Here is a 57671-nt window from a genome sequence, read left to right as displayed (position 1 = left end):
GCGATCTCAAGCGCCTGGTCCACGACCAGCGCTTTCGCGAAGACCTGTACTACCGGGTCAATGGCGTGTCGCTGCGCCTGCCGGCCCTGCGCGAACGCGAAGACCTTACCGCGATCATCCAGCAGGTGCTGGACAAGTGCGCGGCTGCGGCCGTCACCCTCGACCCCGCGCTCGACGCAGTGCTGCATGGCTACGACTGGCCGGGCAACATTCGCCAGCTGGAGATGGTGTTGCGCACGGCGCTGGCCATGCGCGAACCGGGTGAACAGGTGTTGACCCTCGACCACCTGACCGATTGCCTGCTGGAAGAACTGGCCAGTGCCAACCCGCCGTCAGGCAGCCTGAAAGACAACGAGCTGGAGCTGATGCGCAGCGCACTGGCCCGCCACCAGGGCAACGTTTCGGCCGCTGCCGAGGCACTGGGCATCAGCCGGGCGACCTTGTACCGCAAGCTCAAAGCCCTGCGTTGCTGAGCCGTGGGCAACCTGTTCGCAAGGCTGGTGGAGTCCAGCGACCCCGTACTGATGCGCCAGGCCCTGGCTTGGCTGTACAGTTTCGTGCGGCCACATGGCCGCGCCATCGGCGTGCTGCTGGGCCTCTCGCTGAGCGCCTCGCTGCTGGCCCTGATGCAACCCTGGCTGGTCAAGACGCTGATCGACGAGGGCCTGCTGGCGCGGGATTACCAGACGCTTTGGCACATTGCCGCCATCATGATCGTTACGGGCCTCTTGGGTACGGTGCTGGCCGGGGTCAACCGCTACCTGCACACGCGGTTGTCTGGGCGCATTCTGTTCGCGCTGCGTGACGACCTTTACCGCCATTTGCAGCAGTTGTCGCCCTCCTTCTACGGGCGCCGGCGCATGGGCGATATCCTGTCACGCCTGGACGGCGATGTGGCGGAGATCCAGCGTTTTGCCGTGGACTCTTTGTTCTCGGCGGTGTCGGCTGTGATCGGCCTGGTAGGTGCGGTGGCCCTGATGCTGATGCTGTCATGGCAGCTGTCACTGCTGCTGGCACTGCTGGTGCCGGTAGAAGTGCTGTGGCTGCGCTGGATGCGACGTAAGGTTGAGCGTGAAGTACGCAACCTGCGTGAACGCTCTGCCGATGTGTCATCGTTCCTGGTCGAAACCCTGCCGGCGATGAAGTTCATCCAGGCGGCCGGCCAGCAACGCCGTGAGGCTGGGCGGCTCGACCAGTTGGGCAAAGGGTACATGAGCCAGTTGCTGAAGGTGCAGGTCACCGAATTCTTCACCCAGGCGATCCCCGGCACGCTGACGTCGTGGTGCCGCGCCTGCGCGTTTCTGGTGGGGGGCTGGTGGGTGATTCAGGGCACGTGGCAGCTGGGAGCGTTGATCGCCTTTTCCACCTACATGGGCATGGCGGTGGGCCCCGTGCAGAGCCTGCTGGGGTTGTACGTGGCGGTGCAGCGCATGGCTGTGAGCCTGGGCCGGGTGATGGAGCTGAAGCAGGAGACGGTGGCTGTGCTTCCGGCGCGCCACCCCCGGCCCATGCCTGATGGCCCTGGCGAGCTGCGGCTTGAGGGTGTGAGCTTTGCCCACCAAGGGCGTCACGGCGCCGTGCTGGACGGTGCGCACGTGTGCATACCGGCCGGTATGAAAGTGGCCATCAGTGGCCCATCGGGGGTGGGCAAATCGACCCTGATCGACCTGCTGCAGCGTTTCTACGACCCGGACGCGGGCCGTATTCTGCTGGATGGCGCGGACCTGCGCGATCTGGACCTTGCTGCCCTGCGCAGGCGGGTGGCCGTGGTCAGCCAGGACATCGTGCTGTTTCGCGGAACCCTGGCACAGAACCTGGCCTATGGCGTGCCTGAGGCGTCCCGCGCCGAACTGGAGCGGGTGGTACACCTGGCACGCCTGGGTAGCCTGGTTGACAGCCTGCCGCAGGGCCTGGACAGCCTGCTGGGCGAGCGTGGCCAGCAGTTGTCTGGCGGCCAGAAGCAACGCATTGCCATCGCCCGCGCAGTGTTGCAGGCGCCGGCTATTCTGGTGCTGGACGAAGCCACCTCGGCGGTGGACGAAGCCACCGAGCGCGAAGTGATCACCGCGATCGACCAGCTGTTTGCGGGCCGCACGCGCATCCTGATCAGCCATCGGGCATCGACACTGGCCGATGCCGACTTGCACGTGCAATTGCGTGATGGCCAATTGGAGGTTCTTTTGCAGGAGGCAGCAAAGCATGACAACTGAGGTACGTATGGGTGTGATCGACAGCGGCTGCTCGCCCGCTCAGGCACAGGGCCTGCTGGCCACACGCTGTTTCTGGCTGGAGCGGGCCGACTTGCGTGACGCTGAAATGGCCGTTGACCAACTGGGGCACGGCACGGCTGTGCTCGCGGCCGTACAGCGCGAGGCCCCGGGGGTGTCGCTGCTGATGGCCCAGGTGTTCGACACCCAGCCCAGCACCAGCGCCCTGCAGGTGGCAGCTGCGTTGTTGTGGCTGGTAGAGCAGGGCGCAACGGTGGTCAACCTGAGCCTTGGCCTGCAGCAGGACCGGCCCGTGCTGCGCGAGGCCTGCGCCGAGGCCCAGGCGGCAGGCGTGTTGTTGTGTGCATCGAGCCCCGCCCGCGGGGCGCCGGTATACCCGGCCAGTTACCCCGGGGTGATCCGCGTGACCGGGGATGCCCGCTGCGCCCCTGGCCAGTGGTCATGGCTGGGTAGCCGTCAGGCGGATTTTGGCGGCCATGTGGGCAGTGGTTCTGCCGCGGGTGCCAGCCTGGGGTGCGCTGCATTGAGCGGCAGGGTTGCGGCGCTGCTGCGTGATGAGCCTGGCATGCACCCTCAGCAGGTGCGGGACTGGTTGCGCAGCCTGGCGGCCTTCAAGGGGCCGGAGCGGCGAGGCGCCAGGCATGCATGAGCCCCGCATCCTCGTGCTGGGTGCAGGCCCTGCGGGGGCTGCCACCGCCATTGGCCTTGGTCGCCTGGGGTACCCGGTAACGGTCGTGTCCGAGTGGCGCCGCTTCTCGGCAGTGGAGGGTGTGTCGCAGCGGGTGCTGGAAGGTTTGCGCCATGCTGGTTTGGGCGGTGCGTTGAACCAGGCTGCCACGTCGGCTACCCGACAGGTGCACTGGAACGGCCAGCACTTGCAGATGAACCAGGAGTACCTGCTGGACCGGCAACGTTTCGACCATGCCCTGCGCGATGACCTTCTGCAGGCCGGCATCACGGTTATCGAAGGGCGGGCGCGGCAGATCGAGCACGACGTCAGCTACCAGGTTCACCTGGATGACGGCCAGGTGCTGGAGGCCGATTTCCTGGTAGAAGCCCGTGGCCGACAAGCCCCCCTGGCGGCGGACCGCCTGCGTGGCCCTGAAACGGTCAGCCTGCTGGCGAGCTGGCAGGGTGCCCCTGGCGAGCCTGCTTCGGCGATCGAAAGCCTGGACGGCGGCTGGGCATGGATGGCGCGGCTGGCGGATGGGCGCGGTTACTGGCAGATCACCCAGGACGCCGAAAACCTGCCAGCCAAGGCAGCCCTGGCCGGCTACTGCGCGGTGTTGCGTGAGCGCAGCGCGCTGGCGGCGGAGCTGTTTGGTAACCAGGCATCGCTGGCGGCGCCCGTCCATGCTCGCAGCAGCACGCCTATCCTGGCAGGGGATTGCGTAGGCATGGACTGGATCCGGGTGGGGGATGCCGCAATGGCCGTGGACCCGCTGTCTGGCAATGGGATCTTCCAGTCCTTGTCTTCGGCATTGCAGGCGCCGATGGTGATCAACACCCTCTTGCGCAGGCCAGGGCGGGCAGGGCTGGCCCGCCAGTTTCACCAACAGCGGGTGGCAGAGTTGTTCATGCGTTTCGCGCGTACCGGCCGTGACTTCTACGCGCAGGAACAGGCCCGCAGCGGGCAGCCATTCTGGGGCCGGCGCCAGGGCTGGCCCGACACCCAGCCACTGCACCTGGCAGCGGACAACCAGGCGGTGCAGGTGGTGCGCCGGCCAGTGCTGTGTGACGGGCTGGTGGAGGAGGCAGAGGTGGTGGTAACAGCGGACCAACCACTGGGCGTCTGGCAATTGCAGGGGGTGCCCTTGGCGCCGATCGTGCGGGCGGCGCAGGCGGGTGAAGGGCTGGATGCCGTTCTGGCGGGGCTGGAGCACCACCAGCGGCTGCAGGTGATGCGATGGCTGCGCGAACAGCGCATCACCTGAGCTGCCTTGGCCTGCTTTGCCGAGCCCAGACCACGCCGGGTCGGCTTAGAAGAAGGTTCCGACGATCAATTGCAGATAGGTGCCCGTATCCCGCCCGCCCAATTGCGTGCCGCCGTTGGCAGCGCTCCGCTCGGGTTTGTAGAAGCCTACTACCGGGCTGATGAGCAGATGGTCGTTGACCATCCATTCTGCGTACAGGTCCAGTTCACGCCCGCCCAGGTTGCCCCGGGCGGTATCGAGCGTATCAAAGTCGAAGTACAGCGCACCCACGGTCAGGTTGTCATGCGGCTTGCCTTTGACCGCTACATGATGCACCTGGCTGTTCTTGTTGAACGGCCCTGCATAGTTGGCTGCCACCTCCCCCTGGAACCAAGTGCCGTAGCCCCGGCTCAGGCCGTAGAACAACGGGTCGAAGCCCTCGGAGAACCGGCTGTAGCGGTAGGTGGCAGTGGGTGACCAGGGCAAGGCAGTAAACGTCCAGTTGCCCTCCAGGTACCACGCATTCTCGTGCCCGCCAGTCTGGTCCTGTGTGACGTACTCGGCGGCGACCTCAAGGCCTTCAACGCCCAGGTTACCTCGCCCGCGCAGGCTTGCAGTATCCATGCCGTCGCGGTGTTGCAGGCCCATCAGTTGTGCGTATCGGTCGTCCACATCCAGGCCGCGGATCCAGCTGATGCCCACGGTACCTGTGTCAGCGACATGCTCCAGGTTGGCCACTGCCAGCGAGGTGTCGGCCTGGTAATGGTTATCGGACTTTAGCCACATCAGGTCGCCACGCCAGCCTTGCTTCCCGCCCAGGCGCAACACGGCCGTGCGGTCGAAGGCTTTGCGCGCTGCCAGGTAGTAGGCGCCGCCACGGTTGAAGTTCGCGCCCAGGTCCGCTTTGCCCAGGTTTACCGGGTCGCCTTGAATCAGGAAACCGTCGCCTAGCGTCACCACCTGCCGCCCGCCGGAGAGGTCGATGCCATCCTCGCCCAGGGCCGGAAACAGGTTCCCCGACCGCCAGCCCAGGTTCATGTCCTCGATGGCGGTGCGGCGTTCGTCGCCCAGGGTCAGCCCGGCAGCATCGCCATCGCCCCAGGTTGCGGAACTGACCAGGCTGAGCGCGCCGTAGAGGGTGCCGCTTGCGGCCAATGCCTGGGTGCCGGCGAGGCCGTACTTCGCATAACCTTCCTGCCACGCGCTGCTGCCAGCTTGGCGGTTGCCGGCCTGGTTGAAGCTTTCGTCGCTGTGGAAGGCGCCGAACAGTGCCTCGAGGTTGGCGTTCACCGTAGTGCCGTTCTGGTTGTACAGCTCATAGGCGTGGGTGAGCGGGGCAGTGAACAGCAGGGCCAATGTGCAGGCGAGTTTGTGCGTCATGGTGTACTCCATGGTCATTGTTGTTTTGAGAAGTGCTGCAGCGGCCCTGCCGCGATGGGGCAGGGCCAGGGGTGAAACGCTCAGAGCTTGATCAGTACTGACTTGAGCTCTGTGTAGTGGTCAATGGCAGCCGCGCCCATTTCACGGCCCACCCCCGACATCTTGTAGCCCCCGAACGGCAATGCCGGGTCCAGGGCGCTGTGGCAGTTGACCCACACCGAGCCTGACTTGATACGCGGGATCATGCGGTGTACCGCAGCCAGGTCGTTGGACCAGATGCTCGCGCCCAGACCGTACGGGTTGTCGTTGGCCATGGCGATTACGTCATCAACGTCGTCGAAGGGCATCGCCACCAGCACCGGGCCGAATATTTCTTCCTGCACCAGGCGATGGCGCTGGTCCACATCGACGATGACGGTGGGCTTGACGAAGTACCCTGGGCCGAAGCTTTCACCCCCACAAGCAATGCTTGCCCCGAGTTCGCGGCCCAGTTCGATGTAGCCGGTGACGCGGTCCTGCTGTTTGGCGGAAATCAGCGGGCCCATTTGCACCGCTGGGTCCAGGCCGCTGCCAAGTTTCATGCCGTTGGCAATGCTGGCGATATCACCCACCACATTGTCGAAATGCTTGCGGTGGACGTACAGGCGTGAGCCGGCGCAGCATACTTGGCCCTGGTTGAAGAAGATGGCGCTGGCGGCCCCGGCTGCGGCCTCCTGCAAGTTGGCATCGGGCATGACGATGGTAGGCGATTTACCACCCAGCTCTAGGGTGACCCGGGTCATGTTGTCCATGGCCGCCTTGCCGATCAACTTGCCCACCTCGGTGGAGCCGGTGAACGTCAGTTTGTCGACGCCGGGGTGTCGGCTGAGGGCGCCGCCGGCATTCAGGCCGGTGCCGGTGACCACGTTGAACACGCCCGGCGGGTAGCCGGCTTCGTCCACCAGTTCTGCCAGCTTGAGCACGCTCAGCGGTGTTTCGTCCGCCGGTTTGAGCACTACCGTGCAGCCGGTGGCCAATGCAGGGCCGAGCTTCCAGCACGCCAGCAGCAATGGGAAGTTCCAGGCAACGATGGCACCGACCACGCCCACCGCCTCCCGACGCACGAACCCATGAAACTGGTCGTTTGGCATCAGCGGCAGGGATGCATCCACGGTGCTGCCTTCGATCTTGGTCGCCCAGCCGGCCATGTAACGCAGAAAATCGATGGCCAGTTGCACGTCCATCACCTGCGCCGCCGCAGCGCTCTTGCCGTTGTTCAGGCACTCCAGCTCTGCCAGCAGGCGGGCGTCACGCTCCATCAGGTCGGCCAGGCGCCACAGCAGGTTCTGACGTTCGCGCGGGCGCAGGCGGCTCCAGGGCGAATCATCGAACGCCTGGCGCGCAGCGCGTACTGCCCGGTCTACGTCCTCGGCATCCGCGGCGGGCACTTCGCCCAGTATCTCGCCCGTAGCCGGGTTGCGAAAGGACAGGGTGCGGCCACTGGCGGCGTCCTGCCATTCGGCACCGATGCGCATCTTCAGTTTGCGTTCGATGAAGGCCTGGGTGGCAGGCAGGGTAGAGTGTTCGCTGGGCATGGGGCTTAGCCTCTTGTCATTGGATGTGACAGGCTTTGGGCAATGGCCGTGCCAAGGTTACACCGCGGCTGTAGGGCCTTGAATCGTGGGGCTTTGCGCGGCGGTATAGCCCTGAACAACGGTGCTGCGCTGTAGCACATTGAGACAGTGTGAGACGGGGATGCAACAGGGGTCAGCTGACCGCTGCCTCCCACGCGGGGCAGTGTCTCAGCTTGAAACACCCTGTCGCGAAATGGCACGCCGCTCGCGCTGGCACACACTGGGAAGGCACACCCAAAAACCTGTCAAGTCACTGAAAAGTAAAGAAGTTGGTGGAGGTGGCACGGTTTCTGTATCTCAGCCAGTCATTGCACCCGTGCTTCACCTGAGCGTGCGACACCATAAGAACAACAACCGTGGAGGTCTGACCTTGAAGACGACTCGACTCCGGCGACATGCTGGCAAGCTGGCGTTACTCGCCGCCGCGCTGCTGGGCACCCAGGCCATGGCGGCCGAACAGGGCCCTAACCTGTTGCAGAACAAGTGCATGGGGTGTCATATCCCCGAAGGTACCGACAGTTACAGCCGCATCAGCCACCAGCGTAAAACCCCCGAGGGTTGGTTGATGAGCATCGCCCGCATGCAGGTGATGCACGGCTTGCAGATCAGCGACGACGACCGCCGTACCTTGGTCAAATACCTGGCCGACAAACAAGGCCTGGCGCCCAGTGAAACAGACGGCGTGCGCTACGCGATGGAACGCCGTCTCAACACGGTGGAGCATTTCGATACTCAGCTGGCCGAAACCTGCGGCCGCTGCCACTCCGGCGCGCGGGTGGCGCTGCAACGGCGCCCGGCGAAGGAATGGGAATACCTGGTCAACTTCCACCTCGGCCAATGGCCGTCCCTTGAGTATCAGGCCCAGGCGCGTGACCGGGACTGGTTGCCGATCGCCCTGCAGCAAGTGGTGCCTGAACTTGCCAAGCGCTACCCGCTGGAGAGCCCGGCCTGGGCCGACTGGCAGAAGGCCAAGCCTGATGCCAGCACACTGACGGGGCAGTGGGCCTTCAGTGGGCACATGCTGGCCAAAGGCGATGTGCGTGGGGTGATGAGTATCACTGCCGAGCCGGGCGACACCTTCAAGGTCGAGGTCAAGGGCGCTTATGCGGACGGCACTCCATTCAACGGCAACGGCACGGCGATTCTGTACAACGGCTATGAGTGGCGCGCCAATGTGAAAGTGGGCGATACCTACCTCCGCCAGGTATTCGCAGCACTGGATGGCGAAATGAAAGGCCGCATGTTCGAAGCCGAACACGATGAGCGTGGCCTGGACTTCACTGCTGTGAAGGAAGGCAAGGCCCGCCTGCTGGCGGTACAGCCAGGCTTCATCAAGGCCGGTGAAGAGGCCGAGATCAGCTTGGTGGGCAGTGGCCTGGACGGCAAGCCCGACCTGGGCGCCGGCGTCGAGGTGACCCAAGTGCTGGAGCAGACGCCAACCTTGCTGCGGGTCCAAGCGCGCGCGGCCCGCGACGCCCAGCCCGGCCAGCGCGACGTTGCCGTGGGTGCGCTGAAGGGGGCAACCCTGGCCGTTTACGACAAGGTCGAGGAGGTGAAGGTGGTCCCCGCGTTCTCCATCGCCCGCATTGGTGAAAACGGTGCATCGGTGCCCAAGGTGCAGGGGCGCTTCGAGGCTGAAGCCTGGGGCAAGGACGCCAGCGGCCAGCCGCTGCGCATTGGTTACCTCCCGGCCACATGGAAGGTCGAACCGTTCAACGAGCGTGCCGTTGAGGACGAAGACGTGAAATTTGCCGGGCAGATGCAGCCCGACGGCGTGTTCGTGCCCGGCGGCGCAGGCCCCAACCCTGAGCGCAAGATGATGACCAACAACGCCGGCAACCTCAAGGTCATCGCCACACTGGCCGACGGCGGCCAGACCGGGGAGGGGCACATGATCGTGACCGTACAGCGCTGGAACAACCCGCCATTGCCGTAACGGCGGGCTGCAACGGTTTTCCAACGGATCGATTATCGGGAGGTCGCCATGGGCGCACTACTGAACCTGGTCGAGCGTAACCTGCATGAAGTGCAGGTAGATGCCGACCGCATGCTGTTCCACATACCCAGCAGCTCGCTGTTCGCCACCGACGCCGTGACCGGCGGGATCATCGACAGCCTGCGCCAGCAGGGATGTTCGGCAGAAGAGTTGATACAACGGCTTGGCCAGCAATTTGCCGGGCAGGACATCCAGGACACCCTGTGCGAGCTGATCGCGCTGGAACTGGTCAGCGACGGCTCGCCGCTGACCCCGGAGATCGCCCTCAAGCAGGTCGAACGCACCGCCCTGAACACGGTGGTGCTCAACGTCAACACCGGCTGCAACCTCAGTTGTACCTACTGCTACAAGGAAGATCTGGACAAGCCGTCTGCCGGCAAGAAAATGAACACGGCCACCGCCGAAGCCTCGGTGGAGATGCTGCTCAAGGAGTCCCCCGACGAGCAGCGTTACAGCGTGGTGTTCTTTGGCGGCGAACCGCTTTCCAACCGGCCGCTGATCGAGCACATGGTGGGCTATTGCGAACGCCGCTTCGCCGAGGCCGGCAAGCAGGTGGAATTCATCATGACCACCAACGCCACCTTGCTGACCGAAGAGGTAGTCGACTGGCTTGATGCCCACCGCTTCGGGCTGTCGATCAGCATTGACGGCCCCAAGACCGTGCATGACCGCAACCGCATCACCGTGGGCGGCCAGGGCACCTATGATGTGGTACGGCGCAAGGCAGACATGCTGCTGTCGCGTTACCGCAGCCGGCCTGTGGGTGCGCGCGTGACCCTCACCCGCGGCATCACCGACGTCGAAACCATCTGGAACCACCTGTTCAATGAGCTGGGTTTCGCCGAAGTAGGCTTTGCCCCCGTCACCTCCGGTGACCTGGCCGCCTTCAACCTCACCGGCGAAGAGCTGGTGCAGGTGTTCGCCAACATGAAGGCCCTGGGGCGGCGCTACCTGGACGCTGCGCTGGAGCACCGCAACATCGGCTTCTCCAACCTGCACCAGCTGATTACCGACATCCACGAAGGCCACAAGAAGGCACTGCCGTGTGGTGCAGGGCTGAAGATGCTGGCAGTGGACCATGAGGGCGAGCTCAACCTGTGCCATCGCTTCACAGGTTCCAGCCTGCCGACGTTCGGTAACGTACACCAGGGCGTCAAGCAGGTGCAGCTGAATGACTTTCTGTCACAACGCCTTGACCGCAGCAACACCGGCTGCGAGAGCTGCCGCATCCGCAACCTGTGTTCGGGCGGGTGCTACCACGAGAGCTACGCACGTTACGGCGACCCGCAGCACCCGACCTACCACTATTGCGAGCTGATGCGCGACTGGGTGGACTTCGGGATCGAGGTCTACAGCCGCATCATGGCCACCAACCCGGCCTTCATCGACCGCTACATCACCCCGCGGAAGGCGCACTGACATGAAGCATTTGAAACCTCTCAACAACAAGGCACGCATCCTGGAGCAGGCCGCCGCCGAGGACCGCGTCGAGGAAGTCATGGCCATGAGCGCGGTGGCCGGGTGCACCGCCACCACAGACCCTGGCTGGGAAGTTGACGCGTTTGGCGGTGTGAGCTCGCTGTGCCAGCCCATGGAGGCTGACCTGTACGGCTGCTCCGACCCCTGCTGGTGGCCGGCTCAGGTGCCGGACATGATGAGCACCTACCAGGACTGGAACGCTCAGGCGACCAACTCCGCTGAAGACTGGCGCAACCTGGGCACTGTGTTCCCTAAAGACAAGTGACCGGCCCAACAAGAACGACAAGGGGAAACCGCATGAATGCTGGACGCTGCGCACGCGTTGCGCTCACCATCGCCGCCATGGCCTGTACTGGCCTGGCGCAGGCAGACGACACCGGGCCGGCCCTGAAGGCCGGGCATGAATACATGATCGTCACCAACTACCCAAACAACCTGCACGTGGTGGATGTGGCCACCGATACTGTGTTCAAAAGCTGCGCCATGCCCGACAAGTTTGGCCCCGGCACCGCCATGATGGCGCCGGACAAACGCACCGCCTACGTATTGAACAATCACTTTGGCGACATCTATGGGTTTGACCTGGACACCTGCAAGAACACCTTCCACGCAAACCTGTCCAGTGTGGCAGGCGAGATGGGGCGCTCGATGTATTCGTTCGCGATCAGCCCGGATGGCGAAGAAGTCTACGCGACGGTCAACCCCACCCAGCGCCTGAACGATCACTACGTGGTCAAGCCGCCCAGGCTGGAGGTGTTCCGTACCCGTGACGGCCTGCAGGCCAAGCCGGTACGCACCTTCCCGATGCCGCGGCAGGTGTACCTGATGCGTACTGCCGATGATGGCAGCCTGTACGTGGCCGGGCCGGACCTGTACAAGATGGATGTGCAGACCGGCAAATACACGGTGGCCCTGCCGCTGCGCAACTGGAACCGCAAAGGCTACAGCGCCCCGGACGTGCTGTACTTCTGGCCGCACCAGAGCCCGCGTCACGAATTTTCCATGCTGTACACCATTGCCAAGTTCAAGGGCAGCAAGCAGGACCCGGCCACCGACCAGTACTTGTATGGCTACCTGAGCGTCGACCTCAAGACCGGCAAGCCCCACACCCAGGAGTTCGCCGACCTGACGGAGCTGTACTTCACCGGCCTGCGCTCACCCAAGAACCCCAACCAGATGTATGGCGTGCTCAATCGCCTGGCCAAGTACGATATCAAGCAGCGCAAGCTGATCAAGGCTGCGAACCTGGAGCACACCTACTATTGCGTCACCTTCGACAGCAAGGGCGACAAGCTGTACCTGGGTGGCACGTTCAATGACCTGGCGGTATTCAACCCGGACACACTGGAAAAGGTCGGCAACATCAAGTTGCCGGGTGGGGACATGTCCACCTCGACGCCGCAGGTGTTTGTTCGGTAGAAGCAATGGCCTTGCACAACCCTCAAGGCTGGCGGAACACTTGGGCTCCCCAAGCAAAGGTGCAGGCCATTTTATGTGAGCCACTCCGGGCTGTTGAAGTTGCTCAGCCTGGGGTCATCATCTTCACATTCCAGCGCCTCAACCTGCGCGCGCAACAGCGCCTTTTGCAAACTGCGCTCGCCCTCGGCCCAGGCATGTTCCAGCGCCGGCAGTAGCCGGCGTGGGAGCACGCTGAACATGGGCTGCCAGTAACCACCCTGGCGCACCATGGCCGCAGCATCACGGGCATGCGCCAACCTGCGCAGGTCGTGGATCAAGGCCGGGTCTACCAGGGGCGCGTCGCAGGCCAGTACCACCACCCACGCATGCCTGGCCACCTTCAACCCGGCAATGACCCCGGCCAACGGCCCCGGGAAATCCGCTTCGGCATCGCTCACTAACTGGTCCGCGTAAGCCCGGTAGCGCAGCTGATTGCGGTTGCACGAGATTACCAGGTCATCGCTGAGGGGGCGCAGGGTGCGGTACAGGTGTGCCACCAGTGGTTCGCCGCGCCATTCCAGCAGCCCTTTGTCCCGCCCACCCATGCGCTGGCCGCGGCCGCCGGCAAGGATCAGGACGGAACAGGGGGGCAGGGTATCAGGCATGAAAAAGGGCTCCAGGCAGTCGATGCCAGGAACCCTCCCATTTAAGGCCGTTGTTGTCCAGTCAGCTGTCGTGGGCAACCTCGTTGGCGGGTTGCTTGCCGCGCCCGGCCAGGCGCATCACCACCACGAAGAATACCGGTACGAACACCACGGCAAGGGTGGCACTGAGCATGCCACCGATCACACCGGTGCCGATCGCCTGCTGGCTGGCCGAGCTGGCGCCGCTGGCGATGGCCAGCGGGACCACACCGAGGATGAACGCCAGCGAGGTCATGACGATGGGGCGCAACCGCAAGCGCGCGGCCTGTATCGCCGCCTCGGTGGCATCCAGGCCCTGGTCGACCAGGCTCTTGGCGAACTCGATGATCAGGATGGCGTTTTTCGCCGACAGGCCGATCAGGGTAATCAGGCCCACCTTGAAGAACACGTCGTTGGGCATGCCACGCAGGGAAACGGCCAGCACTGCGCCCAGTATGCCCAGCGGTACTACCAGCAACACCGCAGTGGGGATCGACCAGCTTTCATACAATGCCGCCAGGCACAGGAACACCACCAACAGCGACAGCGCCATCAATACCGGGGCCTGGCTGCCCGACAGGCGCTCCTGCAGTGACAGGCCGGTCCATTCCAGGCCCACCCCGGTGGGCAGTTGCGCCACCAGCCGCTCCACTTCGGCCATGGCCTCACCCGAGCTGTAGCCGGCGGCCGGTTCGCCCGAAATCGACACCGCCGGGTAGCCGTTGTAACGGGTGAGCTGTACGGGGCCGCTGACCCACTTGGCTTGCACGAATGCCGCCAGCGGTACCATCTTGCCGCTGCTGTTGCGCACATGGATCTTCAGCAGGTCCTCGACCTGGCTGCGCTGGTCGCCCTCAGCCTGGACCACCACACGCTGCATGCGGCCCTGGTTGGGGAAATCGTTGACGTAGCTGGAGCCCACCGCCACATCCAGCACCGAGCCGATGTCAGCGAACGATACGCCAAGCGCGTTGGCCTGCCGGCGGTCGATCTCAAGCTGCACCTGCGGGCTTTCGGCCAGGGAGGCCTCGCGCACGTTGGTCAGCACTTTGCTCTTGCCGGCGTTGGCCAGCAGCTCGTCGCGGGCCGCCATCAGTTCTGCATGGCCCATGCCGCCACGGTCCTGTAGGCGGAACTGGAAACCGGTGGACTCGCCAAGGCCATCGATCGGCGGCGGCAGCACGGCAAACGCCACGGCATCCTTGAGCTGAGAGAGGGCCATGTTGGCGCGGTCGGCAATCGACTGGGCGCTGTCATCCGCGCCGCGCTCCGACCAGTCCTTGAGCGTGGTGAACGCCAAGGCCGCATTCTGCCCGCTGCCCGAGAAGCTGAAGCCAAGAATGACCGTGGTATTGCCCACGCCCGGCTCCGAGCCGTTGTGCGCCTCTATCTGTGCGGCCACCTGCTCGGTACGCATGCGCGTGGCACCGGGTGGCAGCTGGATGTCTGTGATGGTGTAGCCCTGGTCTTCGGTTGGCAGAAACGCCGTGGGCAGTTGGCTGAACCCGTAGCCCAGCACGCCCAGCAGCAAGGCGTACACCAAAAAATACCGGCCACTGCGGCGCAAAGCGCCGGAAACCCAGCCCTGATAGCCGTTGCTCATGCCTTCGAAGCGGCGGTTGAACCAGCCAAAGAAGCCCTTGCGCTGGTGATGCTCGCCCTTGGCAACGGGTTTGAGCAGTGTCGCGCACAGCGCTGGGGTGAGGCTCAGGGCCAGGAAGGCCGAGAACAGGATCGACACCGCCATTGATACCGAGAACTGCTGGTAGATGACCCCGACCGAGCCTTGCATGAACGCCATGGGCAGGAACACCGCCACCAGTACTAGCGTGATGCCGATAATGGCACCGCTGATCTGCCCCATGGCCTTGCGGGTGGCCTCCTTGGGCGGCAAGCCTTCCTCGGCCATGATGCGCTCGACGTTTTCCACCACCACGATGGCGTCGTCCACCAGGATGCCGATGGCCAGGACCATGCCGAACAACGTCAGAACGTTGACCGAAAAGCCCAGGGCCAACATCACCGCGAACGTGCCCATCAACGCCACCGGCACTACCAGCGTAGGGATCAGCGTGTAACGCAGGTTCTGCAAGAACAGGAACATCACTGCGAACACCAGCAGCATGGCTTCGAACAGGGTGGTGATCACCTGCTGGATGGACACCTTGACGAACGGCGAGGTGTCGTACGGGATGTCGTATTTGACGCCCTCCGGGAAGTAGCGCGCCAGGTCCTGCATCTTCGCCCGCACCAGCGTGGCGGTTTCCATGGCGTTGGCGCCAGGCGACAGCTGCACACTGAAGGCGGTGGCTGGCTTGCCATTGAGGCGGGTGCCGAACTGGTATTCCTGGGCACCCACTTCGACCCGTGCCACATCGCCAATGGTCACGGTGGAGCCGTCTGGGTTGGCGCGCAGAACGATGGCGGCAAACTCCTCGGGGGAGGACAACTGGCCCTTCACCACGACGTTGGCGGTGATCTCCTGCGTGTCGCGGCCAGGCAGGTCACCGATGCTGCCAGGCGCCACCTGGGCGTTCTGCCCGGCAATCGCGTTGGCCACATCGTTGGGGGTGAGGTTCAGGCCGACCAGTTTCGCAGGGTCGATCCAGATCCGCATGGCCCGCTCCGAACCATACAGCTGTGCCTTGCCCACCCCTTTGATGCGGCGGATTTCGTTCATCACGTTGCGAGCGAGGATGTCCGACAGGGCGGTTTCGTCGAGCTTGCCATCCTCGGAGGTAAGGGTACCCAGCAGCAGAAAACCAGTGGACAGCTTCTGCACTTGCAAACCCTGCTGGGTGACCGGCCGTGGCAGGCGCGATTCGACCACTTTCAACCGGTTCTGCACGTCAACCTGAGCCAGGTCCGGGTGGGTGCCGGGCTGGAAGGTCGCGGTAATGGTAGCGCTGCCCAGGCTGCTCTGGGATTCGAAATACAGCAGGTTGTCGGCGCCGTTGAGTTCCTGCTCGATCAGGCTGACCACGCTTTCGTCCATGGTCGCCGCCGAAGCGCCAGGGTAAACGGCATAGATTTCGATCTGTGGCGGCGCCACATTCGGGTACTGCGCCACTGGCAGTTGCGGAATGGCGAGGGCGCCTGCCAGCAGGATGAACAGTGCGACCACCCAGGCGAAAATCGGGCGGTCAATGAAGAATTGCGGCATGGGTCAGGCCCTCACTGGCCGGGGTGCTGTGCGACGGGCTTGGCCTGGGTGGCAGTATCAACCTGCACCTGGTCCCCGGCCTTGATGTGCTGCAGGCCTTCAACCACTACCTGCTCACCGGCAGCCAGGCCCTCGGTGACCACCCAACGGTCGCCCTGGGCGCTGCCCAGCACTACCTGGCGGTCGCTGACGCGAGACTGCGGGTCCACCACCATGACCTTCGGCACGCCGGCGCTGTCGCGTTGGATGGCGCGTTGGGGCACGCTGATGCCCTGGGGTTGCACCGCCTGCGCCAGGCGCACGCGCACATAGCTGCCAGGCAACAGGTCCAGGTTGGGGTTGGGGAATTCGCTGCGCAGGGTGATCTGGTTGGTACTCGGATCGACGCTGATGTCGGAGAACAGCAGCTTGCCGGGTAGTGGATAGGCACTGCCGTCGTCCTGGATCAGGGTAACGCTGGCCTGGCCATCGCCGACCTGCTGCACCTGGCCAGCGCGCAGGGCCTTGCGCAGTGCGCTGATTTCACGGGTCGACTGGGTAACATCGGCGTGGATGGGGTCCAGTTGCTGAATGGTCGCCAGCGGCGTGGCTTCGTTCTGCCCAACCAGCGCGCCTTCGGTTACCTGAGCCCGGCCAATACGGCCGGCGATTGGCGCCGTGACCGTGGCGTAGCCGAGGTTCAGGCGTGCCCGTTGCAGGGCGGCCTTGGCTTCGGCCACAGCGCCGTCGGCCTGCAGGAAGCTGGCTTTGGCATTGTCGTATTCCTGGCGGCTGACCGCTTTGTCGCTGACCAGTTCGCGGTAGCGCTGCTCCTGCAGCCTGGCTTGGTATAGCGTGGCCTCGGCCTTGGCCAGGGCCGCCTTTGCGCTGTCGAAGTCTGCCTTGAACGGGGCCGGATCGATCAGAAACAGCACATCCCCCTGCTTCACATCGCTGCCTTCACGGTACACGCGCTTGAGCACCACGCCAGCCACCCGGGCGCGAACCTCCGCTGTGCGCGGTGCCAGAATGCGGCCGCTGAGCTCAGTGGTGACGGCCAGTGGCTGCAGTTGCAGGGTTTCTACCCGCACTTGGGGGGCAGGGGGCTGTTGGTCCTGGTTGTCACCTTCGCTACAGCCGCTCAGGCCAAGGCCCAGTAACGCCAGAAGCGCCAGGCGGCGCAGGCAGGGGGATGATGTGTTGGGCATACGGGTCTTCCGCTGATGATCCACACTATGCTACGGCAGTCGCTCAACGAATTGCTGTGAACAGCTGTAGGGCAGGTGTGAAAAAGTGTGAAGAATGATCCTGTAGGCGGGGTGGGTTCTATATTCTGCGCAGGCTTGTGCCGGTTTGGTCGCGGGTAGACCCGGCCTCACAGTCACCCATTGCCTGCGGCCTCTGTGTGAGCGGGTTTACCCGCGAAGAGGCCGGCACAGTTCCACTCCAACCCAGAACCCAAGCGCCTATGCCGAATATTTTCCTGGTCGAAGACGACAGTGCCCTGTCCGAGCTGATCGCCAGCTACCTGCAACGCAATGAATTCCAGGTACAGGTGATTGCCCGCGGCGACCATGTGCTCGACGAGTACCGTCGGCACAAACCTGACCTGGTCATCCTCGACCTGATGCTGCCGGGTATCGACGGGCTGCAGGTTTGCCGCCTGTTGCGTCAGCAGTCCCGTAACCTGCCGATCCTGATGCTTACCGCCCGTGACGACAGCCATGACCAGGTGCTGGGGTTGGAGATGGGCGCCGACGACTATGTCAACAAACCGTGCGAGCCGCGCGTGCTGCTGGCGCGGGTGCGCACCCTGCTGCGCCGCAGCAGCATCAACGAACCCCGCCTGGACCAGGATCTGATCGTTATCGGCGGCCTGCGCATCGACCTGGCCGAGCGTACGGTGACGTGGCGCGGTGAGGCGGTGGAGCTGTCCAGCGGGGAATACAACTTGCTGGTGGTGCTGGCGCGCAATGCGGGAGTGGTGCTGAACCGCGACCGCATTCTGCAGCAGTTGCGTGGCATCGAGTTCAACGGCACCGACCGCTCGGTCGACGTGGCCATCTCCAAGTTGCGGCGCAAGTTCGATGACAATGCCGGGGAAGCCCGCAAGATCAAGACCGTGTGGGGCAAAGGCTACCTGTTCAGCCGCGTCGAGTGGGAGTGCTGACCGCCCATGCTGAAAATTCTGGTGCGCCTGTACCTGGTCATCATCGTGGCGTATGCCGGCGCCTTGCTGTTCATACCCGACACCATCGTCGGGCTGTTCCAGGATCGCTTCATGGCCTACAACCTGGGGCAGACCAAGGGCGTGCAGTCGCTGATCGTGCGCCAGTTCCACCAGGTGCCCAAGGCGCAGTGGCCGGCGGTCGAGCAGGCACTGGCCGAGGATTTCGCGCCGTTGCAGGTGCAACTGCTGCGCATGAGCGATGCCGGGTTGCGGCCGGCAGAGCGTTCGCGCCTGGAGCAGGGGCTGTACGCCGTGCGGTTGGCAGACTGGGGTTATTACCAAACGGTACTGGCGCCTCTGGACAAGGACTGGCTGGTGCGTTTGCATTCGCCGCCAGACCCCTTGGACATCAACGTGCTGTCCTGGGGTGTCACGGTACTGATCGGCGCTGCCATGCTGGGTTGCCTGCTGCTGTGGGTGTGGCCGCACTGGCGCGACCTTGAGCGCCTCAAGGAAACCGCCCGGCGCCTGGGGCAGGGCAAGATGTCGGAGCGTACGCATATTTCTGCACATTCCAACATCGGTGAGCTGGCCGGGGTGTTCGACACCATGGCCGGTGACCTGGAACGCCACGTGAATCAGCAACGTGAACTGCTCAACGCCGTTTCACACGAACTGCGCACGCCCTTGACGCGCCTGGACTTCGGCCTTGTGCTGTTGTTCGATGAAGTGCCGGCGGCCAGCCGCAAGCGTCTGCTCGAACTGGTGGGCCATGTGCGGGAACTGGACGAACTGGTACTCGAGTTGCTGTCCTACAGCCGTCTGTACAATACCGACCAAGCGCGCGAGCGGGTGGAGGTGTCGCTGCTGGAACTGGTGGACAGCGTGCTTGGCAGTTTTGCCGAAGAGCTCGATGGCCGGGGCATCCAGTGGGAAGTGCGCGCCGGCAATGACATGCCGCGTTTCGTGCTCGACCCGCGGCTTACTGCGCGTGCGGTGCAAAACCTGGTGCGCAATGCCATGCGCTACTGCGACAAGCGCCTGCTGCTGCGCTTGAGCTTGGAAGAGGGGGCGTGCCTGTTGACCGTGGAGGACGACGGCATCGGTATTCCGGTGGAGGAACGCGAGCGGATCTTCCAGCCGTTCTACCGCCTGGACCGCAGCCGTGACCGCAGCACTGGCGGGTTTGGCCTGGGGTTGGCGATCAGCCGCCGGGCCATCGAGGGGCAAGGGGGAACGCTGACGGTTGCGCAATCTGCCCTGGGTGGGGCCCGGTTTACCATACGGCTGCCCGCGAGTTGAAAAAACCTGCTGCACCGCTTCTTCTAACCTTGCACTTCTTGTAGCGTTACAGGCTGTCCATCCGGGAGCTGAACATGCAAGGCAAGGCACGCAAGATCGTCCAGGTCGTGCTCTACGAGGCCATCGCCGTGGTGTGTGTAGCGCCCGCGCTGGAACTGGCGTTCGGTGCAGGCATGGCACAATCGGCCGTGCTGTCGGTGTTGATGTCTGGCATCGCCATGAGCTGGAACATGGCCTACAACTGGGCATTCGAACATTGGGAGGCGCGTCAGCCAGCGCGCGAGCGCACCTTGCTGCGTCGGCTGTTGCATGCGTTAGGCTTCGAAGGCGGGCTGGTCGTCCTTCTGCTGCCGGTGGTGGCTTACTGGCTGCAGGTAAGCCTCTGGGCGGCGCTGCTGACCAACCTGGCGTTGTTCGTGTTCTTCTTCCTATACGCGTTCTTCTTCCAGTGGGGGTTCGACAAGGTATTCGACGTGCCGCTGTCGGCCCAGCAGGCCAAGTGTTGACGTACGACCGTGGCGCGGGATAACGTCGTGCCTATGCACACCCTCCCGCACGCCTTCGCCAGCATTATTACCGCCATTATCAGCTTGGCGGGCTAGCGCGAACGTGCACGAAACCCGCCCTGGAGGCGGGTTTTTCCATCTGACTCCTGGGCACCCTGAACAACCGCCAAGGAGTTACCGATGACCAGCCTCTGCGACAGCCCTCGTCTTACCCCCACCCCCCAGCAATTGCTGTCGGAGCAGGTCAGGCGCATTCTCGCCGCGCCGGTGTATGACCTGGCCATCGAAACACCGTTGCAGGCCGCGCCGGCCTTGTCTGCCAGGCTCGGTAACCCGGTGCTGCTCAAGCGCGAAGACCTGCAACCGACCTTCTCATTCAAGATCCGCGGCGCCTACACGCGCCTGGCGCGGCTAAGTGCAGCGCAGCGCGCGCGCGGTGTGATCACGGCCTCGGCCGGCAACCATGCCCAAGGTGTGGCACTGGCCGCCTCACACCTTGGCATGACGGCGACCATCGTCATGCCGACCACCACGCCGTCGCTGAAGGTGGAGGGGGTACGCTCACGGGGTGGGCACGTGGTGTTGCACGGTGAGAGTTTCCCCCACGCACTGGCCCATGCGCTGACCCTGGCGGACCGCGGCGGCGCCACCTTCGTGCCGCCGTTCGACGACCCCGATGTGATCGCAGGGCAGGGCACCGTGGGCATGGAGATACTGCGCCAGTGCCAAGGCCCGTTGCACGCCATTTTCGTGCCGGTGGGCGGCGGTGGCCTTATCGCTGGCATCGCAGCCTATGTGAAATACCTGCGGCCGGATGTGAAGGTGATTGGTGTAGAACCGCAGGACTCGAACTGCCTGCAGGCGGCGCTGCAAGCCGGGGAGCGGGTGGTACTGCCACAGGTGGGGGCGTTTGCCGATGGCGTTGCCGTTGCCCAGGTCGGCGCCCACTGCTTCGAGCTGTGCCGGCATTTTGTCGATGAAGTACTGACGGTCGGCAACGATGCGCTGTGCGCTGCCATCAAGGATATCTACGACGATACCCGCTCCATCACAGAACCCTCCGGGGCACTGGCCGTGGCAGGTATCAAGCAGTATGTGGCCCGTGAAGGTATCCAGGGGCAGACGTTGGTGGCCGTTGACTCCGGGGCCAACGTCAATTTCGACCGCTTGCGCCACGTGGCCGAGCGTGCCGAGCTGGGTGAGCAGCGTGAAGCGATCATCGCCGTCACCATACCGGAGCAACCTGGCAGTTTCCGTAGCTTCTGCCAGGCACTGGGCAAGCGCCAGATCACCGAGTTCAACTACCGCTGCAACCCGGGCAAACCGGCGCGGTTGTTCGTGGGGGTGCAGACCCACCCGCAGCACGACCCCCGCGAGCAGCTGCTAGGCGGCCTGCGCGGGCAGGGTTATGACGTGCTTGACCTGACTGACAACGAACTGGCCAAGCTGCATGTTCGCCACACCGTGGGCGGCCATGCCGCGCCAGGCGCCCAAGAGCGTGTGCTGCGCTTCGAGTTCCCGGAGCGCCCCGGGGCGCTGCTGGCGTTTCTGGAACGGTTGGGCAAGCGTTGGAACATCAGCCTGTTCCATTACCGTAACCACGGTGCCGCCCACGCTCGTGTGTTTGCGGCACTTGAAATCCCGGAAGAGGAGCGCGGTGGCTGGCGTTCGGCGCTGGCGGAAATGGGCTACCAGTACTGGGACGAAACCGACAACCCGGCCTACAGGCTGTTTCTAGGCTGATGTAAGGGCGAAGCCAGCGCCGGGGTGGCGGCCTCAGCGCTCGCGCATGAAAAAACCGGCGACAAACTTGCGGAAGGTTTCGGGGCTCTTGAAGTCGGCATAGCGCTTGAAGTTGTCGGCGTCCGGCTCGGGGCCCATGGGCTTCTCCAGCAATGAAACCGAGAGCACACGGTCCTGGTCCGAGGTCATCACTAGTTCATCCATGACCTGGCCGCCGATAACCGGCCGGCGCATCTGCACCTTCACGCCCTTGCCGGCCATCCAGTCCACCAATGCCACCAAGGCCTTGAGCGGTTCACGCTCCTCGTCGCGGTATACGGGGAACAGATGCCTGCGTGACAGCACAGGCACGCTTGCCACGTGGATCAGCTCGTAGAACTGGCTGCCGGGCGTGGCTGGCGAATACAGCACCAGGGCCAACAGTGGGCCGCTGGTGCGTTGCCCGCCCCAGTACAGGTGGTGACCTTGGAAATCGACGCCTTCGACGCTGCGGTTGCTGAACAGCTTGCGGCCCTTGATCTGATCGATGCAGTCGAGCAGCAGGCCGTGCCGCCGGTGGTTGCCGAACACCGTGGCCTCTCGCAGCCGCGCCTTGAGCATCATCATGTGCTTCATGTCCAGGCGGGTTTCCAGGTAGTTGCTGGCCGGTACCCGTTCAAGCAAGGGATAGCGGCTTGCCACATTGCGCAACTGGGCGAATTGCCCAGTGAGGTCCTGTTTGAGGTGGGTGGCATACAGGTTCAGGCCGCTGGTTTCGATCCAGGTCAGCAACAGGGACAGCAGCCGCTGTTGCTCACGGCGGTCCGCGCTCTCGCCGCCGCTGCCTGAGGATGCTGGGCGAAAGTCGCCGATCAGGCGCAGTGGGGTATCCGGTGCCAGCCAGGCCGCCGGCTGCACAGGGGCGCTATCGCGCTCGGCCGCCTCTTGTTCGTTCTTGGTGAACGGGCACCCCGGGGCGTGCTCGGCAGTGCCGGGGTTGTTCTTGAGAAACAGCGTGCCGGTGTGGCCGTTGAGTGTGACGTTAAGCACCGGCAGCGCATCGCTGCGGCAGTCGCACGCCAGCCAGTGGTTGGCGTTACGCACGTGCATCAACAACTGGTTAGCTTGCAGCAGCCGAGGCCCGGTAAGGCTGCCGCTGGCAAACCCCTCCAGCAGCGCTTCTTCAGCAGGCGTCAGGCTACGCACCTGGGTGGCGGTCTTGTCGATGATGCGCATGCAGCAGCTCCTTGCTCAGAACCTCAAGCTTCAAGCAAAGCGCTGCTGCTTTCAACCGTCAGAAGATGTAATCGGTGGTCAGGAAGCTGGACTGCCGGTTGCGGATGATTTCGCTGATCAGCGCCTTGTTCGCGTCCTGGAAACGGGTGGCGACCAGGGTTCGAATCGAGAACACACGCAGTGCGTCGTGTACCGAAAGCGTACCTTCGGCGCTGTTCTTGCGCCCGTTGAACGGGTAGGTATCCGGGCCGCGCTGGCACTGTGCGTTGATATTGATACGCCCCACCTGGTTGGCGAAGGTATCGACCAGGCTGCCGATGGTGGCCGGGTCATTGCCAAACAGGCTCAGTTGCTGGCCGTAGTCGGAGTCCAGTACATAGTCGATGACGGTTTGCAGGTCCCGGTAGGGCACCACCGGCACCACAGGGCCGAACTGCTCCTCGTGGTACACCCGCATGCCCGCGCTTACCGGGTACAGCAGGGCCGGGTAGAAGAACGACCCACGGCTGCGCCCGCCGTGCTCGTTCAGCACCTGGGCGCCGTGCGCAGTTGCGTCGGCTACCAGCTCGTTGAGATACGCCACCTTGCCCGGCTCAGGCAACGGCGTCAGCGCCACGCCCGGTTCCCACGGCATGCCGGCCTTGAGGTCGGCCAGCTTGCGCTTGAATTTATCCAGAAAGGCCTCGGCCACGTCCTCATGCACGAACAGTATTTTCAGCGCGGTGCAGCGCTGACCATTGAATGACAGGGCACCGGTAACGGCTTCTTCCACCGCATTGTCGAGGTCGACCTGAGGCAGCACGATGCCGGGGTTCTTGGCGTCCAGCCCCAATGCCGCGCGCAGGCGATGGGGCCGTGGGTGCAGCTTCTTCAGGTCGCTGGCCGCCTTGTGGGTGCCGATGAACGCGAACACGTCGATCTTGCCGCTGGCCATCAGCGCACTCACCGTTTCCCGGCCACGGCCGTAGATCACGTTGATCACCCCTGGCGGGAAGCTGTCGCGGAACGCCTCCAGGAGCGGGCGGATCAGCAGCACACCAAACTTGGCTGGCTTGAACACTACCGTGTTGCCCATGATCAGCGCCGGGATGAGCGTTGTGAAAGTTTCGTTCAAGGGGTAGTTGTAAGGCCCCATGCACAACGCTACGCCCAGCGGCGCCCGGCGAATCTGGCCCAGCGTGCCCTGTTCCAGTTCGAAGCGGCTGGAGCGGCGGTCGAGGTCCTTGAGGGCATTGATGGTGTCGACGATGTAGTCGCAGGTGCGGTCGAACTCCTTCTCGGAGTCCTTGAGGTTCTTGCCGATTTCCCACATCAGCAACTTGACCACGGCCTGGCGCTGTTCGCGCATGCGCGCAAGGAACGCTTCGACATGCTGGATACGCTCGGCCACGCGCATGTTCGGCCACTTGCCGCGACCCTTGTCGTAGGCATGGACGGCGGCGTCCAGGGCGGTAAGTGCGGTATCGGCATCCAGCAGGGGGGCGCTGCCCAGCATCACCTGGCGCTCTTGGCTGCCTTCCTTGAGCCACACCGGGCTGTAGACGGTGTTCAAGGGGCCGTCCCAGCGCCTCAGCTCACCGCCGACCAGGTAGTCCCGTTGTTCCAGTGGGGCACCCAGCCGCCAAGCGTCCGGTATGTCCTCCAGGCGGGGGAAGAGTGAATCGAGCAGACGTTCCATGGTTGCTGCACCTCATGTTTGTGACGGCGTTGCGTACGCCAGGTGAAACGATTCACTTCGAGCATGCGCTGGCTGGCGAAAAAAAACCAGTGTGGCCCAACTTGGAGCATTGTGCCTGCGGGGCGAGCGCCCCGCAGCGCCGGGGTGTTACAGCGGCAAGTTGAACAGATCGATTGCGGGGCGGCCCAGCCACTGCTCGCGCAGCGCAGGGTGGGTGTCGATCAGGGTAAGTCTGCGCCAGAATTCGGCGTGCGATTGCTGCGGGTGTGAAAGAAACGGCTCGGTGTCGAGCAATGCCCGCAGGTCGCGGCGGTATTGCAGCGGCAGACGTTGCCACACCGCCGACTCGGCGGGGCCGGTGCCGTCGAAGAAGTCCAGATAATCGCTTTCGCAGACCATCAGGTCGACATGGTGAGACGCATTGTAAGCCTCGATCTGCGCCACCACGGGCGCGCTCAACCACTCGCTTTCCAGGCGCAGGGTATCGGCAATATGAGTCGGCAGTTCGAAGCCTTCAGGTAATTGCGCCAACTGGTTGTCCGACAGGTCCAGTACGAAGGGTTCGATCATCTGTTCCAGGCCGCGAGGCAGGTCAGTCAGCGCACACCCTGAAAGGAACAGTGTCTTGAGCTCCGGGTGCAGGCGCAGGTCGGGTGCGCGCAGCAGTGGGTTGTCGGTGAGGTCGAGCACGGTCAAGCCGGTGTAGCGCTGGAAGGTCTGCTGGCATAGGTCGTCCCAGGTTACCCGATTGCTGTCCAGGTCCAGCCAGCGCAACGCTTCAGGGTGCGTTACCAGGGGGAGATGGTCGAACCGGCAGTCTGTGAGCAGCAGCCGCGTGAGGTTGGGGAAGTGCTGGCAGAACACAGTGGGCAGGTGCTTGAGGGAGCGGTTGCCGCTTAACGACAGGTGCTCGATATGCGTGAAGCCTTCGCCCAGCGGCATGCTTGCCAGGTCATCGTGCTGGAGGTCCAGCTTTGACAGATCGAGGCTGAAGAGCCTGCCTCCGCCTTCGAGCGGCAGGCGTGTCATGCGTCGCCAGGCGTTGATGAGCGGCTGGACCGCCAAGTGCCGTTGATGGGGGCGGAGGGGGTTGGGGCGTGCCCATTCGGCCAGCTCGGCACGCAGGGCCACCAGCCGCGCTTGCAGCGCGCGCAAGCGTTCACTGGTAGAGCGCATATCGTCGAGGTCGTCATCTTCCTGGTCTTCGCTCAACCAATCGGCGATCTCGGCATCGGTGGCCTCGGGGTAGATTCGCCGGAAGGCCGCCGCCAGTGAGTGGGTTTGGCGGGGGGCCGGCGGCAGCGGGTCGAGGGGGCGCCCACCGCGCAACCACCCCTGAGGCACGGCGGGTTGCCGGGGCACCCTGCCCAGCCGTCGCAGCAGGTCTGCGCGGTGCTCGCTGGCCCAGGCCAGTACCGTCTGGCGCAATGCATGGGGGTTGCCTTGCTTGATGCCCAAGCGGGCGTGCAGCGAGCGCGGCAGGGCCTGTTCGATCGCTTGGCAGAGGTCACGGCCCTGCGGCATGGGGGCCGGGCGCTCGCCCAGGTAGGCCTCATAGCCCTCGGTGGATTTGATTACTCGAGCCAGAGTGGTGGCGTTGCCGCTGCCGACGGCGTCCAGCACAGGGCCCTGCGGCCCCCCCGCGCGCAGCTCCAGGCGCAGGTCAGCCGGCCACGCGGGCAGGGCATCCAGTGCGCTGAACAACAGCCGTTCGCTGTCCGCGCTGGCCCGCGCGGGCAGCAGCACGCCCTCGAGGCCACGCACCAGCGGGAGCTCACTGTGCACGTCTGCGACCTGCTGCCGGATAGCCGCCGGGAGCGTCTGAGCCTGCTCCCAGGCCGCCCGCTCAGCCGGCTCCAAGGGTTTCAGCAGACGCCTGGCCAGGGCCGGAGAAAGCCTGGGGTAAGCTGCCAGCAACGGTTCGCAGGCTAGGTCATTTGCCGACAAGCCGTTGTAGCGTTGGTCAAACAGCCCAGGTTGGGCATCGGCGCCCAAGGCCTTTACCTCGCCTTCGATCTGCATGCGCTGCAGCACATCCAGCAGTAGCGCGGGCGCCGGCTGGCCCAGAAGGTGTACCCGGCGCAGGTGCTCAGCATCGACACCGCACAGGTTGCAGGCTTGTTCAACCTGTTCGGCAGTCAACCCTGTGAGCGGCTCACCCAGCCTGTGCACCAGCGTGGTCAACGACCAGTCGCCAGGTTGTTCGTGCTGACCGCGCCAGGCGCCTTGACGGTTATGTTCAAGCGGCGGCTGCCAGGCCTCAGGCGTTTCGGGGTGGATGATGCGCCACTGCTGGGTCTGCGGGTCCAGCTGCTGTTCGTAAAGGTGCCCGTCCATACGGAAGAAGTAGCGCCCCTCATGCAGGTACTGGCCCTGGGGGTTGGCCTGCAACCCAGCGGGCAGCTCGACAGCGCTGCGATAGGGTGCCAGGTCCTGGTTCCACAGTTTGTAAGTGCCGTCGGCAGTGCGTATTTCCTGGAGGTTGGCCATCAGTGGCCCGTTGAACAGCTTTGGCAAGGCGTGAACTGCCGCCCCCAACCCACCCAGCAATGCCAGGTTCACGCCCAGGTTCTCCAGGTGCTGGAGCGCCTGGTGACGGTCCCCAGCTTCCCAGGCTTCATACCCCTCGAACGCCTCGCCCAGCAGTTGGCAAGCCGTTACGGCCATCATGGCGGTGCCCACCACCGGTATGAAAAAGCCAGCAACGTTGAGCAGGTCCAGGCCAATGGCTTCCCACTCCTGCAAGCGCCGCGCCCGAGCGCTGGCATCGGCATCTGCGGTGGGCACGGCCAGCAGCCTGGCTTCATGCTTCATACGCGCCAGCTGTTGGTCACAGCCGAAGCCGAATGGATCCGTTTCGATGCGCTGACGAGTCGGCCGCAGGTCGGCATCGGCAGCACGCTGCCACGTCGCGTTCTGGGTGCTTACGCCAGTGGCGTCGAGGTTCTGTTGCAGCACGTCAAGAAAGTGCCCGCGGGCATCGCGCACTACATAAGCGATGAAAGCGCTGCGCGCATCCGGCTCCAGTAGCAGCGTTGCCAGTGCTTCGTGCACGGCCTGCAGGTCATTGCACTGGCGTAGGGCAGGGGTGTGGTTGGGCAGGAACAGGCCCAACCCGTCGCGCCCCAAGTCGATCAACATCACCTCGTGCAGCGTGACCCCGAACAGCGCCAGCTGCCAGCATTGTACCGGCCCACCCGCCAGCAGCCGGGTCACGGTGTCGACGCTGTCGCCGCTCAGCAGATGTCGCATATGGGCCAGGCCGGCCGCCAGGCGCAGGCGTGCTCTGAACACTTCGGCCATCAATGCCCTGACCTGGGGCTGGCCGAAGGAGTGCTGCAGGTGCGCCTGATAGGCGCCGCCCAGGTCCTGTTCACGGCAATGGGCGGCGAAGGTTTCCGGTGCAAGGGGCAGGGGCTGTACCTGGTAGCGCTCGGAGTCCAGCATGAAGTGGGCGGCAGGCGTCTGCATACCGATGATCGCCGACCCCCGCACGCGAATGGGTGTGACCTGGATGTCCGTGCTCAAGGCCAGGGCGCTTGGCGGTGTGAAGGTTTCGTCATCGGCAAAATTCTGCAGTGCTGCCTGCAGCAGGCTGTCGCGCCGGTGGCTGAACAGGTAACGCAGGCCCACCCAGTGCCAGCGGCGTTCCACCCGTAGCAGCTCACAGTGCTCGAGCGGTGCTTGCAGCCCTTGGCGGGCAAGGTAGGTCTGCAGGGCAGGCTGTGCGAATTCCACCACCTGCTTGACGCCCCGAAGTGACCGGGCCAATGCTGCCTGGGCCATCAGCAACCGCCGATGGCTGGCGTTCACCACCTCCCGCAGGTCCGGGCTGGCATTGTTGAACCAGTCGCTGTGTTGCCAGGGGGCCAGTTGGCTTTTGTGCAAGGCAGCCCACTGGTCGGGGGTAGTGTGCTGGGCCCAGGCCGGTAACTGCCGTTCGCCTTGCAGGTGAGATAAAGACATGGGTTAGCTCCTTCATGAGAAGGAGGCATCAAACGGTATTTATCGGCCACCAAGTGGTAATCGGGTATTGCCGGGCCTATAGCCAATAGCCGATATAACACGGTCGTTGGGCAGGAAATTTGGCGCCATTAAACTTCTTGGGCTGCGGCAACAACTTTGCTTGCCAAAGTGTTTATCCGCATCTTAAATTGTTTCTACAGGTGATGATAAATAGCCATTACCGCTTTATTAATCAATGGTTTAGATGCTTAAAGCGGATTGTTCTCTTTTTCCGATAGGCCGCAGGGCACCCCACAGGACCTCGAAGAAGAAATGAAAAAGACGTTGACGGCTGTAGCGCGTCGCCATTTATCACCCTCCCTGCGCTACGACTTGCGGCTGTGGGCCAGTAAAGCTGGCGAGGTAGTGGCGCGCGCCTGTTTCTGGCGCTGGGAGATGAGCCGGTTCCGCCTGCAGCCTACCAGCCCGTACGAAATTCTCTACATTGGGCGCAAGCAGCAACGTGAGATGGCCAAATTGTTGATAGGCGGCAAAGGCCACGTGGCGCGAGCCGTGGATGGCACCCCCCAGCGCGATGCCGGGCAGGTGGTAGTGGTCAGCGAAATGCCGACAGCGGGTGCCTTGTCAGTGCCGCATTACCTCAGCGCAGTGGTGCCACTCGGGCGGGCGCTGGAAGATATTACTGCGCGCTACGACAGCGAGCTGCGGCGCAGCATTCGCAAACATCGCCCGTTGTATGCAATGCGCCAGGCTGCAACGGATGAGGAAATCTCCATGGCGGACCGCGAACTGTTGCGGCCGTACGCCACGGCGCGGCAGGGCATTCATGCGGCGCAGTTTCCCACCGAAGAGGTGTTTCGGATCGCCAAGACGGTCGGCAGGCTCGACCTGATCACCTTGGGTGACGAGGTAATTGGCTGCCACCTGGGGTGCGAAGTGGTGCGCGACGGCAAACGGTATTGGAGTACGCTGCGGTTCGGCTATTGCGAAGCGGTTTTCTCCGACGCCAAGCGGTTGCGCGAAGTGAACTCGATCACTACCTTCATGGCCCTTGAATGGGCGTTGGCCCAGGGCTTTGATTATTACGACATCGGCCTTTGCCTGGCGCGACCAGACGATGGGTTGTTGAAGTGGAAGCGCCGTCGTGGCGGTGATGTCGATTCATTGGGCAACCACGCCTACCTGTTTGTACGCCTGCCCAAAAAAGGTACCGCAGACTTCCTGTGGGAAACGCCCCTGTTCGCGGTGGAGGGGAACAAGTTGACCCTGCATCTGGGCCTGCCCACTGGCGCCAGCGCCGAGCAGGTTGCCAGCCGCTACCACGAGATGGTGTTCGGCGGCCTGCACAAGATTTACCTGTACGGCCGCGAAGAAGCCGTACAGGGCCTGGAGCAGGCCCTGCAGAACCGTTATGCCAATCTGCAAAGCAGCCCTGTGATGCAAAGGGTGCTGTGTAATTGAACTCACGCCACCAGGCAGCACAATGAATCTGGGTGCTGCGGCGGTTCCTGAACTGTTCCGCTTCGGAGATGCTTCATGGCAGGCGACCTATCGCAGCACGATGCAGTGCCGGTAACCCGGCATGCTGGTTGGACTCTTGCTGCCTACCGGTACATGGCGCGCAAACGGTTGAGCCAAGCCCAGCCCCTGGATATCAAGGCGGTTGCCGCGAAACACTGGGACATCGCACCGGCTGAAACAACAGTGTCGCCACCGGCGCTGTTTTTGCCCGGCCAGCTTGAACGGGTGACCGGCTGGGAAGGCAAGCGTTTCTATCCCTATGTGCACCCGGCCAGGACCATGCAGGGCGGCATCGAAACAGAGCAGGGGCCAACCCGTGGCTATTTGTTGAAAGATGTCTGGCTGGTGGACGGGGCGTTATATAAAGGCCGGGCCAGCCACTGGCTGTCACTCAAGCCCTCGACGTTTCCCACTATCAGGGTAGAGCATGAACTGGACCGGGCAGCCATCTACTGCACGCAAAATGGCAACACCTGGTTCGGCACCTGGTTGATGGAGGATTGCCCCACCTATGCCCTGGCCTGCGATGAAGGCGTACCGGTCACCACCGCGCCGTCCACCCGTTACCCCTTGTTCACCCAGACGTTGGCGTACGAACACTGGCTGGGCATGCAACCTGCCCGCTTGCGCAGCGCGTTTTTCCGCGAACTGGTTCTTTTCGACGACCAGAGCAACAACCACAACCGCCACGCCCGGTACCGCGCCATGGGCGACAAACTGCTCGCCCACGTGCCGCACACGCCACACCCTGGGGTTTTTCTGCTCAGGGGTGGTGATGGCGAACGGCGGATGTTGCGCAACGAACTGGAAATCGCCGAGCACCTGCGCGCCACTCGCGGTTTCCGTATCGTCAACCCGCTGCAATGCGACGTGCCAGGTATCGTCGCCGCGTGCGCAGGTGCGCAAGTTGTCATCGGCGTTGAAGGCAGCCAGTTGGTTCACGGCGTGAATGTATTGCAGGCCGGCGGTTGCGTGCTGGCCTTGCAGCCGCCGAACCGTTTTGTCAGCTACTACAAGTACCTGACCGACCGTGATCATCAGTATTTCAGTTTTGTAGTGGGTACACCTGATGGAGACGGGTTCACCATTGACATCGATGAAGTCGAGCGCACGCTCGACCTGTATCAGGCGCGCAGGGTGTAGTATCGCGGCACGCGAGGGTAGAGCCTGCCTTGGCATCAGTTGCTAAAGGTTTGTAATAGTTTTGCGCTAACTGAAAAACCTGCTGTGCTTGTAGGATTATTTTCCCTAATTGTTATCCAGGTCATCAATGAGCACCTTCGTGGCGCCCCACACTCTCCGGCCTTCCTGGCCCTGCTTTACCTTTTCTGTTGCCCTTTCCCACGTGAGTATCCGCTAATGGAATGGCTTGCCGATCCCACGGCCTGGCTAGGCCTGCTGACGCTTATCGTGCTTGAACTGGTACTGGGTATCGATAACCTGGTGTTCATTGCCATCCTGGCAGACAAGCTGCCCCCTCATCAGCGCGATCGCGCGCGGGTCATTGGCCTGAGCCTGGCCCTGATCATGCGCCTGGGCCTGCTGGCCAGTATTTCCTGGATGGTCACCCTCACGGCGCCGTTGTTCGAAGTGTTCGACAAGAGCTTCTCGGGCCGTGACCTGATCATGCTGTTCGGTGGTGTGTTTCTGTTGTTCAAGGCCACCATGGAACTGCACGAGCGGCTGGAGGGCCATGTGACCCAGGCCAGCGGGGCTGCCCGGCATTCGGCTTTCTGGCCGATCGTCGCGCAGATCGTGGTGCTCGATGCGGTGTTCTCGCTCGATGCTGTGATCACGGCGGTGGGTATGGTGGAACACCTGTCGGTGATGATGATCGCGGTGATCTTCTCGATCGGCATCATGATCGTCGCCAGCAAGCCGCTGACACGCTTCGTCAACGCGCACCCCACGGTGATCATGCTGTGCCTGGGCTTCCTGATGATGATCGGTTTCAGCCTGACCGCCGAGGGCCTGGGGTTCCACATTCCCAAAGGCTACCTGTACGCGGCCATTGGCTTCTCGATCCTGATCGAACTGTTCAACCAGTTGGCCCGGGCCCGCCGCAAGCGCAGCCTGCAACAGCACCGGCCGCTGCGTGAGCGTACCGCGCACGCCGTGCTGCGCCTGTTGGGCGGGCGCCGCGTGGAAGCGGACGAAGTGGGTGAGGAAATCGCCGACCTGATCGAGGGCGGCGAGGAGCAGGTGCTGTTCGACCGCCGCGAGCGGGTGATGATCAGCGGGGTACTGAACCTGGCTGAACGCCCCATTCGCACGGTGATGACGGCACGTGCCGAAGTCGACCTGCTCGACCTGGCCCAGCCGGCTGACGCCATTACCCGCGCGTTGGTCCATTCGCCTTACTCGCGCCTGCCGTTGATCCGCGATGGCCGGGTGGACGAACCGCTGGGCTTTGTGCACAAGAAGGAGCTGCTCAAAGAGTTGCTGTCTGGTAGCCAGCCGGATCTGGAAGGGCTGGTGCGGGCGCCGTTGAACCTGCTGGAGAGCTTCAGCATCCTCAACGCGCTGGAGCAGATGCGTGGCAAGTCCACTCACATCGCGTTCGTGGTCAACGAGTTCGGTGACTTCACCGGCCTGCTGACCATGACCGATATCCTCGAATCCATCGCTGGCGAGTTGCCGGACGCCAGCGAAGTCGAAGGCCCGGGCTTTGTCCAGGACGGTCAGGGTTTTGTGATCAGCGGTGCAATGAACCTCAGCCAGGTCCACGCCCGCACCGGCTTCAGCGCCCGGGCCACCGAGGACTACCAGACCCTGGCGGGGCTGGTCATGAGCTTGCTGGACCGCCTGCCCATGGTCGGCGACCGCCTGGCATGGAACGGCTGGACGCTGGTGGTCGAAGCCGTGGAAGAGCGGCGGGTACGTCAGGTACGGCTCATACCGAGCGACGACGCTGACGCATCAGGTGCTTGAAGCCTTCAAGCACCAGCACCAGCACCGCCGCCCAGACGGGCAGGTAGGTGAGCCACTGGTCCGGGCCGATGGTTTCACCCAGCAGCAAGGCTACGCCCACCAGCAACACGGGCTCGACGTAGCTGAGCAGGCCGAACAGGCTGAACGGCAGTAGCCGGCTGGCCAGTACGTAGGCGATCAGGGCCGAGGCGCTGATCGCGCCAAGTACCGGAATGAGCAGGTACAGGCCCGGGTGAGCCTGCATGTCGGCACTCGACAGCGGCCCCTGGGCAACGAAGTACAGCGCCCAGGGCAGCAGCAGGCACATGTCGCACCACAGCCCACCCAAGTGGTCGGTGCGGCAGCGGCGGCGCAGCACGAAGTAGATGGGGTAGCCGATGACCACAACCAGGGTTTCCCAGGCGAAACTGCCGTGCTGGTAAAACTCGTGTACCACGCCGAGCGCGGCGCAGCCCACCGCTATTTTCTGCAGCCGCGACAGTTGTTCGCCGTACACCATGCGCCCTGTCAGCACCATGGCCAGCGGCAGCATGAAGTAACCCATCGACACCTCCAGGCTGCGCCCGTGCAGCGGTGCCCAGAGAAACAACCATAGCTGCACGCCCATCAGCCAGGACGTGCCCAGCATGCCCAGCAGCAACACAGGTGTGCGCCGCACGCGGCCGAGCAACTCGCCCACCCTGGCCCAGTCGCGGGAAATCAGCATGAACAGGGTAAGGCATGGCAGCGTCAACAGGGTGCGCCAGCCGAAGATCTCCTCACCATCCAACGGCTTGAGCAGGGACGTATAGAAGTACATCACGGCAAACAAGCAGGATGCCATGACCGATGAAACAATTCCTTTTGACACGAGTGCCTCGAATACAGGATGGGAGCGGTGGAATCAGCCGCGCATGATCTCAGGGGCCGCGCCTTGCGGCAACCGGGTGGGGCCAGGTTGTGCGGCCAGGGCTTCCAGAAACTGGTCGGCGGGCATGGGCCTGGCGAACAGATAGCCTTGCTGAAAGTGCGCGCCATGGCGCGCCAGATAGTCACGCTGCGCGGGGGTTTCCACGCCTTCAGCCACGATACCCAGCCCCAGCTTGGCCGAGAGCTCGATGATGCTGTCCAGAATGTGCACCGACAGTGCGTCACCGCCGATCAACGCCACGAAGCTGCGGTCGATCTTCAGGTAGTCGACCTTGAATTGGCGCAGGTAGTTGAGGCTGGACTGGCCGGTGCCGAAGTCATCCAGGGCAATCATCACGCCCATGTCGTGCAGCTTCTCGAACAGTTCCAGGGTGGCGGGGGTAGGCTCGATCAGCTTGCGCTCGGTCAGTTCCAGCGTCAGGGTCACTCGACCAGGCGGAAAATGTTGCAGGAATGTGCGGCAGTCCTCCACCAGGCCAAGGTCGCGGCAGTGATCGGCGGTGATGTTCACGCCGATATGGAAGTCGTCCTCCATGAGCCCGGCATAAGGGGCCAGGCCTTGCGCCGTGTGCATCATCAGCGCCCGCGTCATGGCCACGATCTGGCCACTGTGTTCAGCGTAAGGAATGAACAGATCAGGGCTCACCAGCCCCTCCTGCGGGTGGTTCCAGCGCATGAGTACTTCAACCCCGGCCCATCGGTAGTCCCCTTGGCGTACCACTGGCTGGAAGTAGGGCACGAACTCATCGGCCTCCAGCGCCCTGCGCAGTTCGGCCCGTGGTGAGTTGGCCCGGCGGATCTGCCAGTGGCAGGCAAGGCCGGCACCTACGCCAAACACCAACAGCAGCCCGAGCAGGGCCAGGTAGTGGCTGCGCAACAGACGGCCCTGTTGATCGGCGGGGTAACCCCCTGCCACGCTGAACGGGTAGCGAGCCGAGCCCAGCACCACGTAGGCCTTGGCCGCAGGTGCAGGGGCGCCCCGGTGGACTGCGCCGTCCTGGCCCATCCACGCATCGCCCACGCGCAGGATCAGGGCCTGGTCCGGGCCAATCAGGCGCAATACCGTGAGCAGGTGCTCACCATCGACGGTGCTGATGACGCCTTGGTCACCATCGCTTGCGCGGTACAGCAGCAACGGATGGTTGGGCGTTACCGAATTGCCGGTCATCAGCCACAATTGGCCGTCGGCGTAATCGTCAGGGTTGACGCGTTCGTCGTAGTCCCCGAGCAATGATGTGCAATACAGCCGGTTGTAGCGGAACAGGTTGGTGGAGCGCACGTAAGCGTTGCGGGTTACTTCGGCGCGCAAGCGCAACTGCGCTTGTGAACATGGGGTGCTGGCCAGGGGCAGAAGTGTATGGGCAGCGCTCGACAGGCTGTCGAGGATACGCTCGATGTGCACCATGGCCTGTTGAGTGGTGGCTTGGCTGCTGGCCTGCATCTCGCGCTCGACCTGCCAGCTCATCACCGCGAACCCGCACAAGGCCGGCAACGCCCCTACGAACCAAGGTAACAACGAACGCCAGCCGAAGCCTGGCCGGGTTTTTCGGGTGAGGGGCATGCTCTGGCCTATCCGCGCGGCAGTCTCAAGAGCATAGCCTTGGTCTGCCTGGCTGAGGAACCAGATGGCGACAAAAGATTTTACGCTGTGTAGAATCGATTTACGAAAAGAACAATAAATCCTTCCACACCGGAAGGATCAAGCCCCCCGGAATGTGTCGCTATGTCAGACCATGGGTTCAGATTGATCATCGGTGATTTCCTCGCCCGCAGCGTGCGGGGCATCCCGTGCTCACCGCCTTTTCATTCCACATCACTGGCAATTAATACTTTTCGCTGCAGATGAGGACACGAACATGGCTGATATCTTCGAAAACCCGATGGGCCTGATGGGCTTTGAGTTCATCGAGCTGGCATCCCCGACCCCCGGCCTGCTTGAGCCGGTTTTCCAGATGCTGGGCTTTACCAAGGTCGCGACCCACCGCTCCAAGGATGTGCACCTGTACCGCCAGGGCGACATCAATCTCATTTTGAATAATGAGCCCAAGAGTGTTGCATCGTATTTTGCCGCCGAGCACGGCCCATCGGTGTGTGGCATGGCGTTCCGGGTTCGCAATGCGCACCAGGCCTATGCCCGCGCGCTGGAACTGGGTGCGCAGCCGGTCGAAATCGAAACCGGCCCTATGGAGCTGCGCCTGCCTGCCATCAAAGGCATTGGCGGGGCGCCGTTGTACCTGATCGATCGTTTCGAAGAAGGCAGCTCGATCTATGACATCGATTTCAACTTCATCGAAGGAGTCGACCGCCACCCTGCGGGGGCGGGCCTGAAGATCATCGACCACCTGACCCACAACGTTTACCGCGGGCGTATGGCCTATTGGGCAGGCTTCTACGAGAAGCTGTTCAACTTCCGCGAAATTCGCTACTTCGACATCAAGGGCGAATACACCGGCCTCACATCCCGCGCGATGACGGCGCCTGATGGCATGATCCGCATTCCGCTCAACGAGGAATCGTCCAAGGGCGCCGGGCAGATTGAAGAGTTCCTGATGCAATTCAACGGTGAAGGCATCCAGCACGTCGCATTTCTCACCGACGACCTACTCAAGACATGGGATGCCTTGAAAGGCTTCGGCATGCGCTTCATGACAGCCCCTCCGCAGACTTACTACGAAATGCTGCAAGAGCGCCTGCCTGGGCATGGTGAACCGGTGGATCAGTTGCAGGCGCGCGGTATTCTGCTCGATGGGGCCGCAGAGTCTGGCGACAAGCGCCTGCTGCTGCAGATTTTCTCCGAAACGCTGCTGGGCCCGGTGTTTTTCGAGTTTATCCAGCGCAAAGGCGACGACGGCTTCGGTGAGGGCAATTTCAAGGCACTGTTCGAGTCCATCGAGCGTGATCAAGTGCGCCGAGGTGTATTGAGCACTGACTGACCAGGGCCGGGGCTGGGCGCTTAGTGGTGGCCCTCCGGGGCTTCCAGCGTTCTGCTCCGAACCCGTCCAAGCGCGAAGTAAATCACTGCGCCGGTCATGAGCCCAACCAGCATCAGCGAGGGCAGAATGTTGAGCATCGATTCGCGGATCTCGCGCGCGGTGTAGCCCGCTGCGTAGCCCCCGACAACCCGGTACTCGTACTGGGCCGAATCAGCCTGACGGTTGAACTCGCTGAGCGATGGGCGCATGCCGCTCAGGCTGTCGCCATTGCTCCACAGGTAATGCTCATTGAAATCCAGCATCAGCGTCAGGCCGTCCTGAAACGCGCTCAATTCCGTTCGCAGTTGGGTGGTATAAACCGTGGCGACCACGCCATGGCGACCCTGGGGCAGGTACAGGTTCACCAAAAGGTGGTCATTGCGATCCTGCAACGTACTCGAAAGCGTCACCAGCCGCCCAGGTGAGGCGAGGGTAGAAAGTACACTGAGTGGATCGGACGTGGTACTGCAGTAGGCCTGGCCATCACTGACCAGTGTCAGTGACCTCAGCATGGACCGGCTGGCAACTTGGTCCAGCAACGCCTCTTTGACCTGTTCGCAGGTTTGCCCGGCCAGTGGAAGGGCCCTTGCCGCTACCTCATGCACGCGGTCCAGTGCCTGGTCAACGCTGAAAACCGCCTCTTGCACGGAGATGGCGGCATTCTCCGCAAGTTTTACCTCTACCTGGTAGATCATCACCAACAGGCCCGAAAAAACAGGCACCAGGCCTACGGCCATCAACAGCACCAGTTCCAGCATGCTGCGCCCGGCGTTCATGATTCTGTGCATGGTGAGGTGGGCCCCCGGCCTGTTGCTGATCGACATGAGCAGCCAAACGTCGAGCCTAAGTGTTCATGGGCGTACAGGCTGTAGGGCAGCCGCCTACAGCCTAGGGGAAAGCGGTGAGTGTTCGGTTGTGATCTACCCCTGGTGCGTGCGTCAATTCTTGCGGGTGCTGTGCGCGGGCCGGCAGCAGGATCACAGCCTTTGGGGGAGGGTGGGGCCACGCTGTGCTAACGTCAGTACTGCAGGCAAACGAGCCCTTGCGCGCGCTTGGCGCCGTGGACGCCTTCGGCCCACCCAGTGGAGTGGTGACAGTGGTTGCAAAAGACAAGCTGCGGGCGGCTGCGGCGAACCCGGTACAGCAGGCTCAGCGCGCTGCCGCGGCTGCTCTGGCACAGGTGTCGATCACTCAGTTCGACTGGTCGCGCACATCTCTGGGGCCACTCCCACGCTGGTCGGCGTCGCTGCGCATTGCAGTGGACATGGCGCATTTGTCCCCGTTTCCCTGTGCAGTGGTGTGGGGGCCAGACATGACGGTTGTCCCCAACAATGGCTACTGCGCCCTGAGGCCAACCGTTGACGCCCAGGGCAAGGCGTTCGACGCGGTGTGGGCTGAGGTGTGGGACGCCGTAGGCCCTTGGGTATTCGACGTACTCAACGGGCGCAGCAGCTTTGTCGAAGACCCGCCCGTGCGCATCAACTGTGGGGAATGTGCCGAACAAACCTGGTGCACGTTCGGGTACACACCCTTGCATGATGAGCGCGGCGAGGTTGCTGGCTTTTTGCATACGGTGGTCGAAACCACGGCCAGCATCGAAGCGCGCGATCACTGGCGCAGGCTTGCAGAGGGTTTTGAGCGCGATATCCAGCGCCACGCGGCCGAGCGCGAACAGATATGGCAACTGTCGCACGATGCCATGATGACCCTGACCCCTGATCTCAAATTGCATGGCGCCAACCCTACCTGGTTCCGCATCCTCGGCTGGGCCCAGGAACACGTGCAGGGCATGCCGATCCTGGAGTTGGTTCACCCAGCCGACCGCGCCGAGGTGCAGCTGGCAGTGGACGGCCTGCTTCAGCACAGGCATGCGGACCAGGTGGAGACCCGCCTGCGCCACTGCGATGGCCACTATCACTGGTTTACCTGGCGCGCGCGTTTCGAGGCAGGCTTGATGACCGTGGTGGGGCAGGACATTACCGAGCACCACGAACTCGCCATGCGCCAATCCGAAGCTTTGTTACGCAATAACGAACGCATGGAGGTGGTCGGCCAGTTGGCGGGTGGCATGGGTAATGAAATGAACAACCTGCTGGCAGGTATCGGCGGTAGCCTCGAACTGTTGCAGAGCCGGCTGAACGAGAGACGCCTTGAGCGGGTAGACGACTACGTCAGGGTGGCGCGTGATTCGGTGCAGCGTGCAATGGAGTTGACCCACCGCCTGCTGGCCTTCTCCCGCGAGCGGCCGCTGGCCCCCAAACCCATTTATTTCAACCGCCAATTGCGCCAGAGTGAACCGCTGCTGGCGAGCACCCTGGGCGCGGAGATAGGCCTGAAATGGCAGCTGGATGTTGCACTGTGGGCGGTGAATGTTGACGTTCCCCAATTCGAAAACGCCTTGATCAACCTCTGTGCCAATGCGCGTGAAGCCTGCCTCGGCCGTGGCAGCGTTACGGTGCGTACCGTCAATGAGCGGCTGACGGCGTGGTTCCCCGACGAAACCGGGGTGCCACCTGGTGATTACGTGGCGTTGCACATCGAGGACACCGGGCACGGCATGCCGGCGCGAGATGTGGCCAGGGCTTTCGAGCCGTTTTTCACCACCAAGCCCATGGGACGTGGGTCTGGGCTCGGTTTGTCCATGGTGTACGGTTTTGTCCGTCAATCCGGAGGGTATGCCTGGATCGAGTCATCGGTGAACGAGGGCACCAAGGTTTGCATGCTGTTCCCGCGGAGTCTGCATGCCATTGCTCAGGAGCAACCGCATCTGGGCCGGTCGGTGAGCCGGGCCAGCGGCGAGCGGGTACTGCTTGTCGATGATGAACTGAACCTGCGTGCAGTGATGCGCGAGTACCTGACCGAGCGTGGTTTCGACGTGACGGACGTGCCCGACGCGAATACGGCACTGGAGCGGTTTCATCAGGGCGACGTGTTTGACCTGGTGATCACCGATATCGGTTTGCCTGGCGGCTTCAGTGGCAGGCAGGTGGCCAAGGCGATACGGATGGAGCTGCCACAGCAGAAAATCCTGTTTATCACCGGCTACGCCCAACAGCAGGTCGAGCCGGAGTTTCTCGAGCAGCCAGGCACGGCACTGATGAACAAACCGTTCATGCTGGCTGAACTCGCCGATAAGGCCCTCGGCATGCTTGATACCTGAGGGTGCTCAGGGCCTTCCGAGAATCTGTATCACGTAGGCTTGCAGCTGTTGCAACTCGAAGGGCTTGCCAATCAGGTGCATGCCTGGGCCCAGAAACCCTTCACGAGCCATTGCCGTTTCTGCATAGCCTGTGATGAACAGCACGGGCAGTTGCGGGTCCATACTACGCGCGATCTCCGCCAGCTGCCGGCCGTTCATGCCGGGCAAACCTACATCGGTGATCAACAGGTCCACGGGTTCCCCCGAGCGCAAGCGGCTCAGCCCCTCAGCGGCGTTGCCGGCGGTGCAGCAGGAGAACCCTTCGTCCTCGAGCGCCTGGCATAACAGCTGGCGAACATCCGGGTCATCTTCGACCACCAGCACGTGGTGACCGCCGCTAGGTTGCAGTGTCTGCGCCGATTCTGCATGGCCAGGATCACGCTCAAGGTAGCGGGGCAGGTAGAGGCCTACCTCGGTACCGTGCCCAACCCGGCTGCGCAGCGTTGCGTGGCCATGGGACTGCTTGCTGAAGCCATATACCATTGATAGACCCAGCCCAATGCCCTGGCCGATGGCCTTGGTACTGAAAAACGGCTCGAAGGCATGTTCCAACGTGCTTTGGGCCATACCCTGGCCATCGTCGATGATGCGAAGGTGAACATAGTCGCCCGCGCTGAGGGTGCCGGCAGGAAACTGACCGGCCTGGACATGCTGGTTGGTCGCCTCGATGCGCAGCCGGCCACCACTGGGCATGGCCTCACAGGCGTTGAGCAGCAGATTGTCGAGGGCTTCCTGCAACTGCTGGCCATCCACTTCGACCGGCCAAAGGTCGTCGGGTACATCGGTGAACAGCGTCACAGCTGGCGGCGTGCTCACATTTCGGGGCTGATGCTGGAGCATGGCGTGCAAATCAACACGCTGGCTGTGCAAGGACTGCCGCGAAGAAAATGCCAGCAGACGGTGGGTAAGGCGGGCCGCGCGCGTTACCGCGTCGCGGCCCATCTGCACCACACCGCCCAGGCCTTCACGGCGATCTTGCTTCAAGCGGCGGTCAATCAGCTCGAAACTTCCGCCTATGCTGGTGAGCAGGTTGTTGAAATCATGGGCGACGCCGCCTGCCAGTTGGCCGATGGCTTCCATCTTGCGCGCCTGATGGCGCGCGAAGTCGCTGCCAGATGTGGCCTCGGGTGCAAGTGCATCCTGGGTGTCGAGCCGCAGCTGCAAGGCGCGTAATTGGTCCCGCGCGCTGTACTGCTTTTTGCGGTGACGTAACGCAGACTGCGTGATGTGCAGCAGTTGGGCTGCTGCAAAGGGCGAAATCAGCGGGATCAGGTTGCCCGTAGGATGGTTGGGTTGCCCGCCCAACGACGCCTGGTTCTCTAGCATCAGGACGATTGGCAGGTCTGACCAGCACGGTTGTTCATCAATGAATGCTTGCAGCGGCAGGCAAGGCCCCTGCACAAACGCCTGCTCGGCAATGATTGCCAAGCCAGCCCCTTCAGCCAGGCAGGCGTGCAAATTCGCCAGGTCCACTGCGCACAGGCTGTCGATACCGGCCGAGGCGAGCAAGCGTGAAGTTTCCGCAGCCACAGGCTGGGGTGCCAGTATCAAGGCACGATGGTCTAGCGCCGGTGTACTGGCCAAGATGGCTCTCCTGAAATGGCAGCCCGATATGCTCTCGACCTTGTGCCAGAGGGAGGGTTCAACAAAACAGTCGGATTGCTATAGCCCTTGTTGCAAGAACGGGTCGTCAGGGTTCTGCCGCTCCAGCTCGGCCAGTAACACCTGCACATTTTGCAATTGCCCTGACTCTTTCCAGTACTTGATCAGCAGCAGGCGGGCGCGGCGGTTGGCCGGCTCACGGGTGAGTACGGCCTCCAGTTGCTTCTGCGCCGCATCATGTTGCTCCAGGTCATGCAGCGTCACGGCGAGTGTGTAGCGGTAGTCGGCATCGTCCGCATCCAGCTCCACGGCGCGGGACAGGGCCAGCAGGGCGTATTCGCGTTGCTCGTGACGGATCAGCCAGAGGCCAAGCTCGTGCTGCAGGAAGGCTGAGTCAGGCCTCAGGGCCAATGCCTTACCCAGCACCTGGCGTGAGGCGTCGTGCTGCCCTTGCCGTTCCAGCAGGCGGACTTGGGTAGCCAGGGCGTCGAGGTCATCGGGGGCGGCGGCCAGCGCGCGGTCGATGGCTTTGCCCGCCTGGGCGTAGTCGGCCTCATGCAGGTAAAGCCGTGCCAGGTGTACCTGGGCATCGACATCTTCCGGTTGTTGCTCCAGTACCTGCTGGTATTGCGCCACGGCCTTTTGCAACGGGCCGAAGTACAGGCCAATGGCATCCGGGTCGAGGCCTACCAACGCATCCACTGCAGCGAAGCGGACGCTTTGATCGCCGTCCTCCAGCAGCGGGCCAAGCACCAGGCTACGCTGTGCGGCGGGCAACAGCCGGCGGATACCCGCGATGGCTGCCCGCCGTACCATCGGCTCTTCATGCTCCAGGTCTGTGCGGGCGAGTTTCAGCGCCTGCGGCGATGGATAATTGGGCAGCTCGGTATAGAGTGCGGCGCGGCGGATGGGCTGCAGGTCGTCCCGTTGCAGTTGCTGATACAGCACACGTGCCGCCCCCGGTTGCCCGTCATGGGCCTGGCGCAGGGCTTTCACATAGCTGTGAGCCGGCAGCGAGGGTTGCGCAGGCTTCACGTCGCGCCACAGGTAGCCAAACGAAGCCACCACCACGATCAGCAGCAGCAGGGCGATCAGGTAGCGGTTGCGTCTGGGCATCGGACGGTCCGTAGCGGCGGAAGGGCAGAGCTTGGGCCAGCAGATTGGGAAATGCAACCGCGTCCCGAGAACAGGAGCCATTGGCATTGGGTGCGCACGCAACACTGTAGGAGCGAGCGCAGCTCGCGATGCGCCGCGCAAGCGGCGCTCAATCAAATCGCCGCAGACTCCGTTGCAACGACCACTCATGGCACACCCAGCAAAAAAAGCCCCGCTGGCACAAGCCGGCGGGGCAAACGCTGGCTGGACGAGCCAACCAAAGGAGCCTTGGAAAAGGGACCTCAGTGCGCGCGGGCAAGCGTTTCAGGTTGCCAGCCGCCACCCAGGGCCTTGTAGATGGCGACAATGCCGCGGTACAGGTCGACTTCACCCAGCGCCTGGGCATCTTCGGCGCTCAGCCGTTCGCGCTCGGCATCGAGCAAGACCAGGTAGTCCACCGTGCCTTCGCGGTAACGGATCGAGGCCAGTTCCGCAGCCTTGCGGCTGGCGTCGCTCTGACGCATCAGCGACAGCAGCCGCTGCTGGGTCTTGTCGTAATCGCTGAAGGCGTTGGCCGACTCTTCAAGGGCCAGCAACACCTGTTGCTCATAGTTGGCCAAAGCACCCTCGGCGTCGGCCTTGGCACCCCGCAGCCGCGCACGCACGCTGCCCAGGTCGAACGCGGCCCAGGTGATGCTCGGCCCAAGCGCCCAGGCGTTGGCCGCCGACGAGCCGATCTGCGAGCCCCGGGCCGCGGTGAACCCCAGGAACCCGCTGAGGCTGACCCGCGGGAACAGGTCGGCGGTGGCAACGCCCACGTTGGCCGTGGCAGCGGCCAACTGGCGCTCGGCACTGCGGATATCCGGGCGCCGGCGCAGCAACTCGCCGGGGTCGCCCACCGGCAGGGCCTTGGCGATGGCAGGCAGCGCCTTGGGCGCCAGGTCGACGCTGAGCGCTTCGGGGCGTTGCCCGAGCAGCGTGGCAATGCGGTGCCGTGCCCGGGCCTGTTGCGTCTGCAGTTGCGGTACGCTGGCTTCCACACCGGCCAGGCGGGCATCGGCACGCACCACATCCAGCTCGTTGCCCACCCCCGCATCGCGCAGGGTTTCGGTGATGGTGCGTGATTGCTGCTGCGTCTTGAGGTTGGCCAAGGCGATCTTTTCGCGCAATTGTGCCCCGCGCAACTGGCCGTAGGCATCCACCAGCTCGGCAATCAGGCTGACCTGCAACTGTTGCAGGTCTGCGGCTGCCGCCGCCTCCTGCGCCTGGCTGGCTTCTATCTGACGCTGGATGCGGCCGAACAGGTCAAGTTCCCACGCCATGTCCAGGCCCAGGTCATAGCGCTCGGTGTTGACCCGGCGCTCCGTCTGGCCTGGCACCTGGCCTTTGCCAATCTCACTGCTGGCGCGGCTGGTGACCACGGGGAAGGGGTCGTTCTCGGCGTCCTCACGGATCGAACGCGCAGCCTTCAGCCGAGCAAAGGCTACCCGCAAGTCGCGGTTGCCCTGCAACGAAGCCTGAACCAGCTGGTTCAGCACCGGGTCGTCGAACTGCTTCCACCACAGGGTTTCGAAGCGGCTGCGGTCATAGCCCTGGGCCTGGCTGTCACCCGCCAATTGCGCAGGGGCAGTGGCCGGGGCTTTGTAGTCCGGCCCCACGGCGCAGGCTGCCAGGGCCAATGCCAGCAGGCTTGGGGTCAAGGGTTTGAGCAGGTTCATGCGTGGCTCTCCAGCGAAGGCGCGTGCTGGGCCTTGCGGGCCTGGCGACGTTCGACGAAACGGCGGATCAGGAAGAAGAACACCGGGGTGAGGAACAGGCCGAACACCGTCACGCCGATCATCCCCGAGAACACTGCCACACCCATGGCATGGCGCATTTCCGAGCCGGCCCCGGAGCTGAACACCAGCGGCACCACACCCATGATGAAGGCGATCGATGTCATCAGGATCGGGCGCAGGCGCAGGCGGCATGCTTCGAGCACGGCTGCCAGCGGGTCGAGGCCCTTGGCCTGTTCGTCCTTGGCGAACTCGACGATCAGGATGGCGTTCTTGCAGGCAAGGCCCACCAGTACGATCAGGCCGATCTGGGTGAAGATGTTGTTGTCACCGCCCGACACGATCACCCCGGTGATGGCCGACAGCAGCGTCATGGGCACGATCAGGATCACCGCCAACGGCAGGCTCCAGCTCTCGTACTGGGCGGCAAGCACCAGGAAGGCCAGCAGCACGCACAGCGGGAACACAAACAACGCCGTATTGCCCGACAGGATTTGTTGGTAGGTAAGGTCGGTCCATTCGTAGGTCATGCCGTTGGGCAGTTCCTGCTTGAGCAGTTTTTCGATGGCCGCCTCGGCTTGGCCCGAGCTGTAGCCGGGGGCTGCTGCGCCATTGATCTCGGCGGTGATGAAACCGTTGTAATGCATCACCCGATCAGGCCCGGATGTGTCGCTGACCTTGAGGAACGTGGCCAGCGGGATCATTTCGCCCAGGTTGTTGCGCACCTTAAGCTGGCCGATCTGCTCCGCATCCAGGCGGAACTGCTGTTCAGCCTGGACGTTCACCTGGTAGGTGCGCCCGAAGCGGTTGAAGTCGTTGGTGTACAGCGAGCCCAGATACACCTGCAGGGTGTCGAAGATATCGGTGATCGCCACGCCATGGGTCTTGGCTTTTTCCCGGTCGATGGCCGCGTCCACCTGAGGCACATTCACCTGGTAGCTGGTGAACAAGCCCGCCAGCTCTGGCACGTCGTGGCTCTTGGCGATGATGTTCTGGGTTTCTTTATACAGTGCTTCATAACCCAGGTTGCCGCGGTCTTCGATCTGCAGGCGGAAACCGCCGATGGTGCCCAGGCCTTGTACTGGTGGTGGCGGGAAAATGGCGATGTAGGCGTCCTGGATGTCGGCGAACTGGGCGTTCAGCGCGGCAGCAATGGCTGCAGCCGACTGGCTCGGGTCCTTGCGCTGGTCAAAGGGCTTGAGCGGCGTGAACACGATGCCGCTGTTCGGGCTGTTGGTGAAACCGTTGATCGACAGGCCAGGGAAGGCCACCGAGTCGGCCACGCCGGGTTGCTTGAGGGCGATTTCGCTCATGCGTTTGATGACCGCTTCGGTGCGGTCCAGGCTGGCGGCGTCCGGCAGTTGGGCGAAGGCCACCAGGTACTGCTTGTCCTGGGCGGGCACGAAACCCGTCGGGGTCGACGAGAAGCCCAGGTAGGTCAGGCCCATCAGCCCGGCATACACGAACAGTGCAATGCCGCTGGAGCGGATGACCCGGCGCACGCCGCCCACATAGCGGTGGCTGGCACGGTCGAAGAAGCGGTTGAACGGCGCGAACAGCCAGCTGCCCAGCAACCTGTCGAGCAGGCGCGAGAAGCGGTCCCTGGGCGCATGGTGTTCCTTTAGCAGTACCGCGGCCAGGGCCGGTGACAGGGTCAGGGAGTTGAACGCCGAGATCACGGTGGAAATGGCGATGGTGAGCGCAAACTGTTTGTAGAACTGCCCGGTGAGGCCAGAAATGAACGCGGCAGGCACGAACACTGCGCACAGCACCAGCGCGGTGGCGATGATCGGGCCGGTGACCTCGCTCATGGCTTTCTGGGTGGCCTCCAGCGGTTTCAGGCCCAGGCCGATGTTGCGCTCGACGTTCTCCACCACGACGATGGCGTCATCCACCACGATACCGATCGCCAGTACCAGGCCGAACAGGGACAACGCGTTGAGCGAAAACCCGAACAGGTGCATGACGGCAAACGTACCAATCAGCGAAACCGGTACCGCCAGCAGTGGGATGATCGAGGCGCGCCAGGTCTGCAGGAACAGGATCACCACCAGTACCACCAGTACCAGCGCTTCGAACAGGGTGTGCACCACCGCCTCGATGGAGCCGCGGACGAAGACGGTTGGGTCGTAGACGATGCTGTAGTCCATGCCCTCGGGGAAGTCTTTTTTCAGTTCGGCCATCTTCGCCCGTACCTCGTCCGAGATGTCGATGGCATTGGAGCCTGGGCGCTGGAAGATCGGGATGGCGACCGCCGGCTGGTTGTTCAGCAGCGAGCGAAGGGCGTACTGGCTGGAACCGAGCTCCACCCGGGCGATGTCCTTCAGGCGCGTGATTTCGCCGTCCGCGCCAGCGCGGATGATGATGTTCTCGAACTCTTCTTCGTTGACCAGCCGGCCCTGGGTGTTGATCGACAGCTGGAAGCTGGTGGAGCCCGGTGCGGGCGGTGCTCCCAGCTGGCCTGCCGCCACCTGACGGTTCTGCTCACGGATCGCGGCCACCACGTCGCTGGCGGTCAGGTTGCGCGAGGCGGTCTTGTTCGGGTCAAGCCAGACGCGCAGTGAGTAGTCACCCATGCCGAACAGCTGCACGTCGCCCACACCGCCCAGGCGCGCCAGTTCGTCCTTGATGTTGAGGATGGCGTAGTTGGACAGGTACAGCATGTCGTAGCGGTTGTCCGGTGAGGTCAGGTGCACCACCATGGTCAGGTCCGGGGACGCCTTGTCCACGGTAATACCGATGCGGGTCACTTCTTCTGGCAGCTTGGGCTGGGTGCGGGTCACGCGGTTCTGCACTTGCACCTGAGCGTTGTCCAGGTCGGTGCCCAAGGCGAAAGTGATGGTCAGCGTCAGCTTGCCATCGGCGGTGGACTGGGAAGACATGTACAGCATGTTCTCCACCCCGGTGATAGCCTGCTCCAGCGGCGCCGCGACGGTTTCGCCGATGACCTTGGGGTTGGCACCGGGGAAGTTGGCGCGCACCACCACCGTGGGCGGCACCACTTCGGGGTATTCGCTGATCGGCAGCTGGAACAGTGAAATCGAGCCGGCAATCAGCAGTACCAGCGACAGCACCGCGGCGAAGATAGGCCGGGTGATGAAGAATTTTGAGAAGTTCATCGGTGTGTTCCCTTAACCGCGCGGCGCTTGGGCACTGGCAGCTTTAGCGTTATTGCCTGCCACCTTGGGCGCGGGGTTGCTGGCTTCCAGTGCCTGGCGCTGCTGGGCGAGTGCAGCCAGCGTCTGTTCGCTGGCCATCGGCGTCTCCTCTGGCGTTACCTGGGAGCCCGGGCGTACGCGTTGCAGGCCCTTGACCACGATGCGGTCATCCTTGCCCAGGCCACTGCGCACGATGCGCAGCCCTTCGAGCTTGGGCCCCAGTTCGACGGCGCGGTACGCTGCCTTGTTGTCCTTGTCCATGACCAGCACGAACTTCTTGCCAAGGTCGGTACCCACGGCTTCATCGTTGATCAGCACAGCATCGTACTGGGCACTGCCCACCAGCTTGAGCCGGGCGTACAGCCCCGGGGTGAAGCCGCCGGCCTTGTTGTCGAACACCGCGCGGCCACGGATGGTGCCGGTGCGCGGGTTGACCTGGTTGTCGACGAAGTTCATCTGGCCCAGGTGTGGGTTGCCGTTCTCGTTGGTCAGCCCCAGGTACACCGGCGTGGTCTGACCGCGCTGGCCGTCGCGGGCCAGCTGGGTGTACTTGAGGTAGACGCGCTCGTCGGCATCGAAGTAGGCGTACACCTTGTCGGTCGAAACCACACTGGTGAGCGGTGTGACATCGGCGGTAACGATGTTGCCGGCGGTGAATTCAGCGCGGCTGACCCGGCCACTGATGGGCGCGGTCACGCGGGTGAAGCTGAGGTTGAGGCGGGCCAGGTCGAGCTGCGCCTGGATCGCGTCGACCCCGGCACGTGCCTCGGCGGCCGCGCTGCTGCGCGACTCGGCCAACTCCGCAGAGATGGCATTGCTGTCACGCAGCCGTTCGCCGCGGCGGGCTTCGTTGGCACTGCGAATGGCGGTGGCCTTGGCCTGTTGAACCTGGGCTTCCAGGCGCCGTACTTCGGCCTGGAACGGCCGTGGGTCGATCTGGAACAGCAGGTCGCCCTTGCGTACCTGGGCGCCTTCGGTGAACGCCACTTGGTCGATCTGGCCCGATACCCGTGGGCGTATTTCGACGGTTTCCGGCGCTTCCAGGCGCCCGGTGAACTCATCCCACTCGTTGATCGGCTGTTCGATCACCTTGGCGACGGTGACCTTCGGCGCAGCCGGAGCCTGCGCGGTGTCGGGGGTACGACCGCACGCGCTGACCACCACGACTGCCAGGGCAGTGAGGGGCAAGCGCAGGGATTTGAGTGATGGTTCCATGGAGAACTCCGCCAACCTATTAGTAATGGGCGGAGTGTGAGTGTGTTGCACGTAGGGCACGAATCGAACGGGCTGAACTTTATTATCACGGCGAATGATAGGCGGGGCTCATTCACCGTGATGCAACCCGTTATCAGGGTTTGGCAGCACCCTGGCCGCTCTTGCCTGCACCTTCCGAACCGGTGGCGTCTATGCCTGGCAAGTCGCGGTTGTCGTTCTGTATGGCAGGCGGGCTGTCTGGGTCATGGCCTTGCAGGCGGGGGTCGGTGTCGGTAGGCACGGGCTTTTCAATCGGGTTCAAGGTGCTGTCCACACCGGGTTTGGGCGCTTGGCTGTGCGGGTCGTCCGGGTACGTGGGGCCGGTGCCAGCGGCGAACGTCAACGGCGAGGCCAGCAATGCGACCAGCAGGATGCTCGAACGGGTCATGGCAGTCTCCTTGGCTTAGGGCAGGGCGGTTACGCAAGGTTTGGCCCTGCCCACGGCGTCAAGGTGCCATTACCCCGATCAACGGTCACACCACCAGCGACAGCAACATGATGAAGATAATGCCGACGACCGACAGAATGGTCTCCATCATGCTCCAGGTCTTGAAGGTTTCCGCCACGGTCATGTTGAAGTACTGCTTCACCAACCAGAAGCCCGCATCGTTCACATGCGACAGGATCAGCGAGCCCGCGCCCGTCGCCAATACCAGCAGCTCACGGTTCACCCCGGGTACGAGGTCGATCACCGGCGCGACGATGCCGGCCCCGGTGATGGTTGCCACCGTGGCGGAGCCAGTGGCGATACGGATTACCGCCGCTACCAGCCAGGCCAGTAGAATCGGGGAGATTTCGGCCTGCACGGCCATCTGCCCGATCACGTTGCCCACGCCGGTATCCACCAGCATCTGCTTGAAGCCGCCACCGGCACCCACGATCAGCACAATGGCTGCGGTGGGCGCCAGGCTGTGGTCGAGCATCTTCATGATCTGCTGGCGGTTGAAGCCGCGGGCCGAGCCGAAGGTGTAGAAAGCCAGCAACAGTGCCGCCAGCAGCGCGGTAATGGGGTGGCCGATCAGGTCCATCCACTGACGCACGATATGCTCGGCTGGCAGTACCACGTCGGCGAAGGTTTTGAGCAGCATCAGCACCACCGGCAGCAACACGGTGATCAGGGTCACGCTGAAGCTGGGCAGGTTGCCCTGGTCGGATTCCTTGGCAATCTGGTCCATCAGCTCCTGGGATGGCTGGCCCGGGATGTAGCGAGAGATGAAGTTGCCGAACAGCGGGCCGGCGATGATGGCGGTCGGCAGCGCTACGATCAGGCCGTAGAAGATGGTCTTGCCGATGTCTGCATGGAAGATGCCGATGGCCAGCAGCGGGCCCGGGTGCGGTGGGACCAGGCCGTGCACCACTGACAGGCCGGCCAGCAATGGGATGCCGATCTTGATCAGCGAGACCCCGGAGCGCCGCGCCACGATGAATACCAGCGGTATCAGCAGCACGAAGCCGATTTCGAAAAACAGCGGGATGCCCACCAGGAAGGCGGCGAACATCATGGCCCAATGCACGTTTTTCTTGCCGAAGGCGCGGATGAGGGTCTGGGCGATCTGGTCAGCCCCCCCGGAGTCGGCCATCAGCTTGCCGAGCATAGTGCCCAGCGCCAGCACAATGCCGACGAAACCCAATACGCCGCCAAAGCCGTCCTGGAACGACTTCATGACCTTTGCCACCGGCATGCCGGAGGTCAGGCCCAGAAAGCCTGCGGCCAAGGTAAGGGCGACGAAGGGGTGAACCTTGAAGTGGGTGATGAGCAGGATCAGCCCGACGATGGTGACCAGCGCGTCGAGCAGCAGGAAGGTATCAGTAGCCAGTCCGAACATGATGTGAAGGCCTCGGTCTTATCGTTGTTTTGGCAATGCTGTTGTTGGATCAACCCTTTGGCGAGGGTGGGGTAGCGCTGTCTCTGGTGATCAGGCAAACGCCGCGTCAGGCGCTTTGCGCCAGTACCTGATCACCGCAGCGCTTTAGCCAGGTGTCTACGGCTTCGGCCAGGGCGGTGATGGGTTGGGTGGCATCCAGTGCCAGCGTGCGTGGCTCACCGTGGGGCGGCTCAAGCGCCGCGAACTGGCTGTCGATCAGGCTGGCGGGCATGAAGTGCCCGGGGCGCGCCAGTACCCGTTGTTCCGCTTGGGCGGGCGACAGTTCCAGAAACACGAACACCAGGCCCGGCATGGCTGCGCGCAAGGTGTCGCGGTAGCGCTGTTTGAGCGCAGAGCAGGTCAGGATGGGCCGCTCGCCTGCCTGGGCGCTGGCTTGCAGTTCTTGGCCCAGGCGCACCAGCCAGCCTGCGCGGTCATCGTCATCCAGCGCAATGCCGGCGCTCATCTTGCGAATATTGTCGGCGGGGTGGAAGGCGTCGCCCTCGATCAGGCGGCCGCCGCTTCTGGCAGCAATAGCAGCGCCAATGCTGCTTTTGCCGCAGCCGGCCACTCCCATTACCACAATGGCGGGCAGGGAAGAGTTCATCAGTACCTCCTGCGGGGTGAGATAGCGCTGTCTCGTCGAGGACGAAACGCAACCTCCCCGGTGTTATTGGTCTTGTGCAAACGCAGTATGGACGCCCATCTGCAAGCGCGTGCGGCGCGATGGCCAAAGACACGTTGCCTGCTTCTTGGGACAGCGCTACCTTAGAGGCCGTTCCCACTCCTTGCAAGTAGTAAAATTACAACATCATGTCCCGCATTGGCTCCCGCACCACTGGCCGTCCCACCCTGGCAGAAGTGGCCAGGCTTTCCGGGGTTTCCCCGATTACCGCATCCCGTGCCCTGCGTGGGGTCAGTACCGTGGCGCCAGAGCTGGCGGCCAAGGTTGCTGCTGCTGCTGCCAGCCTGGGTTATGTGGCAAACCCGGCTGCCCGTGCTTTGGCGTCGGCACGCAGCCAGTCGGTGGTGGTGCTGATCCCGTCGCTGTCCAACCAACTGTTCATCGACACTTTGGAGGCCATCCACGAGGTCATGCGCCCGCGTGGGCTCGAGGTGCTGATCGGCAATTACCACTACGACCTGGCCGAAGAAGAAAACCTGATCCGCAACTACCTGGCCTACCAGCCGTGCGGCATGTTGCTTACAGGCTTCGAGCGCAGCGAGCCTTCCCGCCAGATGCTGGCGGCCAGTGGGGTACCTTGCGTGCACATGATGGAACTCGACGAAACGTCAGAGGCATTTTCCGTCGGTTTCTCGCAGCAACAGGCTGGCCGGGCAGCAGCGCGCCACCTCATTGAGCGCGGCCGCACCCGGCTTGGCTTCATAGCGGCCCAACTGGACCCACGGGTGATGCAGCGCGCCGAAGGTTTTCGCCAGGCCTTGGCTGAAGCCGGCCTTCACGTAGCCGAACGGGAGGTGCTGACGCCTGAGCCGTCTTCCATCGCGCTGGGCGGCGAGCTGTTCAGCCAGTTGCTGGAGCAGGCGCCGGATGTCGACGGTATCTTCTTCTGCAACGACGACCTGGCGCAGGGCGCGGTGCTGCAGGCGCTGCGCCAGGGCGTGCAGGTGCCCCAGCGAGTGGCCATGGTCGGCTTCAATGACCTGCCGGCGTCCGCGCACATGGTGCCCAGGCTCACGTCCATTCGTACCCCTAGAGCTGCCGTTGGTCGGAGCGCTGCCCAGGTATTGCTTGCGCTGCTTGATGGCAAAGCGGTGGCGCCAAGCCAGCAGGACTTGGGCTTCGAGCTGATGGTGCGCGAAAGCACCTGACGCCCATGGCGGCGCATGGGCCTCACGCGGTGCAAACGGCGATCTATGCTCTGAACACCGAGCGGAAAGGAGGCCGGGGTATGTTCGATTTCCATCGCAAGTCCGACCTGGAAGAAATCCAGCGCAGCCACCAGGCACTGGCTGATGCCAAGGCCAAACTCGCCGCCATCAGCCAGTGCATGGCAATGATCGAATTTACCCCTGACGGCATCATCATCGATGCCAACCCGCGCTTTTGCCACGCCATGGGCTATGACGCCGAAGAGCTGCGCGGTCGCCACCACCGGTTGTTCTGCGCGCCCGATTATGCCGACAGCGCGCAGTACCGGCAGTTGTGGCATGACCTGGGGCAGGGCACGCCTGTCAGCGGCACCTTCGAGCGTATCGACAAGCAGGGCCGTGAGGTATGGCTTGAGGCCAGCTACATGCCTGTGCTCGATGCGCAGCAACAGGTAGTGAGCGTGATCAAGGTGGCCGCAGACATCAGCCAGCGCGCAGCACTGGAACATGAGCGCGAACGTTGGCTGAACGCCATAGGCCGGTCGATGGCCGTGATCGAGTTCACCCCGGCAGGCCGGGTGATGCAGGCCAACCAGAACTTTCTCGACACCATGGGCTACACGCTGGACGAGGTGGTGGGCAGGCATCACGGTCTGTTCTGCCTGCCGGCTGAACGCGAATCCCCTGCTTACCGTGAGTTCTGGGCATCGTTGAACCGTGGCGAGTACCATTCCCATCGCTTCGAGCGGGTCAGCAAGTCGGGCCAGACGGTGTTCCTGGAGGCGTCCTACAACCCGATCTTCGACAGCAAGGGCCGCTTGTACAAGGTGGTGAAGTTTGCCAGCGACATCACCCATCAGGTCAGCACCCAGCAGCGGGCGGCCGATGCCGCTCATGCCAGTTCCGTACAGGCCGATGCCTGCGCGCGCAAAGGCACCGAGGTGGTACAGCAGGCGGTGCAGGTCATCGAACACATCTCCCAGGAGCTGAACCAGGCGGCGCGCAGCCTGGATGCCGTGAGCAAGCAGTCGGATGAAATCGCCCAGATCGTGCTGACCATTCGTGGCATTGCCGACCAGACCAACCTGCTGGCCTTGAATGCTGCCATTGAAGCGGCGCGCGCCGGTGAGCATGGGCGCGGCTTCGCCGTGGTGGCCGACGAGGTACGCAACCTGGCGGCCAGGACCAGCCAGGCCACCCTGGAAATTGTCGATGTGGTGAGGCAGAACCGTGAACTGTCAGGTATCGCAGTGTCCAGCATGCAGTCGAGCCTTGAACGCACCGGCCATGGCGTTGCCCTGGCCAACGAGGCGGGCACGGTGATCATGGAGATTCAGCAAGGCTCACGTCACGTGGTGGATGCCATCGACGAGATCACCTCGACATTGCAGTTGCACTGAGCGCGCTGCCCAGTTCATCCAGCAGGGTCTGCAGGCTGGCTTGCAGCAGTTGTTGCTGCTCGCGTGTGGGCTGCCCGTTGGCCACAGCCTGCTCCACCGCTTCGCAGCGAGCCACCACGGTGCGCACGCGGATCATCTTGGCGCCACCTTTTATCCGGTGAACCAAGGCCCGCAGCGAGTCGTCGGCGGCGTCGGGCGCCAAACCGCGCAACGTGGCCAGGTCCTCGGCTACGCTCTGGGACAGTTGCTCGAGCAGATGACGGGTCAGCTGGGCGTCATTGCGGGTCAGGTGGTGCAGTTCTGCGAGGTTGAAACTATTGCCAGAGGTGCTCGCAGGGGGGGGCGTGACAGCGGCGTCGGCCTGGGGGAGGTGGGCTTTCAAGGTGCGCAACCCGATGGGTTTGAACAGGCAGTCATCCATACCGCTGGCCAGGCAGCGCGCCCGTTCCTCGGCCTGTGCGTTGGCGGTCACGCCCACGATACGGCAGGGTGGCAGGCCGCGCTCGTGCTCCATGGCGCGGATGCGCTGGGTAAGTTCATGGCCATCCATCACCGGCATGCTGCAATCGGTGATCACCAGGTCGAAGTGTGCTGCCTGCCAGCGCTCCAGCGCCGCTTCACCGTTTTGCGCCAGGGTGACGCGGTGGCCCAGCGTGCGCAGTTGCCTTTCGAGCAACAGCAGGTTGGCGGGGTAGTCGTCGGCTACCAGTACGTCCAGGGGAGCGCCGCTGCTTTCGAGCGCCAACTGCGTCGGCTCCGATGCTGTCGGCGCAGCGCACGCCGGCAAGGCCAGGCTGACCTGCACCTTGGTGCCCACGCCCTCGACGCTGTGCAGGGCCAACGTGCCACCCATCAGTTCTGCCAGTGCCTGGCTGATCACCAGCCCCAGGCCTGCACCCTGCTGGGCACGTGGCCCGTCGGCCTGGACAAAGGCGTTGAACAGGCGGGCCTGGTCGGCAGGGCTGATGCCGATCCCTGAATCGCGTACGCACAATTCGACCTGCACCTGGCCTTCTGGAGCTGAGCCCGCCAGCACCAGGCTGGCCTGAACCTCGCCGCGCTCGGTGAACTTGATGGCATTGCTGAGCAGGTTCGACAGCACCTGCTTGAGGCGCAGCGGGTCGGCCGACACCCACACCGGCAGCGGCGGCAGGGCGCCGTGCAAGTGCAGCCCCTTGGCCCTGGCGTTGCCTTCGAACACCCTCAGTGTGGCCTGTACCAGCTCGACCAGGTCGGTCGGCACCGGCTGCAGGCTGATATGCCCCGACTCGATGCGCGAGATGTCCAGAATATCGCCGATCAGCGCCAGCAGGCCCAGGGCCGAGTCGTGGGCAGTTTGCAGGGTCTGGGTATCGCAACGCCCGTCTCGGCTGTCTTCCAGGGCCAGCTCCAGCAAGCCGATGACGGCGTTCATTGGCGTGCGGATTTCGTGGCTCATGGTCGCCAGGAAGGTGCTTTTGGTCTGGCTGGCCTGTTCGGCTTCTTCCTTGGCGTGCCGCAGCTGCTCCAGTAGCCCGCGGCTCAGGGCCAACTGGGCCTGCAAGGCGTGCTGTGCCTCGGTGCGCTGGTTGATCAGCTTGCGCAGGTAGCTGTTCCAGAACACTACCCCGGCCAGCAATAGGGCGGCCAGTACCAGCACTTGAAGCGCTAGGTCACGGTAGTTGCGCCATGGGCTGTCACTGACCAGCGTGCTGGTACGCCAACGGTTGATCAGCCGCTCAAGTTCCTCGGGTGGGATACTCAGCAATGCCTTGTCGAGGATAGCCTGCAACCGCGGCTGATCCGGTGCGACCGCAAACGCGGCAATGGCCGGGTCTTCGTCCAGGACGCTGGCTATCTTCAGGCGGTTCTTGAACACGTGACTGATGTAGTAGGCCGCATTGATGTGGCTACTGAGTGCCACGTCCGCAGCACCTTTGATCAGTGCTTCCATGAGGTCGAGTGGGCTGTCCAGCTCGATCAGCGTGGCGTGGGGGTAGCGGCGTTGCAGCATGTCGCGCTGGGGTGAGCCCCGCACCAGGGCGATACGCTGTTGGCCAAGGTCCTTGACCCGCGACGAGGAGGCGTCATCAGCGCGGGTGATCAACACCCGCGGGCTGACCAGGTAGGGCCGGGTGTAACGCAATTGCCGGGATCGCTGCGCGCCATAGCCCAAGGCCCCGATCATCTGCGCCTCACCGCGTGCCAGCCGTTCGACCATATCCTGCGCCGATGCACCCTCGACAGGGTTGAACTGCAAGCCGGTACGCAGGCCGATCTGCTTGAGCAGCTCCAGGGTGATGCCGGTGGGGCGTTGTTCGGCGTCGTTGAACGTCAGGGGGGCCAGCGCCGGGTTGATCAACACATCCACAACGGGGTGGGCGATGATCCAGGCTTCCTCTTCGGCAGACAGGGCGCTGAGGTGGCGCTGCAGCAGCAGGCTGGTGTTGCCGCTGCTCCAGCGCCGCAGGATGTTCAGGCGCTCACTCTCGCCAATACGCGCCAGGGCTCTGTCTACCAACTGCCGCAGGTGGGGTGTGTCGCGGGCGATGGCAAAGGAAAACGCCTCGGGAATCACCTGGGAGAAGTGGTCAATTTTCAAAGTGCCTTGAAAGGTCTTGCCGATGAGAAAGTCAGTGCTGATGGCGTCGCCCAGGTAAGCATCCGCCTCACCCAGCTCCACGGCAGCCAGCCCGGCCTGGGTAGAGCGATACAGGCTCAGTTGCGCACTGGGGTACAGTGCGCGCACTCGGTTGGCCGGCAGGTAATGGTCTACCATGGCAAGGCGCAGGCCAGCCAGGTCGGGCGTGTCCTTGAGGTTGCGGCCCTCACGGGTGACCACCACGGGCAAGTCGTCGGCGTAAGGTGCGCTGAGGCTGAGCTGAGCATCGGCGGCCTCAAAGCCGTTCGAGCTGCCCAGCAGGTCGATTCGCCCGTCGTGCAGCGCAGCGATGGCTTCGTGGCGGCTGTCGAAGCGCAGCACCTCGATAGGCGCGCCCAATTGCTCGGCGATGATGCCGGCGTAGTCTGCGCTGATGCCTTCATAGTCTTGCGGGCTGACGTTGATCTCGAATGGCGGATAGTCGGGCCTTGAGCTACCGAGGACGATACGCTTGCGCTGCTGCAGCCACTGGCGTTCTTCATGGGTAAGCGTCATGGGTGGCGTGACGCTCACCGAGCGGGCCAGCAGCTGGCGGGTTTCGCTGGCGGCCAGCAGCCAGCCGGGGCCGGCCAAAGCGAGCAGCAGCAGGGCGCCAGCCAGCAGTCGTTTCATGGCCGCCCGCCGCTCAGTAGACGCTGTTGCGTTTGGCCAAGTCGACCATTTCAACCAGCGACTCGGTCTTGAGTTTTTCCATGATGCGGCCCCGGTAGGTGCTGATGGTCTTGGCGCTGAGGTTCATGCAACTGCCGATGTTCTTGTTGCTCTCGCCACGTGCCAGGCGCCGCAACACTTCCATTTCGCGGTTCGACAGGCTGGCCAGGCGTACCGGCTCGCTTTCCAGCGAGTTGCTGTTTACCGACATCTGCGGGAATGTTGAATAGCCCTTCACCAACGCCTTGAGGGCGAACAGCAGGGCGTCGTGGTCTTCTTCCTTGGTCACGAAGGCACCAATGCCGGCATCCAGGCAGCGCCGTACATACAGATCGGTAGCCTGGCCCGTCAGGACCATGATCTTGGGCACCGGCTCGATGGCCTGCAGGCGCTTGATCACCTCCATGCCATCCAGGCCGGGCAAGCCGATGTCGAGGATGACCACGTCAGGCT

General features: G+C 63.4%; 40 protein-coding genes and 1 pseudogene (2 of these 41 only partly in view). 20 read left to right on the top strand and 21 right to left on the bottom strand.

Going from position 1 to position 57671, the window contains the following annotated elements:
* The 4 genes in view from IAE38_RS04535 to qhpG are tightly spaced (at most 3 nt apart) and all read left to right on the top strand, a layout consistent with a single transcriptional unit that may run on beyond the window.
* A protein-coding gene (locus IAE38_RS04535; protein ID WP_201161644.1) for a sigma-54-dependent Fis family transcriptional regulator crosses the window boundary here: on the top strand, nucleotides 1–473 show its 3' end. It extends 1438 nt beyond the left edge of the window; 473 of the gene's 1911 nt are visible here — the last part of the coding sequence; the start codon falls outside the window, past its left edge; its stop codon occupies nucleotides 471–473.
* Between the two features lie 3 nt (nucleotides 474–476).
* Nucleotides 477–2210 carry an ABC transporter ATP-binding protein gene (locus IAE38_RS04530; RefSeq protein WP_201216198.1) on the top strand — a complete coding sequence of 578 codons (1734 nt, stop codon included), beginning with the start codon at nucleotides 477–479 and terminating at the stop codon, nucleotides 2208–2210.
* Entirely contained in the window at nucleotides 2200–2877 is a 678-nt protein-coding gene (gene qhpE / locus IAE38_RS04525) for a subtilisin-like serine protease QhpE (RefSeq protein WP_201216196.1), read from the top strand. The genes IAE38_RS04530 and qhpE overlap by 11 nt, the downstream gene beginning before the upstream one ends.
* Nucleotides 2870–4162 carry a flavin-dependent monooxygenase QhpG gene (qhpG, locus tag IAE38_RS04520; RefSeq protein ID WP_201216194.1) on the top strand — a complete coding sequence of 431 codons (1293 nt, stop codon included), beginning with the start codon at nucleotides 2870–2872 and terminating at the stop codon, nucleotides 4160–4162. The genes qhpE and qhpG overlap by 8 nt, the downstream gene beginning before the upstream one ends.
* 45 nt (nucleotides 4163–4207) lie before the next feature.
* Here qhpG and IAE38_RS04515 read toward each other — a convergent pair whose 3' ends face one another.
* The gene (locus IAE38_RS04515; protein WP_201216192.1) at nucleotides 4208–5521 is read right to left on the bottom strand and encodes a hypothetical protein; all 1314 of its coding nucleotides are present in this window, start codon (nucleotides 5519–5521) and stop codon (nucleotides 4208–4210) included.
* A gap of 80 nt (nucleotides 5522–5601) precedes the next feature.
* Nucleotides 5602–7095 carry an aldehyde dehydrogenase family protein gene (locus IAE38_RS04510; RefSeq protein WP_201216189.1) on the bottom strand — a complete coding sequence of 498 codons (1494 nt, stop codon included), beginning with the start codon at nucleotides 7093–7095 and terminating at the stop codon, nucleotides 5602–5604.
* Nucleotides 7096–7504: 409 nt separating this feature from the next.
* On the opposite strand from IAE38_RS04510, the gene peaA reads away from it, so the two are divergent.
* Genes peaA through peaD form a run of 4 tightly spaced genes read left to right on the top strand, consistent with a single transcriptional unit; the run spans nucleotide 7505 to nucleotide 12028 of the window.
* Nucleotides 7505–9070, top strand: coding sequence for a quinohemoprotein amine dehydrogenase subunit alpha (gene peaA / locus IAE38_RS04505; protein WP_201216188.1), 1566 nt, complete (start codon nucleotides 7505–7507; stop codon nucleotides 9068–9070).
* Between the two features lie 48 nt (nucleotides 9071–9118).
* On the top strand, nucleotides 9119–10549 hold the full coding sequence (gene peaB, locus IAE38_RS04500) for a quinohemoprotein amine dehydrogenase maturation protein (protein ID WP_201216186.1): 1431 nt from the start codon (nucleotides 9119–9121) through the stop codon (nucleotides 10547–10549).
* Nucleotide 10550: 1 nt separating this feature from the next.
* Complete coding sequence (gene qhpC, locus IAE38_RS04495; protein WP_014590799.1) at nucleotides 10551–10874, top strand: quinohemoprotein amine dehydrogenase subunit gamma; 324 nt, start codon at nucleotides 10551–10553, stop codon at nucleotides 10872–10874.
* 32 nt (nucleotides 10875–10906) lie between these two features.
* Nucleotides 10907–12028: a quinohemoprotein amine dehydrogenase subunit beta gene (peaD, locus tag IAE38_RS04490; protein WP_201216184.1), complete on the top strand. Its 1122-nt coding sequence runs from the start codon at nucleotides 10907–10909 to the stop codon at nucleotides 12026–12028.
* Nucleotides 12029–12099: 71 nt separating this feature from the next.
* Here the strand turns inward: peaD and mobA are convergent, their stop codons facing one another.
* From mobA to IAE38_RS04475, 3 genes are all read right to left on the bottom strand, one after another.
* Entirely contained in the window at nucleotides 12100–12672 is a 573-nt protein-coding gene (gene mobA, locus IAE38_RS04485) for a molybdenum cofactor guanylyltransferase MobA (protein WP_201216181.1), read from the bottom strand.
* Between the two features lie 61 nt (nucleotides 12673–12733).
* Entirely contained in the window at nucleotides 12734–15853 is a 3120-nt protein-coding gene (locus IAE38_RS04480) for an efflux RND transporter permease subunit (protein WP_201216179.1), read from the bottom strand.
* A gap of 11 nt (nucleotides 15854–15864) precedes the next feature.
* Complete coding sequence (locus IAE38_RS04475; protein ID WP_028633896.1) at nucleotides 15865–17040, bottom strand: efflux RND transporter periplasmic adaptor subunit; 1176 nt, start codon at nucleotides 17038–17040, stop codon at nucleotides 15865–15867.
* Between the two features lie 260 nt (nucleotides 17041–17300).
* Between IAE38_RS04475 and IAE38_RS04470 the strand changes: the two genes are divergently transcribed.
* The 4 genes from IAE38_RS04470 (at nucleotide 17301) to ilvA (ending at nucleotide 21553) form a co-directional block, all read left to right on the top strand.
* Nucleotides 17301–18002: a response regulator transcription factor gene (locus IAE38_RS04470; protein ID WP_201161655.1), complete on the top strand. Its 702-nt coding sequence runs from the start codon at nucleotides 17301–17303 to the stop codon at nucleotides 18000–18002.
* A gap of 6 nt (nucleotides 18003–18008) precedes the next feature.
* The gene (locus IAE38_RS04465; RefSeq protein WP_201209636.1) at nucleotides 18009–19304 is read left to right on the top strand and encodes an ATP-binding protein; all 1296 of its coding nucleotides are present in this window, start codon (nucleotides 18009–18011) and stop codon (nucleotides 19302–19304) included.
* A 74-nt stretch (nucleotides 19305–19378) separates the two neighbouring features.
* Complete coding sequence (locus IAE38_RS04460; RefSeq protein WP_201216177.1) at nucleotides 19379–19810, top strand: PACE efflux transporter; 432 nt, start codon at nucleotides 19379–19381, stop codon at nucleotides 19808–19810.
* A 180-nt stretch (nucleotides 19811–19990) separates the two neighbouring features.
* The gene (gene ilvA / locus IAE38_RS04455) at nucleotides 19991–21553 is read left to right on the top strand and encodes a threonine ammonia-lyase, biosynthetic (RefSeq protein WP_201161658.1); all 1563 of its coding nucleotides are present in this window, start codon (nucleotides 19991–19993) and stop codon (nucleotides 21551–21553) included.
* 33 nt (nucleotides 21554–21586) lie between these two features.
* Here ilvA and IAE38_RS04450 read toward each other — a convergent pair whose 3' ends face one another.
* The 3 genes from IAE38_RS04450 to IAE38_RS04440 all read right to left on the bottom strand — a co-directional run bounded on the left by IAE38_RS04450 (nucleotide 21587) and on the right by IAE38_RS04440 (nucleotide 28412).
* Nucleotides 21587–22768, bottom strand: coding sequence for a hypothetical protein (locus IAE38_RS04450; RefSeq protein ID WP_201161659.1), 1182 nt, complete (start codon nucleotides 22766–22768; stop codon nucleotides 21587–21589).
* 58 nt (nucleotides 22769–22826) lie between these two features.
* The gene (locus tag IAE38_RS04445; protein WP_201161660.1) at nucleotides 22827–24446 is read right to left on the bottom strand and encodes an NADP-dependent glyceraldehyde-3-phosphate dehydrogenase; all 1620 of its coding nucleotides are present in this window, start codon (nucleotides 24444–24446) and stop codon (nucleotides 22827–22829) included.
* A gap of 147 nt (nucleotides 24447–24593) precedes the next feature.
* Nucleotides 24594–28412 (bottom strand): leucine-rich repeat domain-containing protein, encoded by a 3819-nt coding sequence (locus IAE38_RS04440; protein ID WP_201216175.1) that lies wholly within the window; start codon nucleotides 28410–28412, stop codon nucleotides 24594–24596.
* A 312-nt stretch (nucleotides 28413–28724) separates the two neighbouring features.
* Between IAE38_RS04440 and IAE38_RS04435 the strand changes: the two genes are divergently transcribed.
* From IAE38_RS04435 to IAE38_RS04425, 3 genes are all read left to right on the top strand, one after another.
* Nucleotides 28725–29873, top strand: coding sequence for a hypothetical protein (locus IAE38_RS04435; protein WP_201216173.1), 1149 nt, complete (start codon nucleotides 28725–28727; stop codon nucleotides 29871–29873).
* A gap of 75 nt (nucleotides 29874–29948) precedes the next feature.
* A complete protein-coding gene (locus tag IAE38_RS04430) occupies nucleotides 29949–31076 on the top strand; it encodes a glycosyltransferase family 61 protein (RefSeq protein WP_201216170.1) in 1128 nt (375 codons plus the stop codon).
* 216 nt (nucleotides 31077–31292) lie between these two features.
* Entirely contained in the window at nucleotides 31293–32864 is a 1572-nt protein-coding gene (locus tag IAE38_RS04425) for a TerC family protein (protein WP_201161664.1), read from the top strand.
* Here IAE38_RS04425 and rarD read toward each other — a convergent pair.
* A complete protein-coding gene (gene rarD / locus IAE38_RS04420) occupies nucleotides 32827–33714 on the bottom strand; it encodes an EamA family transporter RarD (RefSeq protein WP_201161665.1) in 888 nt (295 codons plus the stop codon). The two genes, IAE38_RS04425 and rarD, sit on opposite strands and share 38 nt — an antisense overlap.
* A gap of 33 nt (nucleotides 33715–33747) precedes the next feature.
* Nucleotides 33748–35334 (bottom strand): EAL domain-containing protein, encoded by a 1587-nt coding sequence (locus IAE38_RS04415; RefSeq protein ID WP_201216169.1) that lies wholly within the window; start codon nucleotides 35332–35334, stop codon nucleotides 33748–33750.
* Between the two features lie 295 nt (nucleotides 35335–35629).
* On the opposite strand from IAE38_RS04415, the gene hppD reads away from it, so the two are divergent.
* The gene (gene hppD, locus IAE38_RS04410) at nucleotides 35630–36706 is read left to right on the top strand and encodes a 4-hydroxyphenylpyruvate dioxygenase (protein ID WP_201161667.1); all 1077 of its coding nucleotides are present in this window, start codon (nucleotides 35630–35632) and stop codon (nucleotides 36704–36706) included.
* A gap of 20 nt (nucleotides 36707–36726) precedes the next feature.
* Here hppD and IAE38_RS04405 read toward each other — a convergent pair whose 3' ends face one another.
* Nucleotides 36727–37533 carry a CSS-motif domain-containing protein gene (locus tag IAE38_RS04405; RefSeq protein WP_201161668.1) on the bottom strand — a complete coding sequence of 269 codons (807 nt, stop codon included), beginning with the start codon at nucleotides 37531–37533 and terminating at the stop codon, nucleotides 36727–36729.
* Nucleotides 37534–37841: 308 nt separating this feature from the next.
* Here IAE38_RS04405 and IAE38_RS04400 point away from each other — a divergent pair, with 308 nt between their 5' ends.
* Nucleotides 37842–39905, top strand: coding sequence for an ATP-binding protein (locus tag IAE38_RS04400; protein WP_442968260.1), 2064 nt, complete (start codon nucleotides 37842–37844; stop codon nucleotides 39903–39905).
* A gap of 6 nt (nucleotides 39906–39911) precedes the next feature.
* On the opposite strand, the gene IAE38_RS04395 is transcribed toward IAE38_RS04400, so the two are convergent.
* The 8 genes from IAE38_RS04395 to IAE38_RS04360 all read right to left on the bottom strand — a co-directional run bounded on the left by IAE38_RS04395 (nucleotide 39912) and on the right by IAE38_RS04360 (nucleotide 51300).
* The gene (locus tag IAE38_RS04395) at nucleotides 39912–41528 is read right to left on the bottom strand and encodes a response regulator (protein WP_201216167.1); all 1617 of its coding nucleotides are present in this window, start codon (nucleotides 41526–41528) and stop codon (nucleotides 39912–39914) included.
* Between the two features lie 78 nt (nucleotides 41529–41606).
* A complete protein-coding gene (locus IAE38_RS04390) occupies nucleotides 41607–42662 on the bottom strand; it encodes a HEAT repeat domain-containing protein (RefSeq protein WP_201216165.1) in 1056 nt (351 codons plus the stop codon).
* Between the two features lie 281 nt (nucleotides 42663–42943).
* The gene (locus tag IAE38_RS04385; protein ID WP_201216161.1) at nucleotides 42944–44359 is read right to left on the bottom strand and encodes an efflux transporter outer membrane subunit; all 1416 of its coding nucleotides are present in this window, start codon (nucleotides 44357–44359) and stop codon (nucleotides 42944–42946) included.
* Nucleotides 44356–47535: an efflux RND transporter permease subunit gene (locus IAE38_RS04380; RefSeq protein ID WP_201161673.1), complete on the bottom strand. Its 3180-nt coding sequence runs from the start codon at nucleotides 47533–47535 to the stop codon at nucleotides 44356–44358. The genes IAE38_RS04385 and IAE38_RS04380 overlap by 4 nt, the downstream gene beginning before the upstream one ends.
* 12 nt (nucleotides 47536–47547) lie before the next feature.
* Complete coding sequence (gene mexE / locus IAE38_RS04375) at nucleotides 47548–48789, bottom strand: multidrug efflux RND transporter periplasmic adaptor subunit MexE (protein WP_201161674.1); 1242 nt, start codon at nucleotides 48787–48789, stop codon at nucleotides 47548–47550.
* 133 nt (nucleotides 48790–48922) lie between these two features.
* Complete coding sequence (locus IAE38_RS04370; RefSeq protein WP_201216159.1) at nucleotides 48923–49216, bottom strand: hypothetical protein; 294 nt, start codon at nucleotides 49214–49216, stop codon at nucleotides 48923–48925.
* Between the two features lie 85 nt (nucleotides 49217–49301).
* Complete coding sequence (locus IAE38_RS04365) at nucleotides 49302–50654, bottom strand: GntP family permease (protein WP_028633920.1); 1353 nt, start codon at nucleotides 50652–50654, stop codon at nucleotides 49302–49304.
* Nucleotides 50655–50760: 106 nt separating this feature from the next.
* Nucleotides 50761–51300 carry a gluconokinase gene (locus IAE38_RS04360; RefSeq protein ID WP_201161677.1) on the bottom strand — a complete coding sequence of 180 codons (540 nt, stop codon included), beginning with the start codon at nucleotides 51298–51300 and terminating at the stop codon, nucleotides 50761–50763.
* Nucleotides 51301–51506: 206 nt separating this feature from the next.
* Here IAE38_RS04360 and IAE38_RS04355 point away from each other — a divergent pair, with 206 nt between their 5' ends.
* From IAE38_RS04355 to IAE38_RS24225, 3 genes and pseudogenes are all read left to right on the top strand, one after another.
* Nucleotides 51507–52526, top strand: coding sequence for a LacI family DNA-binding transcriptional regulator (locus IAE38_RS04355; RefSeq protein WP_201216157.1), 1020 nt, complete (start codon nucleotides 51507–51509; stop codon nucleotides 52524–52526).
* Between the two features lie 5 nt (nucleotides 52527–52531).
* A pseudogene (locus IAE38_RS24230) lies at nucleotides 52532–53392 on the top strand (PAS domain-containing protein); the annotation flags it as partial.
* Nucleotides 53393–53467: 75 nt separating this feature from the next.
* A complete protein-coding gene (locus IAE38_RS24225) occupies nucleotides 53468–53926 on the top strand; it encodes a methyl-accepting chemotaxis protein (protein WP_442968259.1) in 459 nt (152 codons plus the stop codon).
* Here the strand turns inward: IAE38_RS24225 and IAE38_RS04345 are convergent.
* Both IAE38_RS04345 and IAE38_RS04340 read right to left on the bottom strand, forming a co-directional pair.
* On the bottom strand, nucleotides 53901–57179 hold the full coding sequence (locus tag IAE38_RS04345) for a transporter substrate-binding domain-containing protein (RefSeq protein ID WP_201216153.1): 3279 nt from the start codon (nucleotides 57177–57179) through the stop codon (nucleotides 53901–53903). The two genes, IAE38_RS24225 and IAE38_RS04345, sit on opposite strands and share 26 nt — an antisense overlap.
* Nucleotides 57180–57192: 13 nt before the next feature.
* Nucleotides 57193–57671, bottom strand: partial view of a response regulator transcription factor gene (locus IAE38_RS04340; protein WP_028633925.1) — the 3' portion only. The gene runs 136 nt beyond the window's last position; 479 of the gene's 615 nt are visible here — the last part of the coding sequence; the start codon falls outside the window, past its right edge; its stop codon occupies nucleotides 57193–57195.

The organism is Pseudomonas sp. S32 (assembly GCF_016648095.1).
In the GTDB taxonomy this organism is placed as follows: domain Bacteria; phylum Pseudomonadota; class Gammaproteobacteria; order Pseudomonadales; family Pseudomonadaceae; genus Aquipseudomonas; species Aquipseudomonas parafulva.
Note: the sequence above shows the minus strand (reverse complement) of the source record. Positions and strands in the feature narration are given on the sequence as shown.

Bases quoted from the DNA above. Each gene is read 5' to 3' on its own strand.
- qhpE (WP_201216196.1), top strand. From the start codon at position 2,200: ATGACAACTGAGGTACGTATGGGTGTGATCGACAGCGGCTGCTCGCCC.
- qhpG (WP_201216194.1), top strand. From the start codon at position 2,870: ATGCATGAGCCCCGCATCCTCGTGCTGGGTGCAGGCCCTGCGGGGGCT.
- IAE38_RS04515 (WP_201216192.1), bottom strand. From the start codon at position 5,521: ATGACGCACAAACTCGCCTGCACATTGGCCCTGCTGTTCACTGCCCCG.
- IAE38_RS04510 (WP_201216189.1), bottom strand. From the start codon at position 7,095: ATGCCCAGCGAACACTCTACCCTGCCTGCCACCCAGGCCTTCATCGAA.
- peaB (WP_201216186.1), top strand. From the start codon at position 9,119: ATGGGCGCACTACTGAACCTGGTCGAGCGTAACCTGCATGAAGTGCAG.
- qhpC (WP_014590799.1), top strand. From the start codon at position 10,551: ATGAAGCATTTGAAACCTCTCAACAACAAGGCACGCATCCTGGAGCAG.
- peaD (WP_201216184.1), top strand. From the start codon at position 10,907: ATGAATGCTGGACGCTGCGCACGCGTTGCGCTCACCATCGCCGCCATG.
- mobA (WP_201216181.1), bottom strand. From the start codon at position 12,672: ATGCCTGATACCCTGCCCCCCTGTTCCGTCCTGATCCTTGCCGGCGGC.
- IAE38_RS04480 (WP_201216179.1), bottom strand. From the start codon at position 15,853: ATGCCGCAATTCTTCATTGACCGCCCGATTTTCGCCTGGGTGGTCGCA.
- IAE38_RS04475 (WP_028633896.1), bottom strand. From the start codon at position 17,040: ATGCCCAACACATCATCCCCCTGCCTGCGCCGCCTGGCGCTTCTGGCG.
- IAE38_RS04470 (WP_201161655.1), top strand. From the start codon at position 17,301: ATGCCGAATATTTTCCTGGTCGAAGACGACAGTGCCCTGTCCGAGCTG.
- IAE38_RS04465 (WP_201209636.1), top strand. From the start codon at position 18,009: ATGCTGAAAATTCTGGTGCGCCTGTACCTGGTCATCATCGTGGCGTAT.
- IAE38_RS04460 (WP_201216177.1), top strand. From the start codon at position 19,379: ATGCAAGGCAAGGCACGCAAGATCGTCCAGGTCGTGCTCTACGAGGCC.
- ilvA (WP_201161658.1), top strand. From the start codon at position 19,991: ATGACCAGCCTCTGCGACAGCCCTCGTCTTACCCCCACCCCCCAGCAA.
- IAE38_RS04450 (WP_201161659.1), bottom strand. From the start codon at position 22,768: ATGCGCATCATCGACAAGACCGCCACCCAGGTGCGTAGCCTGACGCCT.
- IAE38_RS04445 (WP_201161660.1), bottom strand. From the start codon at position 24,446: ATGGAACGTCTGCTCGATTCACTCTTCCCCCGCCTGGAGGACATACCG.
- IAE38_RS04440 (WP_201216175.1), bottom strand. From the start codon at position 28,412: ATGTCTTTATCTCACCTGCAAGGCGAACGGCAGTTACCGGCCTGGGCC.
- IAE38_RS04435 (WP_201216173.1), top strand. From the start codon at position 28,725: ATGAAAAAGACGTTGACGGCTGTAGCGCGTCGCCATTTATCACCCTCC.
- IAE38_RS04430 (WP_201216170.1), top strand. From the start codon at position 29,949: ATGGCAGGCGACCTATCGCAGCACGATGCAGTGCCGGTAACCCGGCAT.
- IAE38_RS04425 (WP_201161664.1), top strand. From the start codon at position 31,293: ATGGAATGGCTTGCCGATCCCACGGCCTGGCTAGGCCTGCTGACGCTT.
- IAE38_RS04415 (WP_201216169.1), bottom strand. From the start codon at position 35,334: ATGCCCCTCACCCGAAAAACCCGGCCAGGCTTCGGCTGGCGTTCGTTG.
- hppD (WP_201161667.1), top strand. From the start codon at position 35,630: ATGGCTGATATCTTCGAAAACCCGATGGGCCTGATGGGCTTTGAGTTC.
- IAE38_RS04405 (WP_201161668.1), bottom strand. From the start codon at position 37,533: ATGCACAGAATCATGAACGCCGGGCGCAGCATGCTGGAACTGGTGCTG.
- IAE38_RS04390 (WP_201216165.1), bottom strand. From the start codon at position 42,662: ATGCCCAGACGCAACCGCTACCTGATCGCCCTGCTGCTGCTGATCGTG.
- IAE38_RS04385 (WP_201216161.1), bottom strand. From the start codon at position 44,359: ATGAACCTGCTCAAACCCTTGACCCCAAGCCTGCTGGCATTGGCCCTG.
- IAE38_RS04380 (WP_201161673.1), bottom strand. From the start codon at position 47,535: ATGAACTTCTCAAAATTCTTCATCACCCGGCCTATCTTCGCCGCGGTG.
- mexE (WP_201161674.1), bottom strand. From the start codon at position 48,789: ATGGAACCATCACTCAAATCCCTGCGCTTGCCCCTCACTGCCCTGGCA.
- IAE38_RS04370 (WP_201216159.1), bottom strand. From the start codon at position 49,216: ATGACCCGTTCGAGCATCCTGCTGGTCGCATTGCTGGCCTCGCCGTTG.
- IAE38_RS04365 (WP_028633920.1), bottom strand. From the start codon at position 50,654: ATGTTCGGACTGGCTACTGATACCTTCCTGCTGCTCGACGCGCTGGTC.
- IAE38_RS04360 (WP_201161677.1), bottom strand. From the start codon at position 51,300: ATGAACTCTTCCCTGCCCGCCATTGTGGTAATGGGAGTGGCCGGCTGC.
- IAE38_RS04355 (WP_201216157.1), top strand. From the start codon at position 51,507: ATGTCCCGCATTGGCTCCCGCACCACTGGCCGTCCCACCCTGGCAGAA.
- IAE38_RS04345 (WP_201216153.1), bottom strand. From the start codon at position 57,179: ATGAAACGACTGCTGGCTGGCGCCCTGCTGCTGCTCGCTTTGGCCGGC.